Consider the following 45806-nt stretch of genomic DNA (forward strand, 5'->3'; position numbering starts at 1 on the left):
GTGTCTTTCAGGAAGGGTATAGTCAGCGCGGTCGAGGCGGGATCGCGGTTCAGCCGCACCAGCGCATAGCAGGCGACCAGCGCGATCACCGCCTCGATCAGCAGGCGCAACTTGCCGCCGAATCCGCTCGTGGTCTGCTTGGTGACCTTGAGGTAGTCGTCATAGAAGCCGACAAAGCCGAAGCCGAGCGTCACCGCCAGCACGATCCAGACATAGGGATTGAGTGGGTTGGCCCACAGCACCGTGCCGACCGTGAGGCCGGACAGGATCATCAGCCCGCCCATGGTGGGCGTGCCCTTCTTGGCCAGATGCGATTGCGGACCGTCGGTGCGGATCGGCTGGCCCTTGCCCTGGCGGATGCGCAGATGATCGATGATCCAGGGCCCGAACAGGAACACGAACAGCGCGCCGGTGACCACGGCGCCGCCGGTGCGGAAGGTGATGTAGCGGAAGACGTTCAGAACGGTGCGCACTGCACCGAAGCCCGGAAATGTGTTGGAGAGCTCGATCAGCCAGTAAAACATTCAGACGGTCCTATGGCGCCTTTCGCACGCAGGCTTTTTCAGACGCAGATTTCGCCTCACGCGCATTCGCCGGTCTTCATTATCGGTCGGGCGACCTTTAAGAAACCTGCCGGCAAGAAACCTGCAGGCTCGGCGCCGCAAAACGGTGGGATTCGGGAACAGCGCCTTCCAAGCAGTTTACGCCTTTGCCTGCAAGGCGGCCACTAGGCCCGGCACAAACTTGTTGACCCAGAACATCTTCTTGCTGCCCTTGACAACCACGACATCGCCTGCCTTCAGCAGGCCCGCGACCTCGCCCGGCTTCAGCGTGGCAGGATCGTCGTGCCAGCCGAGCCCTTTGCCGGCTGGAAGCGCGTCATAGAGGTGCCGCATCAGCGGCCCGACGCAATAGATGCCGTCGATGCCGTCGAGATGCGTGGCCAGCGCGGTGTGGTAGCTTGGTGCGTCGTCGCCCAGTTCCAGCATGTCGCCGAGCACCGCAATGCGGCGGCCGCCGGTGACGTTGCGCGCCTGCAGGCTTTGCAGCGCGGCGGCAATGCTCGCCGGATTGCCGTTAAAGCTGTCGTCGATCACGGTGACACCGCCGACTGCCTGCTCGACGCCGCGGCCGGTCATGATGCCGACGCGATCGAGCTTGATCGCGAGCGTCGCCACATCGAGATGCGCGGCATGAACCGAGGCGAGCGCGGCGAGCGCATTCTGCACGCGGTGCGGTGCACCCGGCGTGAGGCTGAAGGCGATCTCCTTCTTGCCGATCGCGGCCACGACCTGCCAGCTCTCGCCATGCGGGGCGTGTGCGACCTCGTGCACCTCGGCCTTCTCGCCGAAGCGCACCAGCTTGCCCTTCCAGTCGGGCGCCTTGATCCCGGCCGGCAGCACCAGCACACCATTCTCCGGCAGGCCGAGCGCGATCGACACCTTCTCGCGGCGGATCGCGTCGAGCGAGCCGAGCTTTTCCAGATGCACCGGCTGGACGTTGACGACGAGCGCTACGGTCGGCCGCGTCAATTCGCTGAGTCGCGCGATCTCACCCTTCTGATTCATGCCCATCTCGACGACCCAGAGGCTGGCATCGGGCCGGGCGTTGCACAGCGTCAGCGGCACGCCCCAGAAATTGTTGAAGCTCGAAGGGCTCGCATAGGCATTGGGATAGGCCGCGAGATACTCCTTGGTGCTGGTCTTGCCGGCGCTGCCGGTGAGCCCGATCACCGGCCGGTTGAAGCGCGCGCGTGCGGCGCGCGCGAGGCCCCAGAGGCCGTCGATCAGCGTGTCCTTCACGACGATCTGCGGAATACCAACACCCGCGATTTCATGCGGTACGATCATCGCGACCGCGCCCGACGCTTCCGCCTTGTCCGCGAACTCCCAGCCGTCGCGCGCGCTGGCGAAGGCCGAGATGAAGCCGCCGCTCGGCGTGCCGCCCAACGCCACGAACAAGCTGCCCGGCTTCACCAGGCGGCTGTCCTGGGTGACGAAGTCGATCGGCATGTCCGGGAATGAGCCGGTCGCCCCAAGCGCACGCGCCACCTCGGCGACCGTCCATAATGGCGCGCTCATGCCACCCTCGATGCTAGTGCGGCGGCAACCGCCTCGTGATCGCTGAACGGCAGGACCTCGCCGCCGACGATCTGCCCGGTCTCGTGGCCCTTGCCGGCGACCAGCAGTGCATCGCCATCTTCCAGTTCCTCGATCGCAGCGCGGATCGCGGCCGCGCGGTCGCCGATTTCGCGCGCGCCCTTTGCAGTCGCGAGGATCGCGGCGCGAATGGCTTCCGGTTTCTCGCTGCGCGGATTGTCGTCGGTGATGATGACGCGATCGGCATTCTCGGCCGCGATCTCGCCCATGATCGGACGCTTGCCGGCGTCGCGATCGCCGCCGGCGCCGAACACGACGATCAGCCTGCGCCTGGCGTAGGGACGCAGCGCCTGCAACGCCTTCGCCAGCGCATCGGGCTTGTGCGCGTAGTCGACGAAGATCGGCGCGCCGTTGCGTTCGCCGACGCGTTCGAGCCGGCCCTTGGCGCCTTCGAGATGTTCGAGGCTCGCAAAGACACTGGCCACATCGCTGCCGGTGCCGATGGCCAGACCGGCCGAGACCAGCGCGTTCTCGATCTGGAATTCGCCGACCAGCGGCAGCCGGACGGCATAGGCCCTGTCGCGATGTACGAGCGAAAGCTCTTGCGAGAAGCCTGAGACCTCGGCATTGACGAGGCGAATGCCCTCACCTGCCCCGTCGCCGTTGCGGCCCACCGCCATCACGCGCAGACCGCGCGTCCTCGCGGCGTCGATCGCTTCCGCCGAGCAATTATGATCGGCCGAGATCACCGCGGCGCCACCGGGCGGCACCAGCTCGCGAAACAGCCGGAGTTTTGCTGCGAGATAATGCGCCACGGTCGGATGATAATCCATGTGGTCGCGCGAGAGATTGGTGAAGCCTGCGGCGGAGACCCGCACGCCGTCGAGGCGATATTGATCGAGCCCGTGTGACGATGCTTCGAAGGCGAGATGCGTCACGCCCTCGCGCGCGATCTCATCGAGCTGCCGATGCAGCGCGATCGGATCGGGCGTCGTCAGCGAACCGTAAACCGTGCGTTTCGGCGAGACGAGGCCGATGGTGCCGATGCTGGCCGAGGCATGGCCCAGCCGCTCCCAGATCTGGCGCGTGAACGCGGCAACCGAAGTCTTGCCGCTGGTTCCGGTCACCGCCGCGATGGTCGCAGGCTGCGTGGGGAAGAATTTTGCCGCGGCCAGCGCCAGCGCGCGGCGCGGATTAGCGGTTGCGATGAACGGCACCTTGCAGGGGGCCGGCGCATGGTCGCCGACGATCGCCGCCGCGCCTGCGGCTATGGCAGCGTCGACGAAGCGCGCGCCGTCGGTCTTGCTGCCTGCGAGCGCGAAGAAGAGATCGCCGGGTTTCACTACACGACTGTCGAGCGCGAGCCCCATCACCTCGCGCGCCGCGACAGCGGGCTCGATTGCGGCATCATTGCCAAGAAGATCGCGCAGCTTCATGGTCATCCAGTCGACATGCCGTGCCGGAAAGCCGAATCTTCGGGAAAATCCCGACTCAGCAGCGGCAGTGGCCCACCCCGTTGATTACTGGGTTGCCCTGGATGCCGCAAGAATAAGGCGGTCGGACGGCGGCAAATCGAACCGAGGTTCGACCCCCAGGAGCGGCGCGATCCGCTCGATCACCTTGCCGCCCGTGGGCACCGCGTTAAAGCCCGAGGTGATGAAACCATGCGTTTCAGGCAACGCCTGCGGCTCGTCCAGCATGACGAGAATCTGATATTTCGGATCGTCGGAGGGCATGATCGCGGTGAAGGAGTTGAGCACCCGCTTCTTGGCGTAGCGGCCATTGATGACCTTCTCGGAAGTGCCGGTCTTGCCGCCGACGTAATAGCCCTTCACGTCGGCGGACCTGGCGGTACCGATTTCGGCATTGAGCCGCATCAGATACCGCATCTTGTCGCTGGTCTCCTGCTTGATCACGCGCTTGGCCATCGCCCGCGCTTCGTCTTCGCTGCGTTTCATGAATGTCGGCGGAATCAAATAGCCGCCGTTCATCAGGGCGTTGATGCCCATCACCGCTTGGAGCGGCGCTACCGACAGGCCCTGACCGAACGCGATGGTGACAGTGTTCAGCTCACCCCAGTGGCGCGGCACCAGCGGAGCCGCACTCTCCGGCAACTCGGTGCGCAGCCGCGTCAATTGTCCCATCTTGGCCAGGAACGCCTTGTGCGCCTCGACACCCTGGTTGAGCGCGATCCGCGCGGCGCCGATATTGGACGAGTAGGTGAACACTTCCTTCGTATTGATGAAACGTCCCAGGTTGTGACTGTCATGGATGGTGAACTTGCCGTAGTGCAGGTTTCCACGTGCGTCCCACGACGAGTTCAGGTTGATCTTGCCGGAGTCGAGCGCCATCGCCAGCGTGAAGGCCTTGAAGGTCGAGCCCATTTCGTAGACGCCGGTGGTCAGGCGGTTGATGCGGTCTGGGTCGTGCGCTTCCTTCGGATTGTTGGGATCGAAGTCCGGCAGCGAGACCATGGCCACGATCTCGCCGGTCTTGACGTTGGAGATGATGCCGGAAGCCGCCTTGGCGTGGAATTTCTCCTTCGCCTTCTGAAGCTCGTCGCGCAGCGCGTGCTCGACGCGCAAATCGACCGACAGCTCGATCGGCTTTTGCAGCCGGTCGGTGGCAAAGCCCGCGCGGTGGAGATCGGCGAGCCCTTGATTGTCGAGCCACTTCTCCATGCCCGCGATGCCCTGGTTGTCGATGTTGACCAGACCAATGACGTGGGCGACCTCGTTGCCGGTCGGATAGACGCGCTTGTTCTCGCGCAGGAAGCCGATGCCGGGAAGGCCGAGCTTGTGGATGTCCTGCTGCTGCTTCGGCGTGATCTCGCGCTTGAGCCAGACGAAGCCTTTCCGCGACGACAGGCGCTCGCGCACTTCGGCCTCATCTAGGTCGGGCACCGTCGCGGTCAGAAGCTCGATCGCCTCGTCCTTGTCGATGATGCGGCGCGGCTCGCCGAACAGGCTGGCCGCCTTGACGTCGGTCGCCAGGATCGCGCCGTTGCGGTCGACGATGTCGGGCCGCGCGGTCGCAACCACTTCCTGCGAGGCGGCACGACGCGCACTGTGAGCGTCGGCACCGATCGCGAACATCACGAGCCGGCTGCCGATCAGGGCATAGACCAGGGCAAAGGCGAGCATTGCGAGGCCGACGCGCGCGCGCGCCTTCGCGGCGCGATCGACATTGCGCCCGTAGAGCAGGCTGCGGATCAGACGCTGCCGCCACGGCTCAGCTGGCCGCTCGGTGGATTTGGCCGGAACAGCGCTCATTGCTTGTCCTCGGAGTGAGGCACGGAGCCCGTCACCGTATCGGGATCGCTCGCAGCTTCGATGGTATTGAGCATGGCTCCGATCGGATCAGGCTCGCCCGGCCTGAACATCCGCGCTGGACGGTCCGGCAGGTTCTTCAGTGCATCATATTGCGTGCCGTTGACGGGCTTGAGCGGCAGATGCCGCTCGGAGAGGCCCTGCAGGCGCAGCGGAGCATCGAGCCTGGCCCATTCGGAGCGCAGTTGCGCGATCGCGTCGCGCTGCTCGCGGATCTCCGCGTGCAGCCGCAGCACCTTCTCGGTGCGGGCGGTGGAATCCATCTTGATCCGGTAGACATAGGCGGCCGCGAAGATCAGCGCGCCGATGACGAGAAGGTGGATGAAGCGCATGTGCTAGCCGCCCCTCATCACGTCGGAGAGTTTGGGCCAGGACGATGGCTCGGCATCGTCATGCGCCGGCGCCGCGGTGCGCTCGGCGGCGCGCAGCTTTGCGGAACGGGCACGCGGATTATGCGCAACTTCCGCCTCGCCGGCGACCACGGGCCGCCGCGTCAAAAGCCGGAAGCTCGGTGCGCCTTGCGCCACTTCCGGCAGATGGCGCGAGCCGCCGCCGGTCTTGGAGCGCAGGCTAAGGAAATTCTTGACGATGCGGTCTTCCAGCGAATGGAACGAGACCACGACCAGACGGCCGCCGGGCTTGAGCACGCGCTCGGCCGCCGCGAGCGCGGTCTGGAGCTCCTCGAGCTCCTCGTTAACGAAGATGCGCAGCGCCTGGAATGTCCGCGTTGCCGGGTGAATGTCACCGGGCTTCGAGCGCACCACCCGGCCGACGAGATCGGCGAGCGCGCGCGTCGTGGTGAACGGCGTCTCCTGCCGATCAGCCACGATGGCGCGGGCGACACGGCGCGAATGCCGCTCCTCGCCGAAGAGATAGATGATGTCGGCGAGATCGCTTTCCGAGGCGCGCGCGACGACGTCGGCCGCCGTTGGTCCGACCTGCCCCATCCGCATGTCGAGCGGACCGTCGAGGCGGAACGAGAAGCCGCGACCGGCCTGGTCGAGCTGCATCGAGGACACCCCGACATCCATCACGACACCGTCGACCGCGTCGACATCCTGCGCCGCGCACACCTCGGCGAGATTCGAGAAGCGGTCCTCGACCAGCGTCAGCCGGCCCGCGGCGCGCTCAACCAGCTCCGCGCCGCCGGCGATCGCCGTTTGGTCGCGGTCGATCGCGATGACACGAGTTCCCGCAATATCCAGGATGGCGCGGCTGTAGCCACCGGCCCCGAAGGTGGCATCGACATAGATGCCGCCCTCGCGCGGCGCGAGATGCTCGATCGCCTCGCGGCCAAGCACGGGAATGTGCGGCGCGGCGCTCATGCGTCGCGCCTGCCGGGTGCGCAGGCGAACGGCCAAATGAAATCGGGGGCGAAGCAGCCCATCACGCCTCGAATAACTCCGCGTCGCGGCGGTTCCACGACCCAAACCCTCTCCAGCATGCTTGCCAGCATGCGCGCCGAGCCCGGTCGTCCCAGGCGGCAGACCCGGTGTTCCCAGCGGATTGTGTCGGGCAGCCATGGGATTTCGAGCCAAAAACGCTTTTGGCCGCCTCCGGACGCGGGTCGGCTCTTCACCCCTCAGTAACGGCCCTTAGCGTTAAGAAAGCGTTGATCGGCTGGTTACAAGTCGAAAAGGTGGCTGGGCGGTGATGCCCTATCCACACACCCACCCGAAATGCAGCCGTTAACCGCACCGCGCGATTGCGCGGACCGGACAGTAAAGAAATAGTAAAGAGAAGGGCTGGCCCACTCTCCTATCCGACTTGAGCTGTCTATGTCGTCCGGTCCGTCAACGCCGTCTGGAACTGATTCGAAGCGTCAGCGCGTTCTTCCGGTTCCCAAGGCCGCGGCGAACATGCGGACGTTCGAGCCGGATTCGTCGATCGTTTCCGACATCATCCCTTCGCCCAATCATGGCGAGCGCACCAAGGGGCGGCAGCCCGACATGATCGTGCTGCACTACACCGGCATGCCCGACGTCGAGGGCGCGCTGGCGCGGCTGTGCACGGCCGGCACCGAGGTGTCGGCCCATTACGTCGTGCTCGAAGACGGTCGCATTGTGCAATGCGTACCCGAAGCGCGGCGCGCCTGGCACGCCGGCGTCTCGTCCTGGGCGGGCGAGGACGACATCAATTCGTGCTCGATCGGGATCGAGATCATCAATCGCGGCCATGATTGGGGCTATCCGGAATATCCGCTGCGCCAGATCGCCGCCGTGATCGCGCTGTGCCGCGGAATCATGCTCCGCCGCAAGGTCGCGCCGCAACGGGTGCTCGGCCATTCCGACGTCGCGCCCGCGCGCAAGAAGGATCCCGGCGAAAAATTTCCCTGGCATTCGCTGGCCAATTCCGGTGTTGGTCACTGGGTGACGCCGGCGCCGGTCGTGCGCGGCGAAAGCCTGATGCTCGGCACCATCAGCGACGAGGTGCTGAGCCTGCAGCAGGCGCTGGCGCGCTACGGCTATGGCGTGCCGCTGACCGGCAAATACGACGCATCGACGATGGAAGTCATCACAGCATTCCAGCGGCACTTCCGCCCGGCGCGGCTGGATGGCGTTGCCGATCATTCGACCCTGTCGACGTTGCAGGCGCTGCTGGCGAGCCTGCCGGCGGATGGGGCGACAGTCGCGTCGAAATAGCAGACGTCTTCGAGAACGTGACCCCTTGCTCCGTCATGCCCGGGCTTGTCCCGGGCATCCACGTCTTTGTCTCCGCGCGCGAAGAACGTGGATGGCCGGGACAAGCCCGGCCATGACGGAAACTCAATCCATCTCCCGCACCCGCCGCGCATACAGCCGCCGCAACGGATCGAGCTGCGTCGCCTCCGCCGCGGCCGCGTAGGCCTCGCGCGCTTGGTCGTTGCGGCCGAGCCGCCGCAACAGATCGGCACGTACCGCCGGCAACATCTCATAGCCGTCCAGCCCGCCGCGCGCGGTGATCGCGTCGACGAGATCGAGCGCGCGCGCCGGACCGTCGACCATCGAGACCGCGGCAGCATGGTTGAGCTCGATCACCGGAGACGGGCTGATGCGCAGCAGCACCTCATAGAGGCCGGCGATCTGCGGCCAATCGGTCTCCTCAAAGCTCGGTGCGCGGGCATGCAGCGCGGCGATCGCCGCCTGCACCGCATAAGGCTGCGGTCGGCCCGGCACGCGCAGCGCGTCATCGACGAGACGCAGGCCTTCCTCGATCTGCGCGCGATCCCAGAGCGAGCGGTCCTGCTCTTCCAGGAGAACGATATCTCCGGCCGCGGTCTCGCGACCGGCACGGCGCGCATCGTGGAGCAGCATCAGCGCCAGCAGTCCCTTGATCCCGGCGCGGTCCGGCATGAGCCGGTCGAGCAAGCGGCCGAGCCTGATCGCCTCGACCGCAAGGTCAGGCCGCATCAGATCCGCGCCGGAGGTCGCGACATAGCCTTCGGTGAAGACAAGATAGATCACGGCAAGCACGCCATTGAGCCGCGGCGTCAGCGCGGCGTGCTCCGGCACTTCGTAGGGAATGCCGGCGAGCCTGATCTTCTGCTTGGCGCGAACGAGGCGCTGCGCCATCGCATCCTCGCTGATGAGGAAGGCACGAGCGACCTGGGCCATCGAAAGCCCGCAGACGGTGCGCAGCGTCAGCGCCACCTGAACTTCGGCGGCGAACGCCGGATGGCAGCAGGTGAAGATCAGCCGCAGCATGTCGTCGTCGAGCATCGCTGGCGGTTCGGCTGGCGTGTCTGCGTTGAGCTCGAGCTCGTGCACGAGTGCCTGCTGCTTGCCGCGAAAGACAGCCTGCCGCCGGACGCGGTCGATCGCCTTGTTGCGGCCGACATTGACCAGCCAGGCGCGCGGATTGTCAGGGACCTCGCCCGCCGCCCAGCGCTCAAGGGCAACCGCAAAGGCGTCCTGGAGCGCGTCCTCGGCCAGATCGAAATCGCCGACGAGGCGGATCAGGGTAGCCAGCGCCCGCCCCGCCTCGTCGCGGAAGATCCTGTCGATGTCGGTGGACGAGATCACTTGTTGTAGATCATGACCGGCCTGACCTCGATCGATCCTTCCCTGGCTTCGGGAATCCGCGCGGCCAGCGCGATGGCAGTGTCGAGATCCTTGGCCTCGACCAGATAGTAGCCGCCGAGCTGCTCGCGGGTCTCTGCGAACGGACCGTCAGTCGTCAGGGTCTTGCCCTCGCGCACGCGCACGGTCGTCGCCGTCGTGCTCGGCTGGAGCCCGTCGCCGGCCTTGAAATGGCCGCTCTGGATGATGGACTGGGTGTAGGCGCCGTACTCCGCCGACACTTTCTGACGCTCGGTCGCGTCCATATTGATAAGTTTCTGTTCGTTCCGGTAGATCAGCAGCAGGTACTGCATGGCTTACTCCTGTTGTTCGGCTTGATCGCCGACATCCAGTCGAACGGGGCCAACTTCAAACGACATCCTCGGGATAATTATTCGATGCCGGCGGACGAGATCATTTGTAGATCATGACGGGCCTGACCTCGATCGAACCGTCCCTGGCTCCGGGAATCCGCGCAGCCATTGCAATCGCGGCGTCGAGATCCCTGGCCTCGACCAGATAATAGCCGCCGAGCTGCTCGCGCGTCTCGGCAAAGGGACCATCGGTCGCCAGGATCTTGCCCTCACGAACGCGAACGGTGGTCGCAGTCGAGGTCGGCTGGAGCCCGTCGCCAGCCTTGAAGTTGCCGCTCTGAACGATGGACTGGGTGTAGGCGGAATACTCCGCCAGCAGCTTCTGGTAGCCAGCGGGGTCCATCTTGCTCTGTTGAGCTTCGTTTCGGTAGATCAGCAGCAAATACTGCATCGCCTAACTCCTGTTGCTCGGCTGGAATGCCGACATCCAGTCGAACCGGGCGTACACCCCACGACATCTTCAGGATAAATTATTTACGCTACGGCGTGCGCGGCGATCTCCGCTTGACGGAACCGTCACAAATGGCCCATGCGTACCCCGTCAGTCGGCCGGACGGCCGCTCCGGCAAGTGCCGAAAGGCCGCCGGGGAGGAAAGTCCGGGCTCCCTTGACATACGGTGCCGGATAACGTCCGGCGGGGGCAACCCTAGGGAAAGTGCCACAGAGAACGAACCGCCCGCCGACGCAGCGCAAGCTGCGCAGGCGGGTAAGGGTGAAAAGGTGCGGTAAGAGCGCACCGCGGGTCCGGCAACGGAGCCGGCATGGTAAACCCCACCGGGAGCAAAACCGAATAGGGACGGCGTCGCGGGCCGTTCGCGCAAGCGATAACGCCGCGGGGCGATGTCAGGCCCGCCGTCCGGGTAGGTTGCTCGAGGCCATGTGCAAACATGGTCCCAGAGGAATGGCCGTCACGTATCGTTTGCGCAAGCCGACGGTGCCCTACAGAACCCGGCTTACAGGCCGGCTGATATTCTAAAGCGTTTTCGAGCGAAGTGGTTTTCCGGTTCGCGTGAAGAAAACGCGTCTTACTAAAGTGACGAGGGGTTCGATGTTAGCGCATCGGACCCCTCACCAATTTTCAATGGTCGTCATTCCGGGGCGTGCGCAGCACGAACCCGGAATCCATCAAGCGGCAGAGACGGTGGATGAATGGATTCCGGGCTCTCGCTTCGCGAGCCCCGGAATGACGGCGAGACCTACGCCACAATCTCCCGCAACACACCCATCAATGCCTCCGGCGCGGTGACATTCGGTGCATGACTCGCATCGAGCTCGAAATAGCGCCAGCCCTCCTCGCTGTTCGTGCGTCTTGCGAATTGCCCGAACACATCGCCCGGTGGAATGCGCTTGCAGTAGATATAGCTGCGCGGCATCGCTGGCTCGCCGTGTTGAAGCTTCAGCTTGGTCTCGAAACATTTAAGCGGCATGTTGACGCGGCGCGCGTTGAGCCAGTCGAGATCGGCCTGCGGCGTGTCCGGCGGCGGCGGGTTTGGCGGGATGCGGTAGCCGTCGCCGGCGGCAGCAGCCTTGCGCATCGGTTCGCGCCCGGCCTCGTTGAGATCGAACAGCGACTGGCCATCGCGCGGCACGAAGGCGTCCAGATAGATCAATTGCTTCACGCGCTCTCTTGCGCGGTCGGCAACGCCCGTTGCAACCATGCCACCATAGCTGTGGCCGAGCAGCACGATATCGCCGAGATCCTCGAACGTGATGACGTTGAGGATGTCCTGGATATGCGTCTCAAGATCGATCGCGGGATTGGCGAGATGCGAACGCTCGCCGAGCCCGGTGTAGGTCGGCGCGATCAGACGATGGCCGGCCTGCGCCATCAGCGGATGCATCTTCGTCCAGGCCCACCCGCCGGACCACGCGCCATGACAGAGCAGGAAAGTCTTCGCGCGTTCAGTCATCGGCGTTTCCATCGTTCTTGTTGGATACGATGGAGTGTAACGGGCAGCCGCCCGATGTAAACGCCGCCGGGCGTCAAGCCGCGCGCGGCGCCTTGACGAGCACGGTCGCGAGCTGACCGGCTTCGCGCCGCAGCTTGCCCGCCTCAAAGCCGTGCATGCCGATCTGCCATTGCAAGCCCACGATGGCGCCCTTGGTCGGCTGCAGCAAAGCGAGCGAAGCAAACAGCGTCACCGGTAGCCACACCGCGAGTTGGAGCCAGACCGGTGGGGCATAAGCGGTCTCGACCGCGAGGATCGCCGGCACCACGAGATGACCGACCACGACCATCACCAGATAGGCCGGAAAGTCGTCGGCGCGCTGGTGAAGCAGCTCCTCGCCGCAATGGTCGCAGCTGTCCGCCACTTTCAGGAAGCGGCCGAACATATGCCCATCGCCGCAGTTCGGGCACTTGCCGCGAAAACCGCGCCACATCGCCTTTGCCAGAGAGACTGAACCGGTCGCCATGACGACACCTCTTCCATTTTGCTGGTCCATACAATAGTCTCTTGCATCCATACATTCAAAGGATACGAGCCTAAATTGCATGGATTGGACCCCTACAATCTCGGAGCTGAGCGGGCCGCGCTATCAGCGTATCGTCGAGGCCATGGAGGCCGACATCGCCGCCGGCCGGCTGGTGCGCGGACAGCAACTGCCGACGCAGCGTGCGCTCGCAAAGGCGCTCGGGATCGACCTGACCACGGTGACACGCGCCTACACCGAGGCGCGGCGCCGCGGCATCATGGAGGCGCGCGTCGGCCAGGGATCGTTCGTGTCGGAGACCAGCGCACGCCGCGCGGTCGACCTGCCGCATCCGGTGGCGATCGACCTCTCGATGAACGTGCCGCCGCACCCCCTCGAAGCGCAGCTCGACGAGCGCATCATCGCTGGCCTCGAAGCCATTCGCGCGCAATCGGGGCTCACCGCATTCCTGAACTACCAGCCGCCCGGCGGCAGCGCGCATGAGCGCGAGGTCGCCGCGCGCTGGATGCGTACGCGCGTTCCGCATGCGCACGCCGACAAGCTCGTGATCTTTCCCGGCGCGCAGACCATCCTGTTCAACCTGCTCGCCCATCTCGCGCGGCCGGGCGACGTCATCCTGACTGAGGCCCTCACCTTCCCCGGCATCAAGGCCGCAGCAGCACAGCTCGGCGTCAAGCTCGTCGGCGTCGCCATGGATGACGGCGGCGTGCTGCCCGATGCGCTGGCGAAGGCCTGCCGCACGCAGAGGCCAAAGGCCGTCTATCTCATTCCGACGCTGCACAATCCGACCACGGCGACCCTTGCCCCCGAGCGGCGCAGCGCGATCGCCAAGATCATCCGCGACGCCGATACGATGTTGATCGAGGACGACGCCTACGGGCTCCTCGATCGTTCGGCATCGCCGATCGCCAATCTCATTCCGGAGCGGACATATCTCGCGACCACACTGTCAAAATGCATAGCGCCGGCGCTACGCGTCGCTTATCTGCTCACGCCCGACAGCGGCGCGCAGCGTCAGATGCGCGGCCATCTCCAGGCGACCGTGCAGATGCCGGCACCGCTGATGGTCGCGCTGGCGACGCATTGGCTCGAAACCGGCGTCGCCGACCGCATCATCGCAGCGATCCGCAACGAGGCCGTCGGACGCCAGCAATTGGCACAGCGCGCGTTGAAGGGTTTTCAGTTCCAGGCGAAGCCCGCCGCACATCATTTGTGGCTGCACTTGCCGGAGGGGCGACCGGACGTCGCCGCGCATCTGCTGCGCAACGGGCTCGCGATCGTTGCCGGCGACGCCTTCACCGTCGACGGCACGTCGCCGCATGCGGCGCGCGTTTCACTCGGCGCAGCGCGCAACAGATCGGAATTGTCCGAGGCGCTGCGCATCCTGGTCGGCGTGCTGCAGAAGCCCGCCGACATCAGGCAGATCGTCTAGCAAACCAGGGAATCACGTTTACGTAGGGTTCTGAAATTGACCTCCCGCGCCGCATCTGTGCTATGCGCCATGCGACCACGGCTTTGGGATCGCCGGTAGCGACAGGGATTCATTGGTGGAAACGCTCACTTACGCGCTGCTCCTGTTCGGCGCGCTGGCCGGCGGCTTCGTGTCGGGACTGGCCGGCTTCGGCACGGCGCTGATGGCGCTCGGCATCTGGCTCTACGTGCTGCCGCCCTCGCTCGCGGTGCCCCTGGTGCTGATCTGTTCGGTGATCGCGCAGACCTCGACGCTGCCCTCGATGTGGAAGAGCTTTGACCTGTCGCTGGTGTGGCCGTTCCTGATCGGCGGATTGATCGGCGTACCGCTCGGGACCATGCTGGTCGCCTCCGCCGATCCAAAAGTGTTCAAGCTCAGCGTCGGCGTGCTGCTGCTGGTCTTCTCGAGCGCGCTGTACCTGAACAAGAAGCAATTCGCCATCGCCTTCGGCGGCCGCATCGCCGACGGCGCGATCGGATTTGCCGGCGGCATTTTGGGCGGGCTCGCCGGACTGTCCGGGCCGCTGCCGATCCTGTGGGCCAACATCCGCGGCTGGAACAAGCACGAGCGGCGCGGCATCTTCCAGCTCTTCAATTTCACGGTGCTTGCGACCGCGCTAGTGTTGCAGACGGCTTCAGGCCTGGTCGCGTTCAAGGTGGTCTGGCTCGCGATGGTCGCATTCCCGGGCACGCTGATCGGCGCATGGGCCGGCGCGCGCGTCTATCACGCGCTGAGCGACAAGCATTTCGGCGATGTGGTGCTCGGCCTGTTGTTTCTGTCGGGCGCCACCCTCGTCTGGAACAGCATCGGCACGCTTTAGCTGCCTGACAGCCCGGCAAATAAGCCGGAGCTGCAGGGATGAAGCATGCTGTCGTTACGCGGGCTCGCGTGCGAGCGGCACGACGGGCTCAGGGCTCGCCAGTTCTGCGGCTTTCTCCTTCGGAGGCGCCAGCCGCTTCCTGAACTCGCGGCGCAGCAACCACAGGCTCAGGGCGGCCTGCAGCGTGGTGGTCGCAATCGACAAGTACCAGACATGCTCCATCCGGAAGCCCGGCCACGTGGAGAGCCAGACCGACGGCAGAGAATAGGTGAGGACCCGCATTGCCGAGGTCCACAACACCGGCGTGGTGTTGCCAAGCCCCTGAAACATGCTGGAGCAGATAAAGATCAGCCCCTGCGCCACCATGTTGAACGAGATGATGCGCAAAAATAGCGACGCAACCGCCATCGTTTCCGGATCGTTCGAGAACCCAGCAAGCAGCAGGCCGGGCGCGAACTGCGCGACGATCAGGAAAGCAATCATTACGGCGGTCGCAATAAGCGACGCCTTGACAAAGGTCTCTCGCACGCGCGCCCCATTGCCTGCACCGAAATTCTGGCCGGCGATGGGCCCTGCAGCAAGCGCGACGGCGAGCGCCGGCATCTGGATCAAGCCGAGCAGACGCGTCCCGATGCCAAATCCTGCCTGCGCCGCCGGACCAAAAATGCTCAGCACGTAATAGCCCACGGCCATGATGATGAAGACCATCACGAACTCGCCGCCTGCCGGCAGCCCGACATTGAGGATTCTTTTCCACTGCCGAAGCTGCGGCCGCCATTGCGCGGGATGAAAGGCGACGTAACGCTCCCGCCTGAGGAAATAGACAAGCAGCATCAGCACGCCGATGAAGACCGCGATAGAGCTTGCAAGGCCCGCTCCGGCGACACCAAGCGCATGTCCGGTGCCCCAGCCCGTGATCAGCACCGGCGCCAGCGCGATGTTGATCGCCACGGCAAGGACCTGCACCAGCATACTCGGCCGCACGATGCCGGTCGCCCGCAATGCGGACGCCATCACCTGTGTCGCGAATTGCAGCGCCAGCGCCGGCATGAACCAGAGCAGATAGGTCGTGCCGGCCTCGATCGTGGCTTCGTCCGCCGCAATCGCGCGCATATAAGGGCGCGACAGTGCAAGCCCGCCCGCCAATGTCAGCAACCCGAACAGCACCGACAGGACGACCGCCTGGTTGAACACAAGATTGGCGTCATCGCGATCCTTGCGGCCCACGGCGTGCGCGACCAGCGCAACCGTGCCGACGCCGAGCATCTGCATCAGCGCGTTGACGAGGAAGCCGGCGTTGCCGGCCGCGGCGACGCCGGCCACGGCCGCATCGCCGAGCCCGGAGACGAAGTACAGGTCGACAAGCTGGCAGATCATGATCGTGATCATGCCGACCACGATCGGTGGCGCCATGCTCACGATGTGGCTCACGATCGAGCCGCGCGTCAGGTCCTTCATCTCATTCCATCCTCGACGACGTGACGGCGGGGCCTTGGCCCTGCCGCCGCGCGTCATTCCGCTGCTGCGATGTGCCCGAGCTCCACCACCTGGCGCTCGAACAGGCTGCGATAGATTCCGCCAGGCTTGCCCGCGAGCATGGCATGCGTGCCCTGCTCGACGATCTCGCCGCGATCGAACACCAGGATGCGATCGAGGCTGCGAACCGTCGACAGCCGGTGTGCGATCACGATCGAGGTGCGGCCTTTCATCAGTCGCTCCATCGCCTGCTGGATCAGCGCCTCCGATTCCGAATCGAGGCTCGACGTGGCCTCGTCCAGGATCAGCACCGGCGCATCGGCCAGGAAGGCGCGCGCCAGCGCCACGCGCTGCCGCTCGCCGCCCGACAGTTTCACGCCGCGCTCGCCGACCAGCGTGCCGTAGCCCTTCGGCAGGCGCAGGATGAAGTCGTGCGCATTCGCCAGCCGCGCCGCCTGCTCGATCGCCTCGAGGCTGGCACCGGGCCGGCCATAGGCGATGTTCTCGGCGAGCGAGCGGTGAAACAGGATCGGATCCTGCTGCACGATCGCGATCTGGCTGCGCAGCGATTGCTGCGTGGCCAGTGCGATATCCTGCCCGTCGATCAGCACGCGACCGCCGGTGACGTCGTAGAGCCGCTGCACCAGCTTGACGAACGTCGTCTTGCCGGAGCCGGAGCGGCCGACGAGACCGACGCGCTCGCCGGCGCGGATCCTGACCGACAGCCCGTCATACAGCGGCGCGCGATGGCCGCCATAGTGGAACGTGACGTCGTCGAACACGATCTCGCCGCCTTCGATCGTGATCCGCCGCGCGTGGGCTGCATCGGCGATGCCGATCGGCTCGTCATGGATCGCCACCAGCTCCTCCATGTCGTTGACCGAGCGCTGGAGGTTGTTGATGTGCATGCCAACGTCACGCAGATAGGCGTGGATGACGTAATAGCTCGTCAGCACATAGGTGACGTCGCCGGGCGAGGCATGCCCGTACATCCACAGCAGCACCGCGCCGCCGATCACCGACCCCCGCAGGCATAGCAGCAGGGAGAGCTGCGCCATGGCGGTGTAGTTGTAGCGGAACCAGGTCCGCCGCACCCGCGCACGCCAGCGCTTGACGACGCGCCCAAGCCGCGCATCCTCGCGCGCCTCCGCGCCGAACGATTTCACCACCGCATTGCATGTCAGCGCATCCGCCAGCGTGCCGCCGACCTTGGTGTCCCAGGCATTGGACACACGCGCAGCCGGCGCGATGTAACGCGTCGAGAACAGCACCGTCATCGTGACATAGATGGCCGCACCAAGCGCGATCACCGCGCCGAGCGAGGCCCAGTGCACGCCGAGCAGGATCATCGATCCGATCAGCACCGCCAGCGACGGTAGCAGTGCCAGCAGGATCGTGTCGTTCAGCAAATCGAGCGCCCACATGCCGCGCGTGATCTTGCGCACGGTCGAGCCCGCGAAGGAGTTGGCGTGCCAGTCGGTCGAGAAGCGCTGCACGCGCAGAAATGCGTCCTGCGCCACGTCGGACATGATCTTCAGCGTGAACGGCACGATCACTTGCAGCCCGGTCAGGCGCAACACCATCGACACCGCGCCCAGCACCACGATGCCGCCCAGCGCCACCAGCGCGGCGTGGCGGGCGGCAGGATCGGACGGGCCACGCGTCAGCGCGTCGACCAGCTGTCCTGAAAACACCGGCATGAACAGGTCGGCGACGGTCGCCCCTAACAGACCGACGGCAATGGCAAGCGTGCGCCCCGGCTGATTCAGCCAGTGCCGGAACACGAAGGGCAGGACCACGCGGATAGCCGCGGGCTTTTTTGACAAAGCGGTCATGGCGTCATCCGGCCGCATTGCCGCGGGCCGGCTCCATCGATGGACGCAGGCCAGCCGCGAGGGCCGGGACGGCGTCACTTAAAGCTGAACTTGACTTGGGAAGCGGAGCGATCGGGGCGTCTGGTCGAAACCCTGGCCCAATCGAAGCTGGCGGAAGCGGCCTCTAGCAGGCCGAGAACGTACCGAGCCAGATCATCATCGAGCGCGGAAACGCGATCTGCGAATGCGACGAAATCATGCAAATCTCTCCCCGGTTCGAATGAATGAGGTGCGCTTTATAGATGCACGATTCGCAATTTGCAACGGGCCCCGCGCGAGATCACGCACGAGTGTTGCATTTTGGTGCGCAGCCGCCCGGTCAAGCCGGGCGACGACACCGCGTGTAGCTCTTAATGCGAGTCGCCGCCGGCACCGAACGGCGAGGCCGGCCTGTTCAACAGCGTGACCAGGACGCTGAGGCTCAGATAGAACAAGGTCAGAATCAGAAACGCATCGCCATAGCTCATCACCACGGCCTGGCGGTGCACGATCTGGCTGAGCTGCTTCATCGCCATCAGCGTCGAGTCCCCAAGCCCCTGAAACTTCTGCTGGAGCATGGTCAGGGTTTCGGTCGCGGTTGCGTTGCCCCAGGTCACGCGCTCCTGCAGACGCGTGATGTGCAGGTCGGCGCGATCGTTGAGCACGGTGTTGATGACGGCAAGCCCGACAGCACCGCCGAGATTGCGCATCAAGTTGAACAGGCCGCTCGCATTCTTCACCCTGTCGGGCGGCAGCGTGCCGAGCGCGATGTTGTTGGTCGGCACCATCGCGAACATCATGCCGATGCCGCGCAGGATCTGCGGGATCAAGAGCTCGTAGAAATCGTAGTCGCGCGTGATCCAGGTCATCTGGTAGGAGCCGATCGCGAACACGATCAGGCCGAACGCGATCATGTAGCGCATGTCGAGGCTCGCCATCAGCCGGCCGACCAGCGGCGCGACCAGGAACATGGTGATGCCCGAGACGAACATGGTCTCGCCGATCATCAGCGCGCTGTAGCCGCGCACCTCGGCGAGATAGCGCGGATAGATGTAGGTCAGGCCGTAGAGGCCGATGCCGATGCAGAATTGCAGCGTGGAGCCGACCGCGAAATTGCGGTTGGTGAAAGCACGCAGATTGACGATCGGCTCGGCCGCCGTGAAGACGCGCACGAAGAAGGCGATCGCCGAGACCGCGCCGATCCAGGCGCAGATCGCCACCGAGGTGTCCTGCAGCCATTCATATTGCGGGCCCTCTTCCAGCACGTATTCCAGCGTGCCGAGGAATCCGGCCATGAAGATCAGGCCCCACCAGTCGAAACGGTCGAGCAATTCAAAGTGCGGCTCGTCGAAATCGACCAGCGCCAGCACGCCGAGGGTGATGCCGATGCCGGGGACGACGTTGATGAAGAACAGCCAGTTCCACGACATCAGATCGGTGATGTAGCCGCCGACCGTCGGTCCGATCGTGGGAGCCAGGGTCGCAACAAGCCCGATGATGGGGCCGACGATGTGGAATTTCGACCGCGGGAACACGGTGTAGGCCGAGGCGAACACCGTCGGGATCATCCCGGCGCCGAGAAAGCCCTGCAGCGTGCGCCAGAGGATCATCTCCTCGATGGTCGTGGCAAAGCCGCAGAGCAGGCTCGAAATCGTGAAGCCGGCCGCCGAGATCGCAAACAGCAGCCGAGTGCCGAAAGCGCGCGACAGGAATCCCGACAGCGGGATCGCGATCACTTCGGCGATCAGATAGGCGGTCTGAACCCAGGAGACCTCGCTCGAGCTCGCCGACAGGCCGGCCTGGATTTCGCTCAAGGACGCCGAGACGATCTGGATGTCCAGGATCGACATGAACATCCCGAACACCATGATGATGAAGGCGATCATCCGCTTCGGCGCAATCCGCTCCGAATCGGCGGCCGCCATCATGGCAGGTGAAAGAGTCGTGGCGTTCGCCATGTCTGACCTCGCAGCGCCGGGCCGCGCGCTTACAGCGGATGGACCATGGTGGGATCGTCGAGATCGATCTCGCTGTCGGCGTCGGCGGCACCCTTGTTGGTGTCGACCGTCGCGTAGACCGACATGCCGGCGCGGAGCAGGTTCTGCTTGGCAACCGCCTTCGGCACGCGGATGCGAACCGGCACGCGCTGCACGATCTTGGTGAAGTTGCCTGTGGCGTTGTCAGGCGGCAGCAGCGTGAACACCGAGCCGGAGCCCGCCGCGATGCTGTCGACGACGCCGGAGAACTTGCGCATGCCGTAGGCATCGACCTTGATCGTCACCGGCTGTCCGGGACGGATGCGCTTGAGCTGGGTTTCCTTGAAATTGGCGTCGATATAGACGTCGTCGAGCGGCACGACATTGCCGAGGCGCTGGCCGACGGCAACGAAGTCGCCGGCGCTGACGAGGCGGTTGGAGAAGATGCCGTCGACCGGCGCGCGCACCGCAGTGAAGGCGAGATCGCGCTCGGCCTTGGCGAGCGTGGTCTTGAGCTCGGCGAGCTGCGCCTGGGCTTCGGCCTGCTGTGCCTTGGCGACATCGACATTGCTCACCGCAACGTCGTAGGCGGCCTGAGCGGCCTTGACCGCGGCGGCGCCCTGGTCGCGACCGGCCTCCGAGGTTTCGAAGGTCGCGCGCGAGGCAAAGCCCTTGTTGCTCAGCGCCTGCTGGCGCTCATAGTCGAGATCGGCGCGCTTGAGGCCCGCCTCGGCAGAGACGAGCTGCGCCTTGGCCTGCGCGACCTGGCTGTCGAGCGCCGCGACCTGGCGGCCGATGCGGTCGATGGTGGCCTGCTGGGTCGCGATCCGGGTCGCAGCCGCGTCGACCGCGATCTTGTAGTCGCCGTCGTCGATGCGCAGCACGGTGTCGCCGGCATGCACCAGCGCGTTGTCTCGGGCCAGGATCGAGGAGATATGGCCGGCCACGCGCGCGCCCAGCATGGTGTTGTTGGCGCGAACATAAGCGTCGTCGGTGGAAACGAAGAAGCGGCCGACCAGCGTGTAGTAGCCGGCATAGCTTGCCGCCGCGAGCGCCAGCACGAGGCCGATGCCCATCATGACGAATTTGCGCTTGCCGGATTTCGGCGCGGCAGCGGCGGGTGCGGTCGGAGCCGGCTTGTCGGTCACGGGCTTCTCCGGCGCCTCGCCGGTGCGGCGCTTGGTTTCTTCAGCCCCATGAGAGCGCAGCTGCTCGGCGAGCACTGCGGACGGCCCGGTCGCAGCTTCACCGTCCGCCGTCGTCGTCTCCACCGCTTCCTGGCGAAGGACGCGCGCAGCCTGGTCTCTCGATGTGGCCATAAAGGCCTCCCCAATAAAAACGCGGCCCGGGGCAGCCGTCGCACGGCCGCTGTCCCGCTCGCCCATCCCGAATATATTGACCGAACGGTTCGGTCAATATACCTAATGTTCCCGAGCTGACCCTACTGGCCGAATCCTCTATTTGGGTTTCATGGACCGAGCGCCGACCCAAAACCTTTCGAGACGCTAAACCAATGGTTGCAGCGAACCGCGAACAATTGCACGCCCTCCCGGACGAGGACAGCTCCAAGCGGCGCCAGATCCTTGCCGGCGCCCGCAAGGTGTTCATGGATCTGGGCTTCGACGGGGCCAGCATGGGCGAGATCGCGCGCGCGGCCGGCGTCTCCAAGGGCACGCTGTACGTCTACTTCGCCGACAAGAGTGCGCTGTTCGAAGCGATCCTCGAGGAGGAAGCGCTCCAGCACGGCCAGGTCGTGTTCAATTTCGACCCCGCGCGCGACGCCGAGACCACGCTGAGGGATTTCGGCGCGGCCTATCTTCATCTGCTCTGCCGGCCCGGCGGCGGATCGGCGATCCGCACCGTGATGGCGATTGCCGAACGCATGCCCGACGTCGGCCGACGCTATTATTTCCGGGTGCTGGACAAGACCATCGGCCGGCTATCCGAATATCTCAAAGCCCATGTCGCCCCCGGCGATCTCGCGATCGATGATTGCGACCTTGCCGCCTCGCAGTTCATGGAACTGTGCAAGGCCTCACTCTTTCTGCCTTTCGTCTTCCAGGCCGCGCCGCCGCCGTCGGAACAGCGCATGATGGAAGTGATCGACAGCGCGACGCGGATGTTCCTGGCCGCGTACAAGGCGAAGTAGCGGCGGCAGGCCACGCGTTGCGCATGCGGTTCGCGCTGCATTATATTGAGCGCCATGTCCCGTGATCTTCGCCCGCCGGTCGATATCCTCCATTATGAGATCGTCCAGGAACAGGCCTCAGCGCTTGGACGAATGGGCCGCACGCTCGAACAGGCCCTCGCGGAATTGCGCGCATTCGATGCCACGCACCCGCGCCCGGAGATACCGGCCTCGCTGCAGCCGGCCCGGCGCAAGCTGGTGATGGCCGCCGGCCAGGCGCTCTGGATGTTCGTGGTGCAACGTGAAGCGACCGGCCTGCGCGACAGCCGCCACATCATGCGGACCTACAACGTCCCGGCCGAGGTGCAGCTATGCATGGGGTTGGCGCCGTCGACGGATGTCGGAAAACGCAGGTCATGATCACCGCCGGTCGCCACCGCGCACTTGTGCAAGATGCCTGGAGCGAGCTGGCCGTCCGCACCGCGATTGCAGATATCGTTGCCGATGCCATCGCTGATTTCGATCCCGAGACGTTTTGGCTCGGTCACCCCGGCGACGACGGGGTGGGAGACGGCAACCCCAGCTTCTACTTTGGCGCGGCCGGGGTCATCTGGGCGCTCGATTATTTGCATCGTGTCGGCGCCAGCCCTGCCGCAAAGGACTTTCGTGCGGTCCTGCCAAAACTCCTCGAACGGACAACCGCAGGGTTTGAGAGGGTTTCGCCGGCCGGCTATGCCAAGCACGGCTCGCTGCTATTTGGCGACATGGGAGCCGCACTTCTCGCCATGCGCCTTGATCCCACGCCGGGCTTGGCCGATCTCGTCCATGCGCGCGCCGAAGCCAATACCGAACTCCCGATCCGTGAACTGATGTGGGGCATGCCCGGATCCATGCTGGCTGCGATCCACATGGCCGAGATGACACGGGAGCCGCGATGGCGTGGCCTGTTCGAAACGCAAGCGGCCCGGCTGTTGGATGATCTGGAGGAAACGCCGCAAGGGCGGCTCTGGACCCAGGATCTGTACGGCGCCAAGGACCGCTGGCTTGGGCCTGTGCATGGCTTCGCCGGCAACATCATCCCGTTGCTGCGTGGATGGGACTGGTTGACGCCGGCACAGCAGGCGCAATTGGCCGATGTTGTGCCGCAGACCTTGGCCGCGAATGCTTGGTCGTCCGAGCTCGGAACCAATTGGGGCGCGAGAAGCAAGCGCGAGACGCCACCGACTTTGTGTCAGCACTGCCACGGCGCCCCCGGCATGGTGACGACATTTGCCGACGCGCCGTTCGCGACGCCGGACTTTGACGAACTTCTGCTGGATGCCGGCCGGTTGACCTGGACCGCCGGACCGCTAACCAAGGGCTCGAACCTGTGCCACGGCACCGGCGGGAACGGCTACGCATTCCTCAAGCTTTACCGCCGCACGAACGATCCGGTCTGGCTCGACCGTGCACGCCAATTCGCCATGACGGCCATTGTGCAGTATCGCGGCGCCAGGACGGTCGTTGACCGCGGACGCTATTCGCTTTGGACCGGCGACGTCGGCCTGGCGATCTACCTCTGGGACTGTATCACCGCGGAGCCGCGCTTCCCGACAGTCGACGTGTTCTGACCCGAAGTGTGGTCGCTCGCTGTGCAGGGCTACGCCCCGGCGGGATCGATTTGCACCTGCGGATGCGTGAGATAGCCGACGATGTCGGCGGGCATTCTGAAATGTGTCCGTCTAATCGTCCGAGAACTCGTCTTCCTCGTTGATCTTCTCGTGCTTGCTCTTGCGCGCACCGAGCGCGCCGGTCACGGAGGGATCGCGATTGCTCGCATACGGATTGCGCCGCTGCGCCCGCGCCGCGACCTCTTCGCCGGAGACTGCGGCCGGCTGGCAGATCAGGCGGCGGCTGGCGCGGCGCATTAGGTCGACGTGGATGTGATCGTAGTGATAGACGTTCGAGCCCGGCGCGAGCACGGTGGTGAAATGCGCGCACGCGCCGGATTGCACGTCGCGCAAGAATCCCTGCTCTTCCGGCATGCCGCGCCAGCCGTCCTTCACGCTGATGCGGCGGCCATCGGCGAGCACGAAGGCGGCAACGTCGAGCGCATTGCCGAAGGCGTGCTCGGAGATATGGGCGCTCGGGTTGCCGTTCATGCCGCGGCAGGAATAGGCGGAGATCTGCTTGATCTCGACCACGCGGGCGCCGAACCAGCGCATCGCCGAAGGCTGCACGCTGTCGGCAAACCAGCGGTCGAGCTCGGAGACGATCGGACAGGCCAGCGTCGCCGGCGGCTTCACCGCGACCGGACCGACCGCGGTGACGGGATTGCCCTGCGCCGGACCCAAGCGCGGCAGCGGCTGCTGTGCGGGGGCCTGCGAATAAGGCGCCGGACCGGGCTGCCGCGCCGGATAGCTCGGCGCATTCATGTAGCGCGCGGCGCCCGCGGCGTCGGTGCCTTCGGGCGGCAGATCGATCTCGTCTTCATGTGGCGCCACGCCGGGCGCGCTGAGCGACACCGGGCCGGAGGAGGCGCCATAGCCGGACGGCTGGCGCGCCACGCTCTCGGGATAGTTCGACCGCTGCGGATAGCCAGCCGCCGGATAATTCGATTGCGGCTGCGTCACCGGCCAGCGCGGCTGATTGCCGATACTGCCGGGCGGGCGCAGCTCCTCATCGGCGAAACCGTAGCTGCTCGCCCCCTCGCCGATGGCGGCGACCTTCAGCGGAAACTCGGCGCCGCACATGCCGGGGCCGGAGATCGGCTCGATCCGGACGATGTCGGCGCTCTCTTTCACGGCGCCCGATTTCAGGCACGCCGCTTCTGCCTCGGCCCGCCACGGTTCGCGTTCGGCCTGGAACAAGCCGCGTCCGCAACCCGCGAGCGAAACAAGGACGATGGAGCCGACGAGATACAAACGAACTCCGCGCGTCATGCGCGCACGTTCGGTGAATTTACTTAAAGACTCTTCAACGTGTCGATTTCAGCTTTCCTTTACCATGACGCGTCCGCGGCCGCAGGCGAACGACAACGAGGCTGACTTTTTTCGGCGGTGAGTTTTTGTTAACCATAATGATTGCGCGCAAGGCGGCGCGCAGAGGGAGCGATCCCAAGCGGGATCTCAGGAGCAACGTCATGACGTTCGTCGGGAGACTGAGCGTTGTCACCGCGTACCTTGCCATGGCCTTTGTCGGCGCCATCGTGCTCGGCATGATCTAGCAGCGTCCACCGACCGCATCACGGGCCTGCCCGGCTGAAGCCAGATTGTCTGGCCGCCGGGCGTTTTGGGTTGCTCAGAAATTCGAACGGTTCGATCCGGTGATGCCACCAATCTTGAAATCGCGCTGCAGATCAGCAGCGTTGCGCTGTCTCACCCAGGCAGCCGTTGTGAGGTCCATCACAGATGGGCGGAGGCATTGGGCATAGGGTCGAACCACATCCGGTCCACGACAGACTTCAGTCCATATCGGGACCACGCCATTTCGGAGGTTGTCATGAACAAGCTCACCATCGCCGCCACCGCCGTCTTCCTCGCATCAACTGCCGTCGCACATGCCGGCAATTCGCTCTCGTTCCAGATCGAAGGCCAGCGCATCCGCATCGAGACGCCGCGCAACTGCGCCTCGCTCGATTGCGTCACCATCGTGGCGCCGGGCCTGTCGAACAAGCCGATCAAGCTGAACGACATCAATCTCAACGGCCTTGGCGGCTCCAAGGACGATGACGACACCACGCCGTCGACGACGACCGCGCAGCCCGCGCCGGCTCCGGTGCAGCAGCAGCCCGTGGCGCCCGCGCCGATGCAGGCCACCGCGCCAGTCGCACCCGCTGCCGCTGCCCTCGCCACGACCGTTGCCACCGCGCCATCTGTCGACACGACCACGCAGCCTGCGCCGGGTGCCGCTCCTGCTCCGGTCGCCGCTGCTCCCGCTTATGCGCCGGCTCCGGCACCTGCTCCGGCTCCCGTCGCGCCCGTGCAGGCCGCGAACACGCCGCTCGGCGTGTGGGCGACCGAAGAGAACAAGGGCAACGTCCGCGTCGAGCAGTGCGGCACCAACCTCTGCGGCTATGCCGAGAAGAGCAATGAGCGGATCCTGATCAACATGAAGCCCGACGGCGCCAAGTGGAGCGGCCGCATCCACGATCCCGACTCCGGCCGCAACTACGACTCGACGATCGCGATGAAGGGTCCGAACGCGATGCGTGTGCAGGGCTGCGCCTTCGGCGGCATGTTCTGCGGCGGCCAGACCTGGAAGCGGGTGGGCTGACGCCGACGGCCTCGCCGCCGGCAAACGTTCTTGTTCCCAAGATGGCGCCACGTCCCTGACACCGGGACGTGGCGTTTGTACGTTCGCCCGTCCCGTGCGACAGACGTTCATCCGCCATTCAGTCAGCTCCGGCTGATATCGACCGATCTCGCCTCTTGTTCTCACCGGGACCTCATTCGTGACTTTGATGGTGGCTTGGCGCCGCGTCGTATTTGCTTTGCCGCTGCTGGCGCTGCCGCTGGCCGGCGTGGACAGGGCGTGCGCGTCCGACGCAATCGAGCTCGCGCAAGCCCAGGCACAAGCGCAGCCGCAGGCGACGCCTGCCCCCTCCCCCACGCCATCGGCCTCGCCGGCGCCGGCCGGCGATGCGCAGCCCGCCACTGTGGAGCCGATCGGCAACGTCGCGACGGTGACGGGGATCGCGACCGTGATCCGCGACAAGAACTCCTATCCGCTGAAGGTGCGCGACGACATTTATCTCAACGACGTCGTGCAGACGTCCTCGAACTCCTCGCTCGGCATCACCTTCAACGACGCAACCACGTTCAATCTCTCCGCCGGCTCAAAGATCACCATCGACAATTACGTCTATGAGGACGGCGGCAAGCAGAACTCGGCGATCTACGACATCGGCAAGGGCACGGTCGCCTTCGTCGCGGCGGCGGTGGCGAAGACCGGCGACATGAAGATCGCAACGCCGACTGCAACGCTCGGCATTCGCGGCACCACCGGCGTGGTCGACGTGCCTGAGAACGCGACCGCGAACACTGCGAATAACGTCAACATCAAACTCTATCCCGACGCCGACGGCCGGGTCGGCCATATCGATGTCAACGACCGCACCAGCGGCACGCGGCTCGGCGCGCTGACGCAAGCCTCGAGCGGCTTTGCGATCCGGCCGGGTGCGGCCGGCCCGGGCGGCATGCGCTTTGCCGCGGTGCCGATCACGATCCCACCGCAGCAGATCGCGCGCGACCGCGGCTTCGTCAGCCAGGTGCACGCGGCGCAGACCACCGGCCGCCAGATCGTCACCGAGCAGCGCGACTTCCGCCGCGCCAATCCGGCCGCGATCAGCCGCATTCCGCGACCGGCGCAGCCGCCGCAGCAACAGCAATTGCGTCCGAACACGGCGCCGAACCAGCAGCCGCAGCGGCCGAACGGCCAGCCCGGTCAGAACAACCGTCCGGGCACGCAACAGCCGCAGCGTCCGGGACAAGGCGGCGCGACCCAGCCGCGTCCCGGACAAGGCACGCAGCCCGGCGGCGCGCCGCAGACGCAGCCACAGCGCAGCGGACAATCTCCGCGAGCGCCCGGCGCGATCGCGCCCCGGCCGGGCACGACGCCACAGCCGCAAACGCCGCGCACCGGATTGCAGCCCGGCATGCAGCCGGCCGCCCAGCCGCAACAAGGCACAGCACCACACCAGCCCGGCCTGCAGCAGCGCCTGCCCGCCGCGCAACGCCCAGTCGCGCCGCGCAAGCCTGCGCCAGCTCCCGCTCCGAAGGAAAAGAAGAAGCGATAGGTTGGCGAGCGCGCCTCCCCGTCATTGCGAGGAGCCCTTGCGACGAAGCAATCCAGAGTCCCTCCGCGGAAAGATTCTGGATTGCTTCGCTGCGCTCGCAATGACGACGTGGCGAGAGCGAACTCTCCTCCATCCGCATCAACGCGTGGATGCACCCGCAAGCGGGGCGCGAAGCAACCTCACGCCTCGCCGCGCAACCAGGCCCGCACCTTTTGCAGCAGGCCGTGCCGCAGCTCATCGACGGAGGCAGCCTCGGCGGGCGTCAGGGTCTGCAAGGCCCCGTCGATGTCGTCGGCGGCCAACGTCGGCTCCGGCGCGGGTGACGATGCGAGGCCGGCCGCGGCGATCGCGATCGGGCCAACCTGGGTGAGGAAGGCGCGCTCGTATTCGCGCGACAGGCGCGCGAGCGCGTCGTCCAGCGTCAGCCAGTCGACCGCCTTGATGTCGTTCATGAGCTTGCGGACGGGACCGGCCCCAGCCTCCATCCGCCAGAAATGCACGATCTTGATGGGGCCGGCGGACTGGTAGGCTATCGTGCCCAGAAACTCTTGCACGACCACGTCGTGGCCGGTCTCCTCCAACACCTCGCGATGCGCGGCTTGCTTCGGCGTCTCGCCATCGTCGAGCTTGCCCTTGGGCAAAACCCATTCATTGCGCTTGCGTTGGCGCACAACCGCGATCAGCGGCGTGTCGCCACGCCGCAGCACAATACCACCCGCCGCCATCACCGGCGCCCGCGCCATCACAAGATCCGTGTCGATCGAATTGTCCCGGCGGACGATATAGGCGGCCGAGACGGCGGATTGAAGGCTAGTTTTTCCTCAGCAGCGCTTGACCGGCGCGGATGCGCGTCCCCTCAGTGATACCGTCGCAGAACGAAAAATCACCGGGCGCCAGGATGATGATGGTCGACCCGTGCTCGAACCAGCCGAGCTCCTCGCCCTTGGTCACACTGACGTCGCAGGGGAAATTGACGGGACCGCGTGTCTGCGCATTCAGCACCATGTCGAGGAAATGCAAGCGGATGCTGGCGACCAGGATCGCGGCGACCGGCACCAGCGTCACGGCCTCGCCGGTCGACAAATGCGTGCGGATCACCGCGCGCTCGTTCTTGCAAAACAGCCGCTCGACCCGCTTCAGCGCGATCGGGTTGACGTTCCAGACGTCGCCATGGATCAGCGTGACGCGCTCGATATGCGCATCGAACGGTGCGTGGAAGCGGTGATACATGCTCGAGGTCAGCCGCAGCGTCACGAAGCTTCCGTTGCGGTGCTGCTCGACCAGCGCGGGATCGCCAAGCAGGTCGAGCAGCGAATAGGGCGCGCCCTTGACCTGGAACAGCTCGGTGTCGGCGATACGGCCATGGGCGCCGACAATGCCGTCCGAGGGACTGGCGACCACCGACGGATCCGGATCAAACGGCCGTAGGCCCGGCTTGAGCTCACGGGTGAAGCAGTCGTGCAGACTGCTGAAACGGTCTTTCTTCGCCTCCGACAGATCGAGGTCGGAGAACAGCTTCCACAGCGCGATGGAGCCGTCCCGCACCAGCGGGTTCTCGATCTTGGAGAACCACCCCATGAAGCGGGTCAAGCCTGCGCGGGGGATGCGGTTGGTCAACAGGAAGTTGAGGTCTTCCTGCTGGGTGAAAGAGGCGATGAGGGCTTTGACTGTCATGAATCTGTCAGCTCGCAGTATTAGCGCTTGTTGTCATGGAAACGACACTCCCGATTCTCTCATTTTCCGTGGCCGCCGCAGCGTCCGCTGCCGCCGCCTTCCCGAAGCTGAAGGCGCGGATCGAACTGTCCCGCGCCAAGCACCGCTCGCTCGCCGGGCACTCCAAGATGTCGCGCCGGGTGGCAAAGCTGCTGCCGTTCTACGAGTTCGAGGGTGACAAGTATTTCGGCTGCGACGGCGCGCCTGACAATGTGGTGATGCAGCGCAAGGAGGCCTTCTTCCGCCTTGCAGCTCTCTACGCCGATCGCTACCCCAAGGGCCGCGCGATGACGAAGGAAGCGGCGGAGACGATCTCCGACCTCAACTTCACCGAAACCTACCGCGTGCCGTTCCAGTTCTCGCGTCTCGTCCGCGAGCATCTGGGCACCTCGACCTTCATGGAATCGTCGAGCGGCGTTACCGTCACGGATGTCGACGGCAACACCTCCTACGACCTCACCGGGTCCTATGGCGTCAACATCTTCGGCAACGACTTCTACAAGGAATGCATCGAGGGCTCCCAGAAGCGGGCGCACGCGCTCGGCCCGGTGCTCGGCCCCTATCATCCCGTCATCCTCGAGAACGTGCAGCGGCTCTGCCAGATCTCGGGTCTCGACGAGGTCTCGTTCCACATGTCCGGCACCGAAGCGGTGATGCAGGCGGTGCGGCTCGCGCGCTACCACACCAAGCGCACCCATCTGGTTCGCTTCGCCGGCGCCTACCACGGCTGGTGGGGCGACGTGCAGCCGGGTGTCGGCAATCCGATCAATGCGCACGAGACCTACACCCTCTCCGAGATGTCGGAGAAGACGCTGCACGTGCTGCGCACGCGCAAGGACATCGCCTGCGTGCTGGTCAATCCGCTGCAAGGGCTGCATCCGAACGCCAACGCGCCCGGCGATTCCTCGCTGGTCGACTCGTCGCGCGGCGGCAATTTCGATCGCGTGGCCTACACCGAGTGGCTGAAGCAGCTGCGCGAAGTCTGCACCGAGCGCGGCATCGTGCTGATCTTCGACGAGGTCTTCGTCGGCTTCCGGCTCGCCGGCGGCGGCGCCCAGGAATATTTTGGCGTCAAGGCCGACATGGTGACCTACGGCAAGAGCCTCGCCGGCGGCCTGCCGGTCGGCGTGGTCTGCGGCAGACACGAGCTGATGCGCCGCTTCCGCGACGACCGTCCCGCCGACATCTGCTTCGCCCGCGGCACCTTCAACTCGCATCCCTATGTCATGACGGCCATGGACGAGTTCTTGAGCCGGCTCGCCAGCCCGAATTTCCGCGCCATCTATGACGGGCTGGACGCGACCTGGAACGGCCGCGCGCAAAAACTCAACCAGATGATGACCGACGCCAAGCTGCCGGTGCAGTTCGCAAACTTCTCGTCGATCTGGACGGTGAAATACACCACCCCGTCCCGCTACAACTGGATGCTGCAATATTACCTTCGCGCCGAAGGCCTGTCGCTGAGCTGGGTCGGTACCGGCCGGCTGATCTTCAGCCTGAACTACACCGATGCCGACTTCACTGAGGTCGCCGACCGCTTCGTCCGCGCCGCCGGGAAGATGAAGGCCGACGGCTTCTGGTGGCACGATGGCGCGCTCACCAACAAGAACATCAAGCGGCAGATCCTGAAAGAGATGCTGGCCAAGCGCTTCGGGCGCTGAGGCTAGTTCCTCCAACGCCGTCATCGCCGGGCTTGTCCCGGCCATCCACGCGCTTCTGCACGAAACTTCCAAGACGTGGACGCCCGGGACAAGCCCGGGCATGACGTAACCATCAGACATTGGAGTGGTCAGTGTGCGCAGCGCGTTCAGGCGTGCTGCTCTTCGAGCGTGGGCTCGGAGATGAGGCCCAGCGTGTGCTCGGGGTTGAGGTGCAGGCCGGGGTCCATCAGCTCGCCGCGCATCAAGGCGAGCGGGGCGCTGCGATAGAGCATCAAATCGTGGAAGGGGTCGGTCAGGATCTTGGTCATCCAGACCAGGCCGGTCTCGACGTCGCGGATGAAGAACAGGTGCACGGTGCGGAACAGGAGACCGCCGCCGCCGATCACGAGCCAGATCTTGGCGACCTGCCGCATGAAATCGGTCGCGCTCGCCCAGGGGGTAAACAGGCCGAACAGCGTGGGGTCGACGAACAGCACTAGCGGGGATGCCGCCCAGATCGCCATCAGCACCACCTTGCGCTGAAGGTTGTAGCCGACCTTAATGTCTTCCTTGTACTCATGCGTCGCCTGGTTGATATGGTCGTAATCGTGCGGCTCGAAGAAGAAGTGACCGGCCTGGCGCGAGGTCATCGAGACCAGCCAGCCGACCAGCGCCGAGATCATGGGATCGACGAACAGCCAGACATAGGCAAAGAGAAAGCTCAGCGCGCTGACGAAGTGCAGGCTCTGATTGATGCGGCTGTGGTGATAGTAGCGATGGTCGTCCCAGCGCTGGATCCGCAGCTGCTCGATATAATTCTTGATCATGCTCTCCCCCAAAATGCTTTCGGGTTCAGGATTTACAGGGATTCGATGTAGGCCGTGTGACATCATGATTTTGTCATGTGACGATGCAGCGACGCGATGACGCACGCGAACGCGTGAGCGGCGGATCGCGCCGCTCCGACGCAGACTTGCTCAGGCTGCCTTGGCGACGTCGACCTTGCGGAAGCGCACCAGCGAGAAATGACCGAGCGGCGGAATCAGGCGGCGCTCGGCAAGCTCGATGCCCTTGGCGCCGGCCAGCCACTTCGCATAGCGCGACCAGGCGAACTCAGCGGTGCGGAAGCCGAGCGGACGCACCACCGGCTGGAGCTTCTGCTCGATGAATCGGCGCATGCCGGTATCGGCGCTGACGCGGGTGAGGATGATCAGTTCGCCGCCCGGACGCAGCACGCGGGCGAATTCATCGAGCGCGACTTCCGGATTCGGCACTGCGGTGACGACATACTGCGCCATCACGACGTCGAAGGAATTGTCGGGGAATTCGAGCTTCTCGGCGTCCATCACCGCGAGGCCTTCGACGTTCTTCAGGTTGCCCTCGGTGACGCGCTGGCGTGCCTTGTCGAGCATCGCTTCCGAAATGTCGGTGCCGAAGATGCGCAAGTTCGGGGCATAAAGCGGCAGCGAAATGCCGGTGCCGACGCCGACCTCGAGCACGCGGCCGCCGATCTTGTTGGTGGCTGCGATCGCGGCCTGACGGCCCTTGGCGAACACGCCGCCGAACACGAGATCGTAGACCGGCGCCCAGCGATCATAGGCCTGCTCGACCGTGCCGCGGGTGAGGTCGAGCTGCTGGGTGCCGTCAAGGTTCATGATCTTAGCCATCGATGAGGTTCTCGCTGTGGGTCAAAATATGGATCAGCCGCGCACCGGCCGCCGCGCCATGCGAGGCGAGGCGCGCAGGACGCGGCTGGGCTGGAGTGAGGTGAGATTGCCGACGAACTGGCGCGCGCTGTTCTCCCAGGAACGCTCCAGCGCGAAGTTGCGGCAGGTCTCGCGCGACATGGTGAGTGCGCGCAAGCAGGCGGCGCGCAGATCGTTGTCGATCGCGCCGATCGGATGATCGGCGATGACGTCCTTCGGTCCCGTCACCGGAAACGCCGCAACCGGCGTGCCGCAGGCGAGCGCTTCGAGCTGCACCACGCCGAACGTGTCGGTGAGGCTCGGGAACACGAAGACGTCGGCGGCGGCGAGATGCGCGGTCAGATCCGCGCCCTTCTTCTCGCCGAGGAAAACCGCGTCCGGATATTTCTTCTCCAGCGCGGCCTTCTGCGGGCCGTCGCCGACGACGACCTTGGTGCCGGGCAGATCGAGCGCGAGGAACGCCTCGAGATTCTTCTCCACCGCAACGCGGCCCATGGTCATGAAGATAGGACCCGGCAGGTCGAGCCTGGCCGGAGCGTCCGGATGAAACAGCTCGGTGTTGACGCCGCGCCCCCAGAAGCCCAGCCGCTTGAAGCCGCGCCCCGACAGCTCCTGCCGCAGCGACGGCGTCGCCACCATGGTCATGGCGGCGGCATCGTGGAAGTGGCGCAGCACGGCATAGCCGACGGCGTCCGGGATGCCGGTCCGCACCGAGACGTATTCCGGAAAGCGCGTGGTGTAGGAGGTGGTGAAGGCGAGACCGTTGCGGCGGCAATAGGCGCGCGCCGCCCAGCCGATCGGGCCTTCGGTTGCGATATGCAGCGCTTCGGGCGCGGCCCTCTCGATCCGCCGCGCGATCTCCTTACCCGCAGGCAGCGCCACGCGCAGGCCCGGATAGGTCGGCAGCGGCCACGACCGGAAGCCGTCCGGCGTCAGGAAGTCGATCTCGACGTCGAAGGCCTTGGCGGCGGTCGCCAGCGAGGTCAGCGTCCGGACCACACCGTTGACCTGCGGATGCCAGGCGTCAGTCGCGATTAATACCCGCATGGGGAAATCCCGAGAGTTTGATGATTCTCGGCTTAGGACCATCAACCACGGATATTTCAGGCGTGTGACGTCACATAAGTGTCGGCGCGCTGTTTTGTTCGTTAACAGCCTGGCCGGGCCACGAAACCGTCATGAAACAATCCTTGCCGCGACGAAACCGTTTTCGGTTTTCCGTGCAAACGTCCCGAAACTTCTTGTCGTTAGTGATTGACGCAACGGAGCACCGAAACGGTGCCGGGGTGACCAAGAAACACCACGCAGACAGGGGCGACCAATGTTCAATCTGGACACGTTCAAGACGTTTTCGCGCGCCGTTGCCGTCAGTGCAGTGGCTGTGACCGCAATCGCATTTGCCGGCCCCGCCAAAGCCGCGCCCGTGCAGCTCTTCCCGTTCTTCCAGCCGCTGCCGACGATGACTGCGCCGCAGCCGCTTCAGCCGTACCAGCCCTATCAGGCGCCGACCTATCAGACCGCACCGTCCGAGGATCAGGACGCGGTCGAGACGCCGGCCCGCTTCCGCCGCCAGACCGTCAGCTACGCAACGCGTGAAGCCCCGGGCACCATCATTATCGATACGCCCAACACCTATCTTTATTACGTGCTCGGCAACGGCCAGGCGATCCGCTACGGCATCGGCGTGGGCCGCGATGGTTTCACCTGGTCCGGCACGCAGTCGGTGACCAAGAAGGCCGAGTGGCCGGACTGGACGCCGCCGCCGGAAATGATCCAGCGCCAGCCCTATCTGCCGCGCCACATGGCCGGCGGCCCCGGCAACCCGCTCGGCGCCCGCGCCATGTATCTCGGCGGCACCGTCTACCGCATCCACGGCACCAACGCCCCCGACACGATCGGCAAGCACGTCTCCTCCGGCTGCATCCGCCTGACCAATGACGACGTCTCCGACCTCTACGCCCGCGTCAACGTCGGCACCAAGGTGATCGTGCTGCCGATGACGGAGCGCCGCGCCGAGCTTCGGTAGCGCCACGCGGTAAGCGACTGGACATTGTGACGCAAACGGCCCCGGAACTGACCGGGGCCGTTTTCGTTTGCAACGAGCACGCCTGGTCACCCCAAGTGGAGGCGCAGATGCAATCACGCCTGCAGACATCGCGCGACACATGGCTGCCCCCGATCGCCGCCGTGGGAGCATTGACGCTGCTCCTCTCCGCGTCCTCCTCGCTCGCGCAACAGCCGGCGAGCGATGATGCAGCCCAACAGGCTTTCAACAATTCCTGCCGCACCTGCCATTCGGTGAAGGAAGGCGACAATCGCCTCGGTCCCAACCTCAACAAGATCATCGGACGCAAGGCCGGTTCGCTGCCGAACTACAACTACTCTCCGTCGATGAAGGAAGCCGGCTTCGTCTGGGACCAGGACAAACTCGTCCGTTTCATGGTCAAGCCGGACGAGGTCGTCCCGGGCAACAAGATGCAGCCCTATGGCGGCGTCTCGCCTGACGAAGCGGCCAAGGTGGTTTCCTATCTGCAGTCGGCGTCGGACTCACGCTAAAGATCCGATCGGCGGGTCCGCCGCGGCCGCAACCGACAATTGCCTCGCCACGGTCAGCGTGATTTGTTGGGTCGACGAGGAATAATGGGATGAACAAGAGCACTCTCGAATACCGTGACAGTGTTGCCGAGCTTCGCGGCGTCTTGGTCGCTGATGGTTCACCTGCCGCGAAGCGCCCCGGCATAATCCTGTTCCCCGACGCGCGCGGCATCGGCACGCATGCGACTGCGCAGGCGGAACAATTGGCGAGGCTCGGCTTCGTCGTGCTCGTGGCCGATCTCTATGGCGGCGGCAAAACGGCGCCCGACGTGCCGCAGGCGATCGTACTCATGAATGCGTTGCGTGCCGACACCACGCGCTGGCGCGAACGCGCAGACGCCGCGCGTCTGGCGCTGATGCAGCAGACGACGGTCGATGCAGGAAAGCTCGCAGCCATCGGATATTGCTTCGGCGGCACGACGGCCCTCGAACTGGCGCGGACCGGCGCCGATCTTGCAGCCGTCGTGAGCTTTCACGGCGGGCTCGCCAGCGAACGGCCCGAAGACGCAGCCAACATCAAGGGCTCGGTGCTGGTCTGTCACGGCGCGGCCGACGCACTGGTGTCGCCGACGCAGCTCGCGAGCTTCGAAGACATCATGAGCAGGACATCCGTCGACTGGCAGGTCCATGTCCATGGCGGCGCCGCACACGGCTTCACCAATCCCGAGCTCATAGACATGGGGCTTCCGAACCATGCCTATCACGAGGCCGCCGACCGGCGCTCCTGGGCTGCCATGCTCGGCCTGTTCGAGGACGTCTTTGGGATGAGGCTGCGCTAGACGATCCCGATGGACATCGACCGGATATGACAGCCGCTCCCGCCGCCGACCTCGCGATCAGACGGCGTCCGTCACTTACCCGACGGCGCCCCGCCGCCCCGAGATCAGCCTCAGCCACGCCGCCGCGTGAAACGCGCTCATCAGCAGATACATCGGCACCATCCCGCCGAGCATCGAGCCGTGCCCGGCGGCGCAGAGCATGTCCGCCGGACCACCGCCGAGAACCGCCGTCAGCAGGGCCATGACCGCGAAGGTCGGGGTAGCCGCAAGACCCAGCCATCTGGCGACGTGGGATGCGGTCACCACCTCTCCGCCAGCACGGCCGGCGTCGGCAGCCGCGCCGGCGGGATGGGCCTCGGTCACTGCGCGCCCTTCTCGCGAAGCGCCTTTTCTCCGGCATCGGACACCTCGACCCACTTCTTGTCGGGCGCGCTACCGTCCTCGTAGCTGTCGTGCCAGTTCCACCATTTGTAGGTCGGCGTCTGCGGATAGCCGGCCGGCGAATCCTCCCAGACCTCCTGGCGGCCGAGCGGGGTGATGTCGAGGTAGTTCCAGGTGCCGCCCATCTGCTCGTCGCCGCGGCTCTTGATCAGATAGGTACGGAAGATCCGCCCGCCGTCGCGGTAGAACACGTTGGTCCCGTGCCACTCACCGACGCCGAAATCGGCATCAAAACTGTCGGTGATGGTGACCCACGGGATGTTCCAGCCCATCCGCGCCTTCAGCCGCGCGATATCCGGCTGCGGGGCGCGCGAGGCGAACACCAGCGTGGTGTCGCGGGCGTTCAAATGCGCGACATGGGCGACCTGGTCGGCCACCATGGAGCAGCCGCGGCAGGCATGGTCGGGCCAGCCGAACACGCCCGGCTCGAAGAAGGCCCGGTACAGGATCAGTTGCCTTCGGCCCTGGAACAGATCGAGCAGACTGGCCTTGCCCGAAGGCGTCTCGAATGCGTAGGTTTTGTCGACTTCCATCCACGGCATGCGCCGGCGTTCGGCGGCGAGTGCGTCGCGGGCACGGGTATGCGCCTTTTCCTTCACGAGCAGTTGCTGACGGGCTGCCTCCCAGTCCTGCGGCGACACCACTGGCGGTGTTTGCATGGCGGGCTGTCCGTTGGTTCCTGCTTTTTCTGCTGATGTCATCATGGCTCTCCAAACCTCTTGCTCACCGCACATTGTCGGCCGTCAACGATTTCTGGCACCAGACGGTTGCGTGGTGGGAGTAACAAGTGTGGCGGGATTTTCATGGAGTCGCTGATCACGGCCGCCGCCCGCGCGCTCGAAGCCGGCGATCCGCTCGGCGCCCTGAATCGCGTCGCGCTGCGCAACGATGCGCCCTCGCTGGCGCTGCGCGGCATCGCGATGGCCCAGCTCGGCGATCTCGCGAAAGCCAAGATGCTGCTGCGCAGCGCTGCGCGCGCGTTCGGGCCGAGGGAGGCGGTCGCGCGCGCCAGATGCGTGGTGGCCGAGGCCGAGATCGCACTCGTCTTGCGCGACCTGAGCTGGCCGGCGCCGTCGCTCGCAAGCGCGCGGGCGACGCTCGCAAGCCATGGCGATCTCGCCAATGCCGCCCATGCCGGCCATATCGAGGCCCGCCGTCTTCTCCTGCTCGGACGCGTCGACGAGGCCGAGCGCACGCTGGCCGAGATCGGCGTCTCCCCGCTTCCGCCCGCCTCTCTCGTCGTTCGCGAGCTCGTGGTTGCCGGCATCGCCATCAGGCGGTTGAAAACAAGAGAGGCGCGCGCCGCCCTCGACCGCGCAGGCAAGGCAGCGCGGTTGGCGAAAATCCCGGCGCTCGCCGCCGAGGTCGACGCAGCGAGCCTGATCCTGAACACGCCGGCCGCGCGCCTGATCGCGCGCGGCAGCGAGCACCCGCTGCTGCTCGGCGAGGTCGAGAGACTGGCGACCTCGACAGCGCTCGTCGTCGACACCTTCCATCATGTCGTACGCAGGCAAGGTGCGGCCGTGTCGCTCGGAACGCGCCCCGTGCTGTTCGCGCTCGCCCGGCTGCTGGCGCAGGCATGGCCTGCGGATGTCTCGCGCGAGGCGTTGATATCGGGCGCGTTCCGGGCCAGGCATGTCGACGAGTCGCACCGCGCGCGATTGCGCGTCGAGATCGGGCGCCTGCGCACCCAGCTCAAGCCGCTGGCCGGGATCAGCGCGACCAGGCAGGGTTTTGAGCTGGCGCCGCGCAGGACGCGCGACGTCATCGTGCTGGCCCGGCCCGTCGAGGAGAAGCACGCCGCGGTCCTCGCCATTCTCGCCGACGGCGAGCCGTGGTCGAGCTCGGCGCTCGCGCTCGCACTTGCCATGAGCGCGCGCACGGTGCAGCGGGCCCTCGAGGAGCTGGCGCGGTCGAACAAGGTGCAGTCGTTCGGCCACGGCAGGGCGCGCCGCTGGGTGACCCCGCCCGTCCCCGGATTCCCGACAGGCTTGTTACTCCCGGGACCGCTATTAAAGGCTTAGGTTGGTCGCATCACAGGGATCGAGCAGATGAAACGTTCCGCCGCAGAGATCGTCAAGGAGTACGGGCCGTTTCCGGGCGTCGAGGCCGTGCATGGCGTCACCTATGACGGCACCCATGTCTGGTTCGCATCGGGCGACAAATTGAATGGCCTCGATCCGGCCAACGGCAAGATCACGCGCTCGCTCGATGTCGCCGCACATGCGGGTACTGCGTTCGACGGCCGCCACCTGTTCCAGATCGCGGAGGACCGCATCCAGAAGATCGACGCTGCGACAGGCAAGGTGCTCACCACGATCCCCGCGCCCGGCGGTGGTGGCGATTCCGGGTTGGCCTGGGCCGAAGGCTCGCTCTGGGTCGGTCAATATCGCGAGCGCAAGATCCATCAGATCGATCCGGACACCGGCACGGTGCTTCGCACCATCGAGAGCAAGCGCTTCGTGACCGGGGTCACCTGGGTCGACGGCGAGCTCTGGCATGGCACCTGGGAAGGTGAGGACAGCGACATCAGGCGGATCGACCCTGAAACGGGCAAGGTGCTCGAGCAGCTCGACCTGCCGGCCGGGACGATGGTTTCAGGGTTGGAATCCGACGGCGGCGATCGCCTGTTCTGCGGCGGCGGCGCCGCCGGCAAGGTGAGAGCGGTCCGCCGTCCCAGGCGCAGTTAGCTGTGCACTGAGGGCCTGGATCGACGGAAACAGCCGTTAACCCGTTTGCCGCAATTCCACCCCATCGGTGCGCTCTAGCGCCCTGCTCGCCTGCCCTGTAAAATCCCCGTCGGGGCGGCCTGGGGGACTGATGCGACTAACCTTGAACTTGAAGACTGTCCTGATCGCCGTTGTGGTGCTCGCTGCGTCGTTTTTCATCAGCCTGAAGGCGATGGACTTGCTGTCGCCGCGCGCGACCAATTCGGCGCCGCCGGTCGCGCAACTGCCACCGCTGCCGCCAGTGTCCAAGAGCTCGATCGTGGTGGCGCCAGTGGCGATCGCGCTGTCGGCGATCCGGGACCAGGCCGAGAAGGCATCACCGCGCAACTTCGCCGGCAAGGCCGAAAATCCGATCTCGCAGATCCTGCAGGACGGCGATATCGGCTGGACCGCCGTCCGCGGGCCGATGTCGGCGACCGGCGACAAGGACGTGCTGACGCTGTCGACGCCGATCAGCGGCAAGCTGAACGTGACGGGTTCGCTGTCGGCGAAAGCGACCGGCGCGCTCGGCGATGCACTGGGCAGCGTGCTCGGCGGCGACGCGGCGAAACGGATCGGCGCGGTCAACATCAAGAACTTGAACGCCAGCGCCGAGATCAAGGGCAATGTGGTCGTCACCTCGCGCCCGAAGCTCGCGGCCGCCTGGCATCTCGAGCCGAATTTGGGCGCACAGGTCAATCTCGGCGACACCAACCTCAACGTCGCCGGCGCCAAGGTCAACGTGCCCGCGCAGGTGAAGCCGCTGATCGACAAGACGGTCGGCGATCAGCTCAACGTCGTCTCGGAGCGCATCCGCAACGATCCCAGCCTGCGCGAGAACGCCAAGGTGCAATGGGCCAAGGCCTGCCGCTCGATCCCGCTGCAAGGTAGCGGTTCCTCGGCCGCGCTGTCGCCGCTCTGGCTCGAGATGAAGCCGACCCGCGCGATCGCAGCGCAGCCGCGCGTCGACGCGCAGAACGTGACGCTGCTGCTCGGCCTCGAGGCCGAGACACGCGTGACGTCGACGCAGACCAAGCCGGACTGCCCGTTCCCCGACAAGATCTCGATCGTGCCGCCGACCGGCACCGGCGTGAACATCGGCGTTCCCATCGACGTGCCTTTCACCGAGATCAACAAGCTGATCGCAGCCCAGATGGTCGGCCACACCTATCCAGAGGACGGCTCCGGTCCGGTCGAGGTCACGGTGAAGAGCGTCAACGTCGTCCCCTCCGGCGAGCGGCTCCTGATCTCGCTGCTGGTGCGCGCCAAGGAGAAGAAGAGCTGGCTCGGGCTCGACGCCGAGGCGACCGTGCACATCTGGGGTCGGCCGATGCTCGACCAGGCGCAGCAGACGCTGCGGCTCGCCGACATCCAGCTCGCGGTGGAGTCCGAGGCGGCGTTCGGCCTGCTCGGCGCGGCGGCCCGCGCGGTGGTGCCTCAAATGCAGCAGGCGCTGGTGCAAAAAGCGACACTCGACCTGAAGCCGATCGCCGCCAACGCGCGCGAGAAGATCGCAGGCGTCATTGCCGACTTCCAGAAGAGTGAGGACGGCGTCAAGGTCGAAGCCAATATCAGCAGCCTCACGCTGGCCGACATCGCCTTCGATTCCAGGACGCTGCGCGTGGTCGCCGAAGCCGGCGGAACGCTGAATGTGTATGTGACCAGGCTGTCGGGGATGTAGAGCGCCTTCGCGCACCGCCCCGCGCCATCTCGTCGCTTGCACCGCTGGCATTCTCGTCGGAGGGTGCTAAGCTGTTTCTCGACAGCATCGTAGGGGACACGCGAGGACAACATGGAAGCCGGCCTGGTCACGCCTGCGCCGGCACTGGTGCGCTTTTCCGGCATTCAGAAGACCTATGATGGCGAGCATCTCGTGGTGAAGAACCTCGATCTCGACATCAGGAAGGGCGAGTTCATCACCCTGCTCGGCCCCTCGGGCTCGGGCAAGACGACCACGCTGATGATGCTTGCCGGCTTCGAGGTTCCGACCCAGGGCGAGATCTACCTGGCGGACCGGCCGATCAAGAACATGCCGCCGCACCAGCGCGACATCGGCATGGTGTTCCAGAACTATGCTCTGTTTCCGCACCTGACGATCGAGGAGAACGTCGCCTTTCCACTGTCCGTACGCAAGATCAATAAGGCGGAAACGCAAGCGCGGGTCAAAGCGGCGCTGCGCATGATCAAGATGGAAACGCTGGCGCAGCGGCGGCCCGGGCAACTGTCCGGCGGCCAGCAGCAGCGCGTGGCGCTGGCCCGCGCGCTGGTCTTCAACCCGCAGCTCGTGCTGATGGACGAGCCCCTGGGCGCGCTGGACAAGCGCCTGCGCGAGCAGATGCAGCTCGAAATCAAGCAACTGCACGAGACGATGGGCATCACCGTCGTCTACGTCACCCACGACCAGAGCGAAGCGCTCACCATGTCGGACCGCATCGCCGTGTTCAACGACGGCATCGTGCAGCAGATCGACAGGCCCGACGCGCTGTATGAGCATCCGGTCAACAGCTTCGTCGCCAACTTCGTCGGCGAGAGCAACGTGCTGGCCGGCACCGTGGAGACGATCGAGAAGGACTATTGCCGCGTCGCGCTGGCGGCCGGCGGCTCCGTCATGGCCCGTGCGGTCAACGTAGCAGGCGCAGGTGCTTCGACCTCGTTGTCGGTGCGGCCGGAGCGGATCGCCATTATCCCTGATGGCGCCTCCAGCGACGGACCGAACCGGCTGCCGGCCAAAGTGCAGAACACGATTTATCTCGGCGACCACGCGCTGGCCGTGCTCGATGTCGCAGGGAACGCCGAGTTCATGGTCAAGCTCCAGCCGGGGGCGCATGATAGCCTGCGGCATAGCAGCCTAAGACCTGGCGAAAACGTGTTCATCACCTTCCGCCCCGAGGACTGCCTCGCCCTCGATCCCGTCTGATCCCGATGCGAGTGGCACCTGCATCGATCAACCTCAACGCAACGCAGATGAAGAAGGAACAAGGACCATGCTGAAGCGCAAGATTGGCAAGATTGCTCTGGGTTTCGCCGCGGCGTTCAGCGCCAGCGCCGCGCTGGCCACAGTCGCGCAGGCGCGTGACCTCACCGTCGTGTCGTGGGGCGGCGCGTATCAGGATGCCCAGAAGAAGGTCTATTTCGAGCCGTTCAAGAAGGCGGCCGGTGTTGCCATGAACGATGAGTCCTGGGACGGCGGCGTCGGCGTGTTGCGCGCCAAGGTCCAGGGCGGCGCCGCCACCTGGGACCTCGTCCAGGTCGAGAGCGACGAGCTCGCGGTCGGCTGCGAGGAAGGGCTGTTCGAGAAGCTGGACTATTCCAAGATCGGCGGCGAGGCCGCTTACATACCACCGTCGGTCAATCCCTGCGGCGTCGGCGCCATCCTCTACGATTTCGTGCTCGGCTACGACAAGGACAAGCTGAAGGATGCGCCCAAGGGCTGGGCCGACTTCTTCGACACCAAGAAGATTCCGGGCAAGCGCGCCCTGCGTCAGGGCCCGAAGACCACGCTCGAGATCGCCCTCATGGCCGACGGCGTCGCACCGAAGGACGTCTACAAGGTGCTGGCGACCGACGAGGGCGTCGATCGCGCATTCAAGAAACTGGACACCATCAAGGGCGACCTCGTCTGGTGGAAGGCCGGCGCCCAGCCGCCGCAATTGCTCGCCTCCGGCGAGGTGGCGATGACCTCGGTCTATAACGGCCGCATCGACACCGCGAACAAGAACGAGAAGAAGAACTTCGGCATGGTGTGGGACGGCGCGCTCTTCACCCTCGACAGCTGGGTCATCCTGAAGGGCAGCCCGAACAAGGACGCCGCCTACAAGTTCCTGGACTTCGCCGGCAAGGCCGAGAACCAGTCCAAATTGTCGGAGAATATTGCCTACGGCACCTCGAACAAGGACGCCGCCGCCTTGATCCAGCCGGCCGTCCTGAAAGATCTGCCGACCGCGCCCGACAACATCAAGAACGCTGTCGAGATCAACGTTGCCTACTGGCTCGAGAACATCGACCGCCTGACCGAGCGCTTCAACAAATGGGCCGCGAAATAACGCGCCGGCGAAACGGCGTGCGGCGCGCATTCAGAGCATCTTCGTTGCGGCCATCCTTCGAGACGCCCGCTTTAGGCGGGCTCCTCAGGATGAGGACGGAGTGTGCGGCGGCCATTTCGCAGGAACTGGTGTTGATGAGCCTCATCCTGAGGAGACCGCGAAGCGGTCGTCTCGAAGGACGAGGCGCGCGCTCAGACCGATCGAAGAGGCTCTCCACATGACGGCAACTTCCTTGACCGGCGCCAATGCGTTGACCGAGGTGCCACTCAAGCGCCGATTGCGGCGCGCAGAGCGGACACGCCAGGTCAAGGCATTGGCGCTGGTGCTGCCGCTTCTCGTCTTCCTGCTCTTCACCTTCGCGGGCCCGATCGCCGGCATGCTGTGGCGCGCGATCGATGACCGCGAGGTACGTCAGGCTCTGCCCCAAACCGTTGCGGCTCTCGCCAGCTGGGACGGCAAGGACCTGCCGGATGAAAAGGCCTACGCGGCGCTGGCCAGCGACATCCTGGCGGCGCGCGCCTCCGGCACCATTGCCATCGCAGCCAAGCGGCTCAATTACGCCCTGAACGGCTTTCGCACGATCCTGACCAGCACCGCACGCAATCTGAAGGCGGTGCCGGAGCCCGGCACGGCCAGGGAGACGCTGGGCAAGATCAACCCGGCCTGGCGTGAGCGCACCACCTGGACGACGATCAAGGATGCCGGTGGCCCGGTCACGGGCTTCTATCTTTTGGCGGCACTCGACCTGACGCGGAACGTGGACGGCGCGATCGTCGCGGCCCCGCCGGATCAGGCCATCTACCGCGATGTCTTCGGACGCACCTTCCTCATCAGTCTCGGTGTCACCGTACTCTGCCTGCTCCTCGGCTTCCCGGTCGCGTACCTGCTGGCGACGCTGCCGCCCGGCCGGTCGAACCTCTTGATGATCTTCGTGCTGCTGCCGTTCTGGACATCGCTTCTGGTGCGCACCTGCGCCTGGATCGTGCTGCTGCAGAGCAAAGGCGTCGTGAACGACAGCCTGCACTGGCTTGGCATCATCGACGAGCCGTTGCGCCTGATCTACAACCGCTTCGGTGTCTGCGTGGCCATGACCCATGTGCTGCTGCCGTTCATGATCCTGCCGCTGTACAGCAGCATGAAGGCGATCTCGCCGGCTTACATGCGTGCCGCCGCCTCGCTCGGCGCGCCACCCTTCACCGCTTTCCTGCGAATCTACCTGCCGCAAACCCTGCCCGGCATCGGCGCGGGAGGCCTGCTCGTCTTCATCCTCGCGCTCGGCTACTACATCACGCCGGCCCTGGTCGGCGGCGCCGCCGATCAGATGATCAGCTACTTCATCGCGCTCTACACGACTGAGACCGCCAATTGGGGCCTTGCGTCGGCGCTGGGGGCGGTGCTGCTGCTGGCCACGATTCTGCTCGCTCTCGTCTACGGCAAGCTGGTGCAGGGCCAGCAGGTCACGGGAGGGATGAAGAATTGAGCGACAATGCTTCCCTCCGCACGCCCAGCCAGCGCATCGCGTGGACCGCGACCATCGTCATCTCGACGCTGGTGTTCATCTTCCTGATCGCGCCGATTCTCGCAATCATGCCGCTGTCCGTCAGCTCGGGCTCGTACCTCACCTATCCGCTGCCCGGCCTCTCCTTGCGCTGGTACGACGACTTCATCAACTCGCCGCGCTGGATGAATTCGCTGAAGAACAGCATGATCATCGGCGTCGCTTCGACGCTTCTGTCCATGGTTCTCGGCACGCTGGCCGCATTGGGGCTCGCGCAGTGGAAAAGCCGGTTCAAGCCGCTGGCGCTGGCTTTCGTGCTGTCGCCGGTCGTCGTGCCCGGTGTCATCACCGCGGTCGGTCTCTATTTCTTTTTCGCGCCGATCGGACTGACCGGCAGCTATCTCGGCTTGATCCTGGCTCACACCGCGCTGGCGACGCCCTTCGTGGTGATCACGGTCGGCGCGACGCTGCAAAGCTTTGACACCAACCTCGCGCGCGCCGCCGCCTCGCTCGGCGCCTCGCCGCTTGAGGCGTTCCGCCGCGTGATCCTGCCGCTGATCCTGCCCGGCGTGGCGTCGGGCGCGCTGTTCGCCTTCGCCACCAGCTTCGACGAGGTGGTGATCGTGCTGTTCATGGCAGGGCCAGAGCAGCGCACCCTGCCGCGGGAGATGTTCAGCGGCATCCGCGAGAACATCAGCCCGACCATCACGGCAGCGGCGGTGATCCTGACGACAGTCTCGGTCATCCTCCTCGCCACCCTGGAAGGCCTGCGCCGGCGCAACGAACGGCTCAAGGGCAGCAGCGCCTGAGCGGGGACCTTGTCCAGCGGATGGATTGGTAACAGAACAGACCGGATGGATGGGTGACACTGTTCATGATTTGGTCGGCTCCGGCGCTGCGCTAGCGCAGCG

General features: G+C 65.4%; 41 protein-coding genes, 1 other RNA gene and 1 pseudogene (1 of these 43 cut by a window edge). 20 read left to right on the forward strand and 23 right to left on the reverse strand.

Annotation, left to right across the window (positions count from 1 at the left end):
* The 6 genes from mraY to rsmH all read right to left on the reverse strand — a co-directional run.
* Positions 1-524: the beginning of a phospho-N-acetylmuramoyl-pentapeptide-transferase gene (mraY, locus tag ABID58_RS20780; protein ID WP_148754087.1), read on the reverse strand. Its footprint begins 580 nt before the window's first position; only the first 524 of its 1104 coding nucleotides appear in the window; it begins with the start codon at positions 522-524; the stop codon falls past the left edge of the window.
* 177 nt (positions 525-701) lie between these two features.
* Positions 702-2081, reverse strand: coding sequence for a UDP-N-acetylmuramoyl-tripeptide--D-alanyl-D-alanine ligase (locus tag ABID58_RS20785; protein ID WP_354034284.1), 1380 nt, complete (start codon positions 2079-2081; stop codon positions 702-704).
* Entirely contained in the window at positions 2078-3535 is a 1458-nt protein-coding gene (locus ABID58_RS20790; protein WP_354034319.1) for a UDP-N-acetylmuramoyl-L-alanyl-D-glutamate--2,6-diaminopimelate ligase, read from the reverse strand. The genes ABID58_RS20785 and ABID58_RS20790 overlap by 4 nt, the downstream gene beginning before the upstream one ends.
* Before the next feature lie 84 nt (positions 3536-3619).
* A complete protein-coding gene (locus tag ABID58_RS20795; RefSeq protein ID WP_354034286.1) occupies positions 3620-5371 on the reverse strand; it encodes a peptidoglycan D,D-transpeptidase FtsI family protein in 1752 nt (583 codons plus the stop codon).
* Positions 5368-5760, reverse strand: coding sequence for a cell division protein FtsL (gene ftsL / locus ABID58_RS20800; protein WP_354034287.1), 393 nt, complete (start codon positions 5758-5760; stop codon positions 5368-5370). Before ftsL ends, ABID58_RS20795 begins: the two co-directional genes overlap by 4 nt.
* A gap of 3 nt (positions 5761-5763) precedes the next feature.
* On the reverse strand, positions 5764-6753 hold the full coding sequence (rsmH, locus tag ABID58_RS20805) for a 16S rRNA (cytosine(1402)-N(4))-methyltransferase RsmH (RefSeq protein ID WP_187435184.1): 990 nt from the start codon (positions 6751-6753) through the stop codon (positions 5764-5766).
* A 534-nt stretch (positions 6754-7287) separates the two neighbouring features.
* Between rsmH and ABID58_RS20810 the strand changes: the two genes are divergently transcribed.
* Positions 7288-8070 carry an N-acetylmuramoyl-L-alanine amidase gene (locus tag ABID58_RS20810; RefSeq protein WP_148754082.1) on the forward strand — a complete coding sequence of 261 codons (783 nt, stop codon included), beginning with the start codon at positions 7288-7290 and terminating at the stop codon, positions 8068-8070.
* 123 nt (positions 8071-8193) lie between these two features.
* On the opposite strand, the gene ABID58_RS20815 is transcribed toward ABID58_RS20810, so the two are convergent.
* The 3 genes from ABID58_RS20815 to ABID58_RS20825 form a co-directional block, all read right to left on the reverse strand.
* On the reverse strand, positions 8194-9429 hold the full coding sequence (locus ABID58_RS20815) for an RNA polymerase sigma factor (RefSeq protein ID WP_502916418.1): 1236 nt from the start codon (positions 9427-9429) through the stop codon (positions 8194-8196).
* The gene (locus ABID58_RS20820; protein ID WP_148754080.1) at positions 9426-9779 is read right to left on the reverse strand and encodes a YciI family protein; all 354 of its coding nucleotides are present in this window, start codon (positions 9777-9779) and stop codon (positions 9426-9428) included. The genes ABID58_RS20815 and ABID58_RS20820 overlap by 4 nt, the downstream gene beginning before the upstream one ends.
* A gap of 100 nt (positions 9780-9879) precedes the next feature.
* The gene (locus tag ABID58_RS20825; RefSeq protein WP_354034288.1) at positions 9880-10230 is read right to left on the reverse strand and encodes a YciI family protein; all 351 of its coding nucleotides are present in this window, start codon (positions 10228-10230) and stop codon (positions 9880-9882) included.
* 150 nt (positions 10231-10380) lie between these two features.
* On the opposite strand from ABID58_RS20825, the gene rnpB reads away from it, so the two are divergent.
* Positions 10381-10811, forward strand: an RNA gene (gene rnpB, locus ABID58_RS20830) — RNase P RNA component class A.
* Between the two features lie 224 nt (positions 10812-11035).
* Here rnpB and ABID58_RS20835 read toward each other — a convergent pair.
* Both ABID58_RS20835 and ABID58_RS20840 read right to left on the reverse strand, forming a co-directional pair.
* Positions 11036-11749 carry an alpha/beta fold hydrolase gene (locus ABID58_RS20835; protein WP_354034289.1) on the reverse strand — a complete coding sequence of 238 codons (714 nt, stop codon included), beginning with the start codon at positions 11747-11749 and terminating at the stop codon, positions 11036-11038.
* A 73-nt stretch (positions 11750-11822) separates the two neighbouring features.
* Positions 11823-12254 (reverse strand): DUF983 domain-containing protein, encoded by a 432-nt coding sequence (locus tag ABID58_RS20840; RefSeq protein WP_354034290.1) that lies wholly within the window; start codon positions 12252-12254, stop codon positions 11823-11825.
* Between the two features lie 79 nt (positions 12255-12333).
* On the opposite strand from ABID58_RS20840, the gene ABID58_RS20845 reads away from it, so the two are divergent.
* Positions 12334-13704 (forward strand): aminotransferase-like domain-containing protein, encoded by a 1371-nt coding sequence (locus ABID58_RS20845; RefSeq protein WP_354034291.1) that lies wholly within the window; start codon positions 12334-12336, stop codon positions 13702-13704.
* 115 nt (positions 13705-13819) lie between these two features.
* The gene (locus ABID58_RS20850; RefSeq protein ID WP_354034292.1) at positions 13820-14563 is read left to right on the forward strand and encodes a sulfite exporter TauE/SafE family protein; all 744 of its coding nucleotides are present in this window, start codon (positions 13820-13822) and stop codon (positions 14561-14563) included.
* Positions 14564-14617: 54 nt separating this feature from the next.
* Here ABID58_RS20850 and ABID58_RS20855 read toward each other — a convergent pair whose 3' ends face one another.
* The 4 genes from ABID58_RS20855 to ABID58_RS20870 all read right to left on the reverse strand — a co-directional run bounded on the left by ABID58_RS20855 (position 14618) and on the right by ABID58_RS20870 (position 21187).
* Complete coding sequence (locus tag ABID58_RS20855; RefSeq protein ID WP_354034293.1) at positions 14618-16021, reverse strand: MATE family efflux transporter; 1404 nt, start codon at positions 16019-16021, stop codon at positions 14618-14620.
* 53 nt (positions 16022-16074) lie between these two features.
* Positions 16075-17874, reverse strand: a complete 1800-nt coding sequence (locus tag ABID58_RS20860) for an ABC transporter ATP-binding protein (RefSeq protein WP_354034294.1) — start codon at positions 17872-17874, stop codon at positions 16075-16077.
* A gap of 389 nt (positions 17875-18263) precedes the next feature.
* Positions 18264-19850: a DHA2 family efflux MFS transporter permease subunit gene (locus ABID58_RS20865; protein ID WP_354034295.1), complete on the reverse strand. Its 1587-nt coding sequence runs from the start codon at positions 19848-19850 to the stop codon at positions 18264-18266.
* 29 nt (positions 19851-19879) lie between these two features.
* On the reverse strand, positions 19880-21187 hold the full coding sequence (locus tag ABID58_RS20870; RefSeq protein WP_354034296.1) for an HlyD family secretion protein: 1308 nt from the start codon (positions 21185-21187) through the stop codon (positions 19880-19882).
* A 194-nt stretch (positions 21188-21381) separates the two neighbouring features.
* Between ABID58_RS20870 and ABID58_RS20875 the strand changes: the two genes are divergently transcribed.
* From ABID58_RS20875 to ABID58_RS20885, 3 genes are read left to right on the forward strand one after another with little or no spacing between them, the layout of a single operon-like run.
* Complete coding sequence (locus tag ABID58_RS20875; protein WP_354034297.1) at positions 21382-22017, forward strand: TetR/AcrR family transcriptional regulator; 636 nt, start codon at positions 21382-21384, stop codon at positions 22015-22017.
* 54 nt (positions 22018-22071) lie between these two features.
* Positions 22072-22416, forward strand: a complete 345-nt coding sequence (locus ABID58_RS20880; protein WP_354034321.1) for a DUF6665 family protein — start codon at positions 22072-22074, stop codon at positions 22414-22416.
* A complete protein-coding gene (locus tag ABID58_RS20885) occupies positions 22413-23606 on the forward strand; it encodes a lanthionine synthetase C family protein (RefSeq protein WP_354034298.1) in 1194 nt (397 codons plus the stop codon). The genes ABID58_RS20880 and ABID58_RS20885 overlap by 4 nt, the downstream gene beginning before the upstream one ends.
* A 111-nt stretch (positions 23607-23717) precedes the next feature.
* Here ABID58_RS20885 and ABID58_RS20890 read toward each other — a convergent pair whose 3' ends face one another.
* On the reverse strand, positions 23718-24917 hold the full coding sequence (locus ABID58_RS20890) for an extensin-like domain-containing protein (RefSeq protein WP_354034299.1): 1200 nt from the start codon (positions 24915-24917) through the stop codon (positions 23718-23720).
* A gap of 559 nt (positions 24918-25476) precedes the next feature.
* On the opposite strand from ABID58_RS20890, the gene ABID58_RS20895 reads away from it, so the two are divergent.
* Both ABID58_RS20895 and ABID58_RS20900 read left to right on the forward strand, forming a co-directional pair.
* Positions 25477-26250: a DUF2147 domain-containing protein gene (locus tag ABID58_RS20895; protein ID WP_354034300.1), complete on the forward strand. Its 774-nt coding sequence runs from the start codon at positions 25477-25479 to the stop codon at positions 26248-26250.
* Positions 26251-26437: 187 nt separating this feature from the next.
* Positions 26438-27772, forward strand: coding sequence for a FecR family protein (locus ABID58_RS20900; RefSeq protein ID WP_354034322.1), 1335 nt, complete (start codon positions 26438-26440; stop codon positions 27770-27772).
* 179 nt (positions 27773-27951) lie between these two features.
* Here the strand turns inward: ABID58_RS20900 and ABID58_RS20905 are convergent, their stop codons facing one another.
* Both ABID58_RS20905 and asd read right to left on the reverse strand, forming a co-directional pair.
* On the reverse strand, positions 27952-28515 hold the full coding sequence (locus ABID58_RS20905; protein WP_354034301.1) for an NUDIX hydrolase: 564 nt from the start codon (positions 28513-28515) through the stop codon (positions 27952-27954).
* A gap of 67 nt (positions 28516-28582) precedes the next feature.
* A complete protein-coding gene (asd, locus tag ABID58_RS20910) occupies positions 28583-29446 on the reverse strand; it encodes an archaetidylserine decarboxylase (protein WP_148750528.1) in 864 nt (287 codons plus the stop codon).
* 35 nt (positions 29447-29481) lie between these two features.
* Here asd and ABID58_RS20915 point away from each other — a divergent pair, with 35 nt between their 5' ends.
* Entirely contained in the window at positions 29482-31146 is a 1665-nt protein-coding gene (locus tag ABID58_RS20915) for an aminotransferase class III-fold pyridoxal phosphate-dependent enzyme (RefSeq protein ID WP_354034302.1), read from the forward strand.
* A gap of 146 nt (positions 31147-31292) precedes the next feature.
* Here the strand turns inward: ABID58_RS20915 and ABID58_RS20920 are convergent, their stop codons facing one another.
* The 3 genes from ABID58_RS20920 to ABID58_RS20930 all read right to left on the reverse strand — a co-directional run bounded on the left by ABID58_RS20920 (position 31293) and on the right by ABID58_RS20930 (position 33878).
* Positions 31293-31952: a hypothetical protein gene (locus tag ABID58_RS20920; RefSeq protein WP_148750530.1), complete on the reverse strand. Its 660-nt coding sequence runs from the start codon at positions 31950-31952 to the stop codon at positions 31293-31295.
* A gap of 150 nt (positions 31953-32102) precedes the next feature.
* Positions 32103-32792 (reverse strand): class I SAM-dependent methyltransferase, encoded by a 690-nt coding sequence (locus ABID58_RS20925; protein WP_148750531.1) that lies wholly within the window; start codon positions 32790-32792, stop codon positions 32103-32105.
* A 33-nt stretch (positions 32793-32825) separates the two neighbouring features.
* Complete coding sequence (locus tag ABID58_RS20930; protein ID WP_354034303.1) at positions 32826-33878, reverse strand: glycosyltransferase family 4 protein; 1053 nt, start codon at positions 33876-33878, stop codon at positions 32826-32828.
* Between the two features lie 274 nt (positions 33879-34152).
* Here ABID58_RS20930 and ABID58_RS20935 point away from each other — a divergent pair.
* The 3 genes and pseudogenes from ABID58_RS20935 to ABID58_RS20945 all read left to right on the forward strand — a co-directional run bounded on the left by ABID58_RS20935 (position 34153) and on the right by ABID58_RS20945 (position 36205).
* A pseudogene (locus ABID58_RS20935) lies at positions 34153-34870 on the forward strand (L,D-transpeptidase).
* Positions 34871-34964: 94 nt separating this feature from the next.
* Positions 34965-35387 (forward strand): c-type cytochrome, encoded by a 423-nt coding sequence (locus tag ABID58_RS20940; protein WP_354034305.1) that lies wholly within the window; start codon positions 34965-34967, stop codon positions 35385-35387.
* A gap of 89 nt (positions 35388-35476) precedes the next feature.
* Positions 35477-36205 carry a dienelactone hydrolase family protein gene (locus ABID58_RS20945; protein WP_354034306.1) on the forward strand — a complete coding sequence of 243 codons (729 nt, stop codon included), beginning with the start codon at positions 35477-35479 and terminating at the stop codon, positions 36203-36205.
* Positions 36206-36280: 75 nt separating this feature from the next.
* Here ABID58_RS20945 and ABID58_RS20950 read toward each other — a convergent pair whose 3' ends face one another.
* Together ABID58_RS20950 and ABID58_RS20955 are read right to left on the reverse strand one after the other, a co-directional pair.
* Entirely contained in the window at positions 36281-36568 is a 288-nt protein-coding gene (locus tag ABID58_RS20950; RefSeq protein ID WP_502916419.1) for a hypothetical protein, read from the reverse strand.
* Complete coding sequence (locus tag ABID58_RS20955) at positions 36565-37350, reverse strand: DUF899 domain-containing protein (RefSeq protein ID WP_354034307.1); 786 nt, start codon at positions 37348-37350, stop codon at positions 36565-36567. The genes ABID58_RS20950 and ABID58_RS20955 overlap by 4 nt, the downstream gene beginning before the upstream one ends.
* A gap of 99 nt (positions 37351-37449) precedes the next feature.
* Between ABID58_RS20955 and ABID58_RS20960 the strand changes: the two genes are divergently transcribed.
* From ABID58_RS20960 to ABID58_RS20990, 7 genes are all read left to right on the forward strand, one after another.
* A complete protein-coding gene (locus tag ABID58_RS20960) occupies positions 37450-38670 on the forward strand; it encodes a helix-turn-helix domain-containing protein (protein WP_354034308.1) in 1221 nt (406 codons plus the stop codon).
* Positions 38671-38697: 27 nt separating this feature from the next.
* Entirely contained in the window at positions 38698-39336 is a 639-nt protein-coding gene (locus ABID58_RS20965) for a Vgb family protein (RefSeq protein ID WP_354034309.1), read from the forward strand.
* Between the two features lie 130 nt (positions 39337-39466).
* A complete protein-coding gene (locus ABID58_RS20970; RefSeq protein WP_354034310.1) occupies positions 39467-41035 on the forward strand; it encodes a DUF4403 family protein in 1569 nt (522 codons plus the stop codon).
* A gap of 111 nt (positions 41036-41146) precedes the next feature.
* A complete protein-coding gene (locus ABID58_RS20975; RefSeq protein WP_354034311.1) occupies positions 41147-42271 on the forward strand; it encodes an ABC transporter ATP-binding protein in 1125 nt (374 codons plus the stop codon).
* Between the two features lie 67 nt (positions 42272-42338).
* Positions 42339-43397 (forward strand): ABC transporter substrate-binding protein, encoded by a 1059-nt coding sequence (locus tag ABID58_RS20980; RefSeq protein ID WP_354034312.1) that lies wholly within the window; start codon positions 42339-42341, stop codon positions 43395-43397.
* Between the two features lie 217 nt (positions 43398-43614).
* Entirely contained in the window at positions 43615-44877 is a 1263-nt protein-coding gene (locus tag ABID58_RS20985) for an ABC transporter permease (RefSeq protein ID WP_354034314.1), read from the forward strand.
* Positions 44874-45704, forward strand: a complete 831-nt coding sequence (locus tag ABID58_RS20990) for an ABC transporter permease (RefSeq protein WP_354034315.1) — start codon at positions 44874-44876, stop codon at positions 45702-45704. The genes ABID58_RS20985 and ABID58_RS20990 overlap by 4 nt, the downstream gene beginning before the upstream one ends.
* The last annotated feature ends 102 nt before the right edge of the window (positions 45705-45806 follow it).

Origin of the sequence: Bradyrhizobium sp. S3.2.6, assembly GCF_040546885.1 — a bacterium.
Classification (GTDB): domain Bacteria; phylum Pseudomonadota; class Alphaproteobacteria; order Rhizobiales; family Xanthobacteraceae; genus Bradyrhizobium; species Bradyrhizobium cytisi.

Bases quoted from the DNA above. Each gene is read 5' to 3' on its own strand.
- ABID58_RS20785 (WP_354034284.1), bottom strand. From the start codon at position 2,081: ATGAGCGCGCCATTATGGACGGTCGCCGAGGTGGCGCGTGCGCTTGGG.
- ABID58_RS20790 (WP_354034319.1), bottom strand. From the start codon at position 3,535: ATGAAGCTGCGCGATCTTCTTGGCAATGATGCCGCAATCGAGCCCGCT.
- ABID58_RS20795 (WP_354034286.1), bottom strand. From the start codon at position 5,371: ATGAGCGCTGTTCCGGCCAAATCCACCGAGCGGCCAGCTGAGCCGTGG.
- ftsL (WP_354034287.1), bottom strand. From the start codon at position 5,760: ATGCGCTTCATCCACCTTCTCGTCATCGGCGCGCTGATCTTCGCGGCC.
- rsmH (WP_187435184.1), bottom strand. From the start codon at position 6,753: ATGAGCGCCGCGCCGCACATTCCCGTGCTTGGCCGCGAGGCGATCGAG.
- ABID58_RS20810 (WP_148754082.1), top strand. From the start codon at position 7,288: ATGCGGACGTTCGAGCCGGATTCGTCGATCGTTTCCGACATCATCCCT.
- ABID58_RS20820 (WP_148754080.1), bottom strand. From the start codon at position 9,779: ATGCAGTACCTGCTGCTGATCTACCGGAACGAACAGAAACTTATCAAT.
- ABID58_RS20825 (WP_354034288.1), bottom strand. From the start codon at position 10,230: ATGCAGTATTTGCTGCTGATCTACCGAAACGAAGCTCAACAGAGCAAG.
- ABID58_RS20835 (WP_354034289.1), bottom strand. From the start codon at position 11,749: ATGACTGAACGCGCGAAGACTTTCCTGCTCTGTCATGGCGCGTGGTCC.
- ABID58_RS20840 (WP_354034290.1), bottom strand. From the start codon at position 12,254: ATGGCGACCGGTTCAGTCTCTCTGGCAAAGGCGATGTGGCGCGGTTTT.
- ABID58_RS20845 (WP_354034291.1), top strand. From the start codon at position 12,334: ATGGATTGGACCCCTACAATCTCGGAGCTGAGCGGGCCGCGCTATCAG.
- ABID58_RS20855 (WP_354034293.1), bottom strand. From the start codon at position 16,021: ATGAAGGACCTGACGCGCGGCTCGATCGTGAGCCACATCGTGAGCATG.
- ABID58_RS20860 (WP_354034294.1), bottom strand. From the start codon at position 17,874: ATGACCGCTTTGTCAAAAAAGCCCGCGGCTATCCGCGTGGTCCTGCCC.
- ABID58_RS20865 (WP_354034295.1), bottom strand. From the start codon at position 19,850: ATGGCGAACGCCACGACTCTTTCACCTGCCATGATGGCGGCCGCCGAT.
- ABID58_RS20870 (WP_354034296.1), bottom strand. From the start codon at position 21,187: ATGGCCACATCGAGAGACCAGGCTGCGCGCGTCCTTCGCCAGGAAGCG.
- ABID58_RS20875 (WP_354034297.1), top strand. From the start codon at position 21,382: ATGGTTGCAGCGAACCGCGAACAATTGCACGCCCTCCCGGACGAGGAC.
- ABID58_RS20880 (WP_354034321.1), top strand. From the start codon at position 22,072: ATGTCCCGTGATCTTCGCCCGCCGGTCGATATCCTCCATTATGAGATC.
- ABID58_RS20885 (WP_354034298.1), top strand. From the start codon at position 22,413: ATGATCACCGCCGGTCGCCACCGCGCACTTGTGCAAGATGCCTGGAGC.
- ABID58_RS20890 (WP_354034299.1), bottom strand. From the start codon at position 24,917: ATGACGCGCGGAGTTCGTTTGTATCTCGTCGGCTCCATCGTCCTTGTT.
- ABID58_RS20895 (WP_354034300.1), top strand. From the start codon at position 25,477: ATGAACAAGCTCACCATCGCCGCCACCGCCGTCTTCCTCGCATCAACT.
- ABID58_RS20900 (WP_354034322.1), top strand. From the start codon at position 26,438: ATGGTGGCTTGGCGCCGCGTCGTATTTGCTTTGCCGCTGCTGGCGCTG.
- ABID58_RS20905 (WP_354034301.1), bottom strand. From the start codon at position 28,515: ATGGCGCGGGCGCCGGTGATGGCGGCGGGTGGTATTGTGCTGCGGCGT.
- asd (WP_148750528.1), bottom strand. From the start codon at position 29,446: ATGACAGTCAAAGCCCTCATCGCCTCTTTCACCCAGCAGGAAGACCTC.
- ABID58_RS20915 (WP_354034302.1), top strand. From the start codon at position 29,482: ATGGAAACGACACTCCCGATTCTCTCATTTTCCGTGGCCGCCGCAGCG.
- ABID58_RS20920 (WP_148750530.1), bottom strand. From the start codon at position 31,952: ATGATCAAGAATTATATCGAGCAGCTGCGGATCCAGCGCTGGGACGAC.
- ABID58_RS20925 (WP_148750531.1), bottom strand. From the start codon at position 32,792: ATGGCTAAGATCATGAACCTTGACGGCACCCAGCAGCTCGACCTCACC.
- ABID58_RS20930 (WP_354034303.1), bottom strand. From the start codon at position 33,878: ATGCGGGTATTAATCGCGACTGACGCCTGGCATCCGCAGGTCAACGGT.
- ABID58_RS20940 (WP_354034305.1), top strand. From the start codon at position 34,965: ATGCAATCACGCCTGCAGACATCGCGCGACACATGGCTGCCCCCGATC.
- ABID58_RS20945 (WP_354034306.1), top strand. From the start codon at position 35,477: ATGAACAAGAGCACTCTCGAATACCGTGACAGTGTTGCCGAGCTTCGC.
- ABID58_RS20955 (WP_354034307.1), bottom strand. From the start codon at position 37,350: ATGATGACATCAGCAGAAAAAGCAGGAACCAACGGACAGCCCGCCATG.
- ABID58_RS20960 (WP_354034308.1), top strand. From the start codon at position 37,450: ATGGAGTCGCTGATCACGGCCGCCGCCCGCGCGCTCGAAGCCGGCGAT.
- ABID58_RS20965 (WP_354034309.1), top strand. From the start codon at position 38,698: ATGAAACGTTCCGCCGCAGAGATCGTCAAGGAGTACGGGCCGTTTCCG.
- ABID58_RS20970 (WP_354034310.1), top strand. From the start codon at position 39,467: ATGCGACTAACCTTGAACTTGAAGACTGTCCTGATCGCCGTTGTGGTG.
- ABID58_RS20975 (WP_354034311.1), top strand. From the start codon at position 41,147: ATGGAAGCCGGCCTGGTCACGCCTGCGCCGGCACTGGTGCGCTTTTCC.
- ABID58_RS20980 (WP_354034312.1), top strand. From the start codon at position 42,339: ATGCTGAAGCGCAAGATTGGCAAGATTGCTCTGGGTTTCGCCGCGGCG.
- ABID58_RS20985 (WP_354034314.1), top strand. From the start codon at position 43,615: ATGACGGCAACTTCCTTGACCGGCGCCAATGCGTTGACCGAGGTGCCA.